Below are 57,671 nucleotides of genomic sequence, written 5' to 3' on the forward strand. Positions count from 1 at the left end.
CCGGTCACTTGCCGGGAGAGCACCACTTCTTCATCACCTTTCTGACCGGCGCGCCGGGCGTGCGCATCTCGCAGCACCTGAAAGCCAAGTATCCCGAACAGATGACCATCGTGGTCCAGCACCAGTTCTGGGAGCTGAAAGTCACCGAAATCGGCTTCGAAATCGGCCTCTCCTTCTCCGACACGCCCGAACGGCTGGTGATCCCGTTCAACGCCATCCGTGGCTTCTACGACCCGTCGGTCAATTTCGAACTGGAGTTCGACGTGGCGGCCGGCGAGGAAGAAGAACAGGAATCGGCGGAGATCACCGCCTATCCCGTTCCGGAAGAAAATGCCGAGACCTCGGCCAAGGACGACAAGCCCACCGAGCCGAAGAATGGCGGCGGCTCCGTCGTCTCGCTCGATTCCTTCCGCAAGAAGAACTGATCCGAGGAGCCGCGGCTCATGACCGGAGACGTCGTCAATCTGCGCCAGTTCCGCAAGCGTCGCGAGCGCACGGAAAAGGACAAGCAGGCCGAGCAGAATCGCATCTCCTTCGGCCGCACCAAGGCCGAGAAATCCCTGACGAAAGCGCTGAACGACAAGGCGGAGACCCGCCTTGACCAGGGCCGCATCGAGCGCCCTGCCGAAGGCGACGTCGACAAGGACTGAGCCCGCAAAAGCGATTCCGGAGCAAGGACTTGCGGCAGCTTCCGGACTCGAAATGCCAATTCCTTGAATCAGTCTCTAAGGCCGGGCGATGATCCGAAAGCATTCCGCAACGCTCCACGGCCACCGCACCAGCTTCTCGCTCGAAGACGCCTTCTGGCAGGAACTGAAGACGATCGCCGAAACGCGGGCGGTGCCGCTTGCCCAGCTGATCGCCGAAATCGACGACCAGCGCACGCCCGACAGCAACCTCTCCTCGGCACTGCGCGTCCACGTGCTCGAATGGCTGAAATCGCAACGCTCGACGCTCTTGCCCGACGAGACCTGAGCTCCCGCCGTCGATGGCTAGCACGGCCAGAATTCGCGGCCAGAATTCGCCCAAGGCCTGTCACATCAAAGGGCTAGTCGCGAGACCTTGAGCCCTTGTTCTCACGCGCCGTTGCCGCACGAGCGCTGTACAGTGTCGGGCGACAGGCATTGGCGGATCCAAGGCAACTGTGTGGCCGATGCAACAGCGCGCGGCATTTGGCATGCCCCGCTTCGCCGTTTCGGGCCAAAACAGTTGTATTCGAATAAACTTATATAACAATACCCACATCGGGAGGCGGCGACTTTCCGCTGCCCTTGTGTTCGAGAGTCTGTAGTGCGCAATTCCAGACGGGCCCGTCTCTCGTTTCAGGGATTGTCTCAAGCGGGAGGCGTTTCATGAGTATCCCTACACGACTGGGCCTCACGGCCTGCCTTGGCCTGTTGTTCGCCCTGCCGACCCACGCGGCCGACATCACGCCGCTGATGGCGCCCGCGGCCCCCGTGGAAGAAACCGAGAGCGGCTGGCAATTCACCTTCGCGCCCTATTTCTGGATGGCGGGCCTCTCCGGCGACACAGCGCAATTCGGGCTCCCGACCGTTCACATCGACTCCAGCTTCAGCGACATCTGGAGCAATCTCGACTTCGCCGCCATGGCCACCGTCGAAGCGCGCAAGGACCGCTTCAGCGTCTTTGGTGACTTGATCTATACGAAGCTCTCCGGCGACGGCAAAGCGCGCGGCGTCTTCACCGATACGGTCGATGTGGAATCGGAGACCTTCGCCGGCCTCATCGGCGTCGGTTACACGGTGTTTGAGGATCAGAACTCGCATCTCGACGTGGTCGGCGGCGCCAGGATCTGGTCGGTCAACACCACCATATCCTTTCAGGGCGGCCCGCTCGACGGTATCAGCCGCGATGACCGCAAGACTTGGGTCGACGGCATGGTGGGCGTGCGCGGCAACTACTTCTTCACACCGGAGATCTACCTGACCGGCTGGGGCCTGGTCGGCGCCGGCGGCGCCGACATCGACTGGGACGTCGGCCTTGGCCTCGGCTACCGTTTCAACGACACGATCTCGGCGATCGCCGGTTATCGTGCGCTGGGCGTCAACTACGACAATGACGGCTTCATCTTCGACGTGGTCCAGCAAGGTCCAATCCTCGGACTGTCCATCCGCTTCTGAAGGCAAGTCGCGCCTGGACACCGGCAAGCGATCACGCCGCCGGCCAACGGCCGGTGGCAAGACGCGTCCGTCGTTATCGCACCAGCCGGATCGCGCCGGGGTTGTTGATGGTGGTGTTGGCCAGCACCGCCTTGCAATCAAGCTTGAAGCTGCTGTTGCCGATCATGGTGATTTCCTGGGCGACGATGCGCACGCATTCACCGCCGGTCGATCCGTTGCCGGCATACTGGATCTCGCGCGACGCCGGCATGTAGATGATGCCGGCGAGCGACGAGGCGCTGTTGCCGTTGATGGTGGCGCTGGCCGTGTTGTTGCGCCCGGCGACGATCGAGAAGCCGGCCCAGTCGCCGGTCGTCGGCGCGCTGACCTGGAAGGTCGCCCCGCCGTGAATGTCGAGCTGGGCGCCGTTCAGGAGGAAGAAGGTTACCCCTTCGGCGCTCACCACCGACTGGCTGGTGAACTTCAGGCTACCGCCGTCGATGATGTAGTTGCCGGGTCTCAGAAGAACCTTGCCCTTGATTTCGAGATCGCCATAGGTGCCAGGCTTCAGCTCGACGCGGTAGGTGTCGGGCGCGTTGTTCGGCGTCTTGCCGGTGCCGTTGCAGTCGCCGTTGCCGCCACCGCCACCGACGAAATTCTGCCCGCAGCCAGCAAGGCTCACCCAGCCTGCCGTGGTCGGCATCTTCTTCGACCGGAAGGGGTCGGCAATTGGCGTCACCTCCTCTACCGCCTTGCCACAGGCAAGCTGCAGGTTGGCGAGCGTCGCGGACACCTTGCCGGCGGCGTAGAGACACTCGGCCTTGAGCGTGGCCGAGCCGCTGAGGTAGATCGACTGCGCGTCGGTCGAGTTCGACGTGATCGTACAGCCGGATGTGTCGACGCTCGCCCCGCCGCTGACCTCGAAGGCCCGGCTCGCCGTCGGGTGCAGCGCCAGAATGCAGGCCTCTCTCCCGGGCATGCGCGCGGCAACACTTTCCCGGTCGATCGTATAGGGCTGCAGCCCGAAGAAGAGCGGATTGTATTTCAACGCGTAGGCCGCGGTCGCCGTGGTCTCGACGCCGGCGGCGCCGAAGGCGATCTGCACCGGCGTGGCCGCCACCGCCACACCGCTCTCCGGGCCGAGCTGATCGACGATCTCCGGCTGGCCGAAATTCGCAAAGAAGACGTTGTTGGCGAGATCCCTGGCACTGGCCTCGGTCTCGCCCTCGCCGTAGGATTTGACCGCCGAGAAGGCAGCGGCATCGAGCGCCGTCTGCATCTTCGCGGCCTCGAGATTGATCCGCGCCAGGTTGATGGCGATCGACGCGGCACTCAACAACGGCACCGCTATCAGCGCGGTCAGAACGGTAAAGTTGCCGCGTTCGTCCGCAAAGATACGGGCGGCTCTCTTCCTCAAATTGTAGCGCATCTCTGATCGTTGCCCCCTCAGCAGACGGCGACGCGCCGCTCGGGTCAATCCGGAGCGATCGACGTCATCCTTCCCATGCGCCGATTAAAGACGCGGCCCGCAAGCCGCACCCCCTGCCCCATCCAACGCAAATTGCTAATTTAGCGATCAATAGTGGAGGATGTGCTTCAGAATTCGTTAAAACTCTGCCGATCCCGTTCGCGCGCCACGATGCGCCGGAAACCAAGAGAATGCCCGCCCGATAAAGGTATGTTCGAAATCTGAAGCCAGAGCATGTCGCGCAAAAGCGCGCAGCGGTCTTGGGATAACGACATGCGAAAAATCAAAAGCGCAGAGAGCGAAGCTGAAAGATCGCGACGCGCTTCAGGGGACACAAGCCAAGGATGGTATCATGGCCGGATGCGAAATTGGAAGCGCATCTCCGGCCCCGAAAGCCAGGGAGCGTCGTGCTCCGGCATAGTCACCGGCTACTGTACGGTAACGTCGGGCAGGACGTCGAAGTTGAGCCTCTGTCCGGGAGGGGTGCCGGTGGCACCGTCCGGTACGGTCTGGGGGGTCGGTCCCGTCTGCGGGATCGGCTGGCCCTGTCCGGCGCTGCGCGCTGCCTCTGCCGCCCGACGCGCGGCTTCCGCCTGTCGCTCCGCTTCGGCCTTGCGTTCGGCCTCTGCTCGCGCATCTGCTTCCGCCTTGAGGCGGGCGGCCTCGGCAGCGCCGGCTGCGCGCCTGCGTTCCTCGGCAACGGCGCGTTTGCGCTCCAGTTCCCTTGCCTCCGCCCGCGCCTTGTAAAGCGCAAGTTCGCGGCGCAGACGCTGCTTCTCCAGCACGTTCGCCTGCAGGATCTCGACCCGCCGGCGCTCGCGCTCGAAGGCGCGAAGCGACAGGAAGTTCGCGAGATCGGCAACGTTGAGATCGACGCCCGGTGCTTCCAGCAGGCCGGCATAGCCGATGCGCACACGCGGCTCGGCACCGGCAAGCGCCTCGTCACCCGGCCGGAAGGTCAGATCGATGCCGGCGTCGATCCGGCCCGCCGCAAGGTCCAGCGAAGCCTCGCCGGTCATCGCGGCATTGCCGTCGCCAGCCGTCACGTTCTGCGCCCGGAGCACCCCGCCGGCGATGCTGAAGGGTGCCTTGACGACGCCGACCAGCGATTGACCCGAGAAGATCGTCGCCTCCGCCGCACTTCTGATCGCGTCCGCCGAGATCTGCGTCTTCAGCGCATCGGCTGCCGCGATCAGCTGCGGCAGAGCTGCGCTGTTGATGCCGGCGAGCGTCATGCCGTTGAAGGTTGTCGTACCCGAACCGCTTGCCGAATGCGCCATCGCCTCGGGCGTCGCACCCGATGCCTCAAGTGCTACCGAAAGATCGAAAGTCCCGGTCGCGACCGGCGTGCCCGCATGGGCCCAGCCCGCCTGGGCAAGGTCGCCGCCCTTGACGTCCAGGCGCGAGCGCAGGAAGCCCGAGCCGTTGGCATTGCCGATCTGCACCCGCCCGGCGAGCTTGCCGCCCAGCCAGTCGCCGGCCGCATCGGTCAGCGCGACCTCGTCGCCCTTCCATTCCATCTTGCCGGCAAAGCTCGTGACCGCGCCATAGACGCCCGGCCAGAATTTCTGCGCCTGCACGTCCAGCGCGACGTTGAGCCCGGTCCAGGCAGGCTGCGCCAGAGCCCCCTTCGAGAAGGCCCCGTTCGTATCCTCGATCGGTCCGAGGACGCCCTCGCCGAGCCAGGCGAGATCGAGCGTGTCGAGCGTCAGCTGTCCGCTGGCCGCCCCCGGCGTCTGGCGGTCGATCGTCAGATTGCCGGTAAAGCCGTTGTGGTCGGCCTTGCCCTCGACAGTGGTCAGCGCAATTGTTTCGGGCGTCGTCGCGATATCGGCAGAGACGGTCAGCGGCAGGCCGCTGCCCATCTGCGGCAAGGCCACGCCCTGGAGCAGAAGATAGGGCTCCAGGTCCTGGGTCTGCAGCGTCACCTTCGCCTGACCTTCGAGGAAATGATCGCGGGAAAGATCGACGCTGCCCTTGGCGGCGAGCGACGTCTTCTCGGTCGTAAAGGTCACCGTGCCGTTCGCCGTCGGTCCGTCGGTGCTTTGCAGCTTGACGGAGAGAATGCCGTTGGCATCCGCATCGAAGGGCAAGGGATCGAAACCCGTCTGGCCGAGCAGGAGCCGCGTCTCGGGATTTTCGAGCGTCGCTTCCAAAAGCATGGCCTTGCCGGTCAGCGCCTGCGCCATGTCGGGCGCCTGGTAGCTGGCGGCGATCTTGGTACCGTTCGCGGTCCCGAAGATGCCGAAGGTCGCGGGCGCGTTGCCTTCCTTGTTGCCGGCCGTCAGCGTCACGTCGAAGGCCGTGTCGCTGTAATAGGGACCGGCCTTGATCAACTGCCGGAGCGCTGGATGATTGACCGCGTGGCGGCCGATCATTTCCAGGAACGGCGTCAGGTTCTTGGCGGCAAGCTTCATCTTGGCCGAGACGACGGGCTTTTCGAGGTCGCCGCTGGCCCGGCCGGAAAAGGCGAGCTGTGCGCCGGCGAGCGAGCCGATCGCCACGCGTTCGGCCTGGATCTGGCCGTTCTTCAGCGTCAGCACCGCCTGCACGTCCTGCGCTTGCTCGCCGAAGGCGGAAAACTCGTCAGCCGAAAGATCGGCGGCAATCGCGTGCTGCAGCAAGGTGTCGGTGGAAGCGTCGCCCGCCACCAGCCCGGTCAGCGCCTGCAAGGCTTCGAAGTCGATGCGATTACCCTTCAGCTGCAGCGAAAGGTTCGGCTGCTGGTCGGCGAAGGACTGTCGCTCCAGCCGCCCCTTGAGGCTCGCCTCGTCGGCCGCCACTTCGAGGTTCTCGAACTGCTGCAATGTATCGGTGAGGTTCACCTTGGCGGAAAAGCCGGCGGTCCTCAGCTTGCGGATCGCCGGATCGACCGAGCCCGCCAGCCAGTTGGCAAGGCCGGAAGGCTGGTTGGAGGCCAGCAGAAGGTCGCCGCGGAAAGTGCGCTGTCCCTTGAGGTTCAGCCGCCCCTTGGCTTCGAGCTGCGTGCGCCCCGGCAGCAGCGCCACGACATTGTCGATCACCCAGCCGGCGCCATCGGGCTGTACGTCGATCCGCACGTCGCGGACCGTCGTATCGCCGACGACGATCGCCGGCAGCTTCAGGCTGGCGCGGCCGGGCACCTGCGGGATGGGAATTTCGGCGGCGATCGCCAGCATGGCTTCGAGCCGCTGGCGCATCGAGATCGCCGGATCGCGGCCGGTCTTGTTGTTGCGGCTCGGGCCGATGCGGCTGACGTCGATCTGCTGGCCGTCGGCGATCAGCAGGAACTTCTGGTCCTTGCCGGTATCGAGCGTTGCCTCGCCGGTGACCACATAGGGATCATCCGACGGGCCGATTTCGAAGCGATATTCCGGGACGCGGATGCTCTCGTTGGTCAGCTGGAAGTTGCCGTTGATGCGCAGCGGCGCCCGCCCATCCGCATCCTTCGTCTCGGCCTGCGGGCGGTTCTCCGTCAGCGTGAAGCGGCCGCTATAGACCGGCCTGAAATCGACGATGCGCAGCGAACCGTCGGTCTCGACGCCGAAGGGACGCTTGTCGGGCGTTACCCGCGCCTTCAGGCTGAGCGTACCCGCCTCGTCCACTTCGTTGCTGGTAAAGGAGAAACTGCCGGCTTCGCCATCGAGCGCGGCGCGCCCCTCAACCTTCCAGGGCCCGGCGAGCGTGCGGGCCGAAATGTCTGCGGCAAGGCCGCTCACGCGGCGGGTGCGGCCGGTCTGCTCGTCGACGAATTCGACCTGGCCATTGGTGATCTCGACATTTTCAAGCACGACGGTCTTGGCCGGGATCGAGGCCCGGCGGCCCCTCGCCCAGTCGAGCGTACCGTCGGGCAACAGGCGCACTTTGGCCCGCGGACGATCGAGCTTCATGTCGAAGATCAATGCCTCGCCGCTCAGGAACGGCGCAAGCTCGGCGCTCATCGAGAACTGCGCCACCTGGATCAGCGGGTCGCCGTCCTCGGCGGCGCCGACGCGCACGTCGTTGAGCGTCACGGTTGGGAATGGGATCAGCCGCGCATCGACGCTGCCATGCACGACGACGGGCTTGCCCATGATGCGGCTTGCCTCGCGCTCGAACTCCTTGCGGAAACCCGTCCAGTCGATGAACCACGGGGCGATCAGCGCCGCAAAGAGCGCAACGACCACAAGTCCGCCGACGGCAAGAAGAATTCGCGAAAGCACCGTGCCTATATTCCCATTCCGTTCATCGGCGCATCCGCGCCGCAAATCGATTTAAGCGCCAGAAACCGGCGCCCGGCTGCAGCGCCGCTGATGGCGCCGTAGCATCCTTGATTTGCCGCATAATTCCCTAGGGGTCGATTCCGACTTTGAGAATTATGCAGTATCACACTTTGTCGCCGGCGCATTGTCCCAAAAAACGGCCCGTCGCGCGTCTCACCTCAAGCGAAAATCTTGCCCGGGTTGAAGATATTGTCCGGATCAAGCGAGCGCTTGATCTGGCGCATCAGATCGAGCGCGTCGCCGAGTTCGGCCTCAAGGAACGGCATCTTGCCCTGGCCGATGCCGTGCTCGCCGGTGCAGGTGCCGTCCATGGCGAGCGCCCGCGCGTTCAGCCGCTCGACAAAGGCCTCGGCGCGCACAACGTCAGCCGGATCCTTGTCGTCAAACAGCAAGCCGACATGAAAGTTTCCGTCGCCGGCATGGCCGACGATCGGCGCCGTCAGCCCGTGGGCGGCGCTATCTTCCTGCGTTGCCGCCACGCATTCCGCCAGCCGCGAGATCGGGACGCAGACATCGGTCGACAGGATCGCCGCGCCCGGGATCAGGCTTTTTTGCGCCCAATAGGCATTGTGCCGCGCCTTCCAGAGCCGCGCCCGTTCCTCCGGATTGGTGGTCCAGAGGAAGTCGCTGGCGCCGAACTCCGAAGCGATCTCGCCAAACTGGCGCGCCTGTAATTCGACACTCTCGGGGCTGCCGTGGAATTCGACGAAGAGCGTCGGCGTCTCCTGATAGGAAAGGCCGGAATAGCCGTTGCAGGCCTTCATCTGCAGCGCATCGAGCAGTTCGATGCGCGCGACCGGAATGCCCGACTGGATGGTGAGGATCACCGCATTGCAGGCGTCCTCGATCGTCGGGAACGGGCAGACGCCGCCGGAAATGACCTCCGGAATACCCTGCAGCCTGAGCGTGATCGAGGTGATGATGCCGAGCGTGCCTTCGGCGCCAACGAAAAGCCGCGTCAGGTCGTAGCCGGCAGAGGACTTGCGCGCCCGATGCGCCGTGCGGATCTCGCGCCCGTCAGCGGTCACCACCGTCAGCGCCAGCACATTGTCTTTCATCGTGCCGTAGCGCACCGCATTGGTGCCCGACGCCCGCGTCGAGGCCATGCCGCCGATCGAGGCGTTGGCGCCGGGATCGATCGGGAAGAACAGGCCGGTGTCGCGCAGGTAGGTGTTGAGCTCCTCGCGGGTGATGCCCGGCTCGACGCGGCAGTCGAGGTCCTCGGCATTGACCTCGAGCACCTTGTTCATACGCGAGAGATCGACCGAGATGCCGCCATGGGGGGCGTTGATATGCCCTTCGAGCGAGGAGCCGGTGCCGAACGGGATCAGCGGCACCTTGTGTCGCGCGGCGATCTGGACGATCTCGCGCACGTCCCCGGCGCCTTCGGCAAACAGCACGCCGTCGGGAAGCTGTGCCGGAATATAGGTGGTGGTGTGAGCATGCTGGGCGCGGATCGCCTCGCCCGTCTGGAACCGGTCGCCGAAGCGGGCGGAAAGGTCCGCCTTCGCCGCCGCAATCCCCGCCTCGTTTCTCGCGCCAGCCCTGATCGCCTTCAATGCCACGGAAAACGCCCTTCCTCTTGCATTCGCCACGCTGCCTTTTCGATGTTCGGGAAGCGCAGTCATTTCAAGGCGCTACTGTGCAAATCGGAATCACTTTGTCCAGACGCTCGCGCACTTCCCGGTCACAGTAGCGCAGGAAAACGCCTGACGTGAGACCGGAGTGTCACAAGACTGTATGACAGCGTGGAAAACACCAACGCTGAAAAGCCGACACGATATGTCCCCGTTTGCCGAAATGTCATCTCCACACCGCGCCGCGCGGTGATCCGTTCGGGAAGTCCTTGCGTATAAAAGCCGAGCGGAAGGACGTGTGACGTGCTTGGAGAGATCGGCAGAAAGCGACTGATGATGCGGTTGCCGCACCTGAGAGGCAGCATCGCGTCGGCATCGTCAGATTGCATGATTGAGCTGTTCTGCAGTTATGAACTCGCGGTCAACATGCGGGACGCACTCGTGTTGGGCGGCGGCCGCCCGGATCTCGCTGACGAGTACCGGCAGATCTGCCTCGAACTCGAAGAAGAGGTGGAGGTCGTGCTCTGCGCGACGGCGCTGGCCGTGCGGCGTGACGGCACGTAGGGCGGGCGGGCCGGTAGACAGAGGGCCTTGCAAACGGGCAAGCCGCGTCGCACCACATTTGCTGCTGGCAAAAGTCACGCCTCAGACCGACCGAACTCCGGTACTGCTACGTATGAGAGCGAAACGGCAGAAAACACCTGCCGTTTCGTGAGCCTTGGATTATGATGGAGGCGTGAAGGAAGGAGAGGCAAATGCTGGGTCTAACCGCTTTGCTCACCGCGTCGGTTTTCTTCGGCGCCGCCATCTACATCACCTGGGCAGAACAGCCCGCACGGCTGCATCTCGATGATCGCGCCGCACTCGTGCAGTGGGTGCCGTCCTATCGGCGCGGCTTCGAGATGCAGGCGACGCTCGCGCTCGTCTCGGGCCTGTTCGGCGCCGGTGCCTGGGGACAGACCGGCCATGTGCTGTGGGGGCTGGGGGCCGCGATCATCATCCTGAACTGGCCCTATACGCTGCTCTTCGTGATGCCGGTCAACCGCCAGCTGGAGGCAGTCCGGCCGGACGACGCCGGCCCGGAAAGCCGAGATCTCCTCGGTCTCTGGGGCAGGCTTCACGCCGGGCGCAGCGCGCTCGGCGGGCTGGCGGCAGCGATCTTTCTCGTTGCCGCCGGGCTCGAATAATAAGCCGTCGCGCGACGGCCGCTCCGGCTAGCGCACCTCCAGCGCTGCCGCCGCGTCCATTTCCTCGTGCAGCTTGCGCTCCTCGTCCGCATGCGGCTTGGTGAAGCGCGCGATCACCAGATAGGCGACCGGCGTCAGGTAGAGGGTGACGATCACCGCAAGACCAAGACCGCCGACGAGCACCCAGCCCAGCGCGATGCGCGCCTCGGCGCCCGCGCCGCTGGCAAGCACCAGCGGCACCGCGCCGACGATGGTGGCGATCATCGTCATCATGACAGGGCGCAGGCGGATGTTGGCGGCATTCTCAATCGCCGAGCGCACGTCCTGGCCGCGGTCGCGCAGCTGGTTGGCGAATTCGACGATCAGGATGCCGTTCTTCGCCATGATGCCGACAAGCATCACGAGGCCGATCTGGCTGTAGATGTTCAGCGTGTTGCCAGTCATGATCATCGCAAAGACCGCGCAGGCAAGCCCCAGCGGCACCGTCGACATGATAATCAGGCCGCTGACGAAGCTTTCGAACTGGGCCGCCAGCACCAGGAAGATGATGACGAGCGCGAAGCCGAAGGTGACGAAGAGGCCGTTGGCGTTTTCGTTGAGCGTTGCGGCTTCGGCAAGCGGCATGATCCGCGAGCCCGGCGGCAGAAGCGGCTCTGCCATCTGCTCGACCATGGTCAGTGCCTCGCCGAGCGCCAGATCGGACTTGAGGCCGGCCGAAAGCGAAACGGCGCGAAGCTGCGATTCCCGCGACAGCTGCGGCGCCACCGCCATCTCCTCGACGCTGGCGATCGTCGACATCGGCACGATCTTGCCGTCACCGGCCTTGAGGAAAATGTTCTGCAGATCGGTCGGATCGTTGACCGGGTTGGTCGAGGACAGAAGCTTCACCGGATAGGACTCGCCGTCGACATAGACGTCGACGACGCTGTTGCCGTCGAGCATGGCCTGCAGCGCCCAGGCAAGGCCGCCGATATCGACGCCCATGTCGGAGGCGCGCTCGCGGTCGATGGTGATCGAAAGCTGCGCCTGGTTGGCCTCGTAGTTGAGGCGGACGTTTTCGAAGCGGCCGGTGTCTTCCATCTGGCGCACCAGCTTTGCCGCCGCATCACCGAGCTTGTTGTAGTCGTTGCCGACGAGCGCCACCTGCAGGCCGCTGCCGGCGCCGCGAATGCCCAGGCTGTTCGGCTGCATCGCAAAGACGCGAACCGAAGGAATGCGCCCGGTCACCTTGTTGATGTCGGTGACGATCTCCTGCTGGGTGCGGTCACGCTTGTCCCAGGGAGCGAGCGTCAGCACCATGAAGCCGCTGTTGACCGAACCGCCCTGTCCGGAGATCGAGAAGATGTTGTCGATCTCGCCGGATTTCACCAACGGCTGCAAACCGTCCTCGATGCGGCGCATCTGGGCCTGGGCGTATTCGAGCGAAACGCCCTGCGGCGCGTTGATGCGCATCATGATCTGCGAGCGGTCTTCCGTCGGCGTCAGCTCCGATTTCAGCGTCAGGAAGCCGGCAGCCCCCATGGCGGTGAAGAAGCCCGCGACGACGAAGACGATCAGCGGCGAGTTGAGGCAGGCGCGCAGCGTCACCCGGTAGAACCCGGCCGCCCGCGCACCGAACCGCGCCATCGGCCCCGGCACCGTATGCGTATCCTTCGTCAGCATGCGCGAGGCGAGCATCGGGCAAAGCGTCAGCGACACGAAGGAGGACAGGAGGATCGCGAAGGCAAGCACGAAGCCGAACTCGCGGAAGAGACCGCCGGTCTGGCCCGGAAGGAACGAGAGCGGCACGAAGACGGCGGCAAGCGTCGCGGTCGTCGCCAGCACCGCGAAGAACACTTCGAGCGTGCCGTGAACGGCCGCCGCGCGTGGGCCGAGCCCCTCGGCGCGCCGTCGCACGATGTTTTCGAGCACCACGATGGCGTCGTCGACGACAAGCCCGGTCGCAAGCACGATCGCGAGCAGCGTCAGGATGTTGATCGAGAAGCCCGCGAGATAGATCGCCGCCACCGTGCCGATCAGCGCGATCGGCATCGAGATCGTCGGGATCAGCGTCGCCCGCCAGTCGAGCAGGAACATGTAGATGACCAGCGTCACAATGAAGACCGCGACGATCAGCGCGATTTCCACCTCGTGGATAGCACCGTTGATGAAGACGGCGTCATCGCTGGTAATGCGGAGCTGCGTACCCTCGGGCAGGATCTGCGTCTGGATCGTCTCGACGACCTTGCGCACGCCCTCGGAGATATCGACGGTGTTGGACTGCGCCTGGCGCACGATGCCAAGGCCGATGCCCTGGCGGCCGTTGGAGCGCAGCGCCGTCGTGCCGGTGTCGGGACCGAGCGTAACGGTCGCCACATCGCGCAGGCGCACATTGTTGACGAGGATCAGGTTTTCGAACTGCTCCGGCGTCTGCAGGTCGGCGGTGGCGCGTACCGAGATGTCCTGGCTGGCGCTCGTCAGCTTGCCGGCTGGCACGTCATAGGAGGCATTGGCAAGCGCAGTGCGCAGGTTTGCGACCGTCACGCCGCGCCCGGCGAGCTTCGCCTGGTCGAGGTCGATGCGGAAGATCTTCTCCTGGTCGCCATAGACGGCAACGTCGGCCACGCCTTCAACGGCGGCGAGCCGGTCGCTGATCTCGTTTTCGACGAGCAGCGTCATGTCTTCCCTCGACATCGTATCGGAGGTCAGCGCCAGCCGCATGATCGGCTGGCTGTCAGCATCGGCTTTCACGATGCTCGGCTCGTCGACATTGTCGGGAAGCTGGTTGCGCACCCGGCCGAGCGCGTCGCGAATGTCGTTGGAAGCCTGGCCGATATCGGTCGTGTCGGAGAACTGCAGCGTCACGCGGCTGCGGCCGAAGGACGAGGTCGAGGAAATGTCGCGGATGCCCTGCACGCGCGACACGGCCCCTTCGACCACCGAGGTCACCTCGCGGTCCATGGTCTCGGGTGCGGCGCCATCGAGCGTTGTCGTCACCGAGATGACCGGCTGGTCGACCTGCGGCAGTTCGCGGATCTCGATGCCGTTCCAGGCCGCAAGGCCGGCAACGACGATCAGCGTATTGACCACCAGCGCGAAGATCGGCCGGCGGATGAAGAGTGCGGTAAAGCCGGTCTTGCCGCGTTCGCGGGCCGACATCTGGCCGCCGGCGCTGCCTTGGCCGGCACCATGGCCGCTTGCCTGACTGTCGCCGCCGCTCACTTGGTTTCCTCCGCAACCTTCTGCGGTTCCTGCTTGTTCTCGCGGCCGGCGATGCGCACGGCGCCGCCGTCGCGCAGGCGCTGCACGCCTTCGGTGACGATCTCGTCGCCTTGCGACAGTGCGGCGTCCACCAGCACCTTGTCCGGGTTGCGCTGAATGATCTTCACCGGCACCTTCTCGCTCTTGTCGCTGGAGACGCGCCAGATATAGGAGCCTTCCGAACTCCACTGGATCGCCAGCGGATCGACCGTCGGATAAGTGTCGCCGTCAAAGGCCACGGTGACCGAGAAGGACATGCCCGCCCTCAGCTTGTCGTCGGGGTTTTCAAGCCGTGCGCGCACGCGCAGCGTCCGGCTCGCCTGATCGAGGCGGTTGTCGATCGCGTGGATCGCACCGTCGAGCTGGTTGCCCGGCTGGGCGATGGCGAAGGCCGTGACCGGCTGGCCGACGAAGATCTTGTTGGCGAAGCGCTCGGGCACCCAGAAATCGACGAGGATTTCCGAGCGGTCGTCGACGACGGCAATCGGCGTCGTGGTCGTGACGTAGTCGCCGACATTGACGGTGATGATGCCGACGACGCCCTTCGATGGCGCCACGATGTCGCGGCGCTTGAGGTCGAGCTCTGCGGTCTTCAGCGCCAGTTCGGCGGTCTGCATGGCGATTTCGGCGTCGCGCACGTCCACGGCTGTTACCGCGCGGGCGGTGCTCAGGTTGCGGTAGCGCTCGACCTTTTCGCGTGCGCTGTCACGTGTCAGCCTCGCCTGGTCGGCAGCAATCTTCTGGTCGTCGCTGTCGAGCTTGGCAATGACCTGACCCTGCGACACCTTTTCGCCGGAGCGCACGAGGATTTCGGTGAGGTTGCCGGTTGCCGTCGGCGTCACGGTGACGGAATGGATCGCCTCGCCGTTGCCGATCGCGTTCAGCCGGTCGTTGACAACAGACGTGCCCGAAGGCCGGACCATGACGAGAATGGCGTTGTTGCCGCCCTGCCCGCGGCCATTGCCGCGTTCGCCGCCCTCGCCGCCACCGGCGCCCGGCTTGGACAAGGCATCAATCAGCGGATGCGAAACACCAATCGCCGCCAGCGTTTCACCAGCACCAGGCACAAAACGCACCCAGACGGCTGCGCCCACGAGAAGCACAGCGGCGCTCACCGCAAGCTGTTTCCAAACCCGCATTCAAGTCTCCGAATTAAACATAAAACACGCCCCAGCGCGGCGCGGCCGGCGGTTCGTTCCGATTGTGCGCGGAGTATCCCTGTTCGCGCGTGTCGGGGCAACGACAGAATACCATCATTACGCAATTGTAATAAAAGCGAATTTGTTGGCGGGATGATGACGCACGGGGGCTTCGCTCGACGCCTCGCAGCTTTGTCCAGAAATTCACTAGAGAATTACCGTTTACAGCCGCCGACACTGCGCTATCCTGCAACCGCCGGCAGCGTGTTTCGGCCGGCTTTGCGCCTGTCTTCAGGCCTCTTGGGGGAGAGAAGTCGATGTGCGATGCCTGTGTTATGGAAACGGTGAAAGAGCGCATGCTCTCGCGCCGCAGCTTCTTCAAAGCCGCCGCGGTCGGAACCGCGGGTCTTGCCGCCGCAAGCGTGGGCGCGGCCCCGCCGGCGCTGGCGCAGGGGCATTCAAGCGTCACCGACCTGACCCACGAGTTGCACGAAGATTTCCCGACCTTCTTCGGCCAGCAGCAGTTCTTCCGCGAGGAGAAGTTCAACTACGCAAAAGACAAGTTCAACATGTTCGAGCTCCGGGTGAACGAACACACCGGCACCCATGTCGACGCGCCCCTGCACTTTTCCGCCGATGGCCTCTCGGTCGCCGAACTGCCCGTCGACAAGCTGGTGGTGCCGCTGGTGATTGTCGATATCAGAAAGAAGGCTGAGGCCGATGCCGATGCACAGGTGACGCCCGAAGACCTCAAGGCCTGGGTCGCCGCCAATGGCGAGATCCCGGAAAACGCCTGCGTCGCCATGCTGTCGGGCTGGGGCGCGCATCTGGGCACGGACAAGTTCCGCAATGCCGATGGCGGCGGCAAGCTGCATTTCCCCGGCTTCCACGTCGAGGCGGCCAAATATCTGATCGAGGAAAGCAAGGCGGCTGGTATCGCCGTCGATACGCTGTCGCTCGACCATGGCCCCTCGCCCGATTTCGCCACGCATTATGCCTGGCTGCCGGAGGGTCGCTGGGGGCTGGAGGCAGCAGCCAATCTCGACAAGCTGCCGGTCAAGGGCGCAACTCTCATCCTCGGCGCGCCGAAGCACCGCGGCGGCACCGGCGGCCCGGCCCGCGTCTTCGCGCTGGCCTAGGTCCCCGGCCTATTGAGCACAGCCAGGTTTTGGCTGAAGCGAGCCTGACGAGAGCAAGGTCGTTTTCGCTTCGACGGCAACCACATGTCCCCGACCGTCAACCGGTTCCGCACCGGCTGCGTCACCATGGATCATGGTGCGCCAACACGACGCCGATTGCGGAAAGGTCAACGGCTACGCCTGACGCGCCAAAGCACCCTACCCTCCAACGACTTCACTGATCTGCACGATGGGCGCGATGTCCGTATAGTTGGCGACGTCCGCGGCAATCTCGGCGCGGTGGGGACCTAACGCCTCCTGGAATGTCTCGAGGCTCGGCGAGTAGACGTGGCACGCCGCGACGAACTCCGGCGCGCTTCCAGGCTCGCGACCCGCAAGGCCCTTATCGATCTCGTAGCGCAGGCAGGCATCGCCGAGCCGTTCCTGGATCAGTGGCATGTGGCGGGTGCGGTAGTAGTCGTGATCGAACTTCGAGCCGCCATCGGCCGGATAGTAGACGCTCATCTTGATCATGGTGGGGCTCCTGCCTGAACGCCGCTCCGAGCGTTCGAAGCTTCTTCTAGGTCACCGACCTGTAGAGCACAACCAGGTTTTGGCTGAAGCGAGTTTGACGAAAGCAAGGTCGTTTTCGCTGTGCTTGTCGAAGCCGGTGACGACGGCACGGAAGTGCCTGAGTGCTGACGAAGCGTTCGACGAGGTTGCGATAGCGACAGAGGAAGGTGCTGAACGACGGGCATCGTTTGTGGACGGCAACATGCCGCGGGGTTGATCGAGCGCGGCAAAGGAAGGCGCTTGTTTGCGGGCAAAAGTCTTCGGGAGTATCTTGGGCAGCGGTACGGACAATGGCGGGGGTCGTCATGGGGCCGCATGCATTTTGCCTGACATTCGCGCTCGTCTCCATGGGCCTGCTTCTTGCGGGGTGTCAGACCGTGACTGTCCAGGCGGACGACAAGACCGGCCCGACCACGAAACTCGAGATCACCGGCATCCTGGATGACCATGGCAATCCCGACCCGGTCTTCAACGACAGCAGCTGCTGCAACCGCCGCCGAAGTGTTCCCGACCTGGCGCCGCTCACCATCGCGGCTTCGGCCGAAGACCCCGAGAGCGGTGTGCGCGACATTGCCGTCTGGATCTGGGCCATCAAGCGGTGCCGCTACGACGACAGCACGGCAGATTTTCAGATCACGCAATCGACCGTGGCCGCTGCAGGCACGGCTTCGGGCACATACCCACCCGGCAGTTCCGCGCCGCTCAGCCGCAGCTCTACGGCAACCGTTCGCATGGCCGACACGCCCTATGGCGCCTGCAACCCCAAGACCGTCACTGACGCCAGTGGCCAGACGCGCGTGGTTGCCGCGCAGCCGACGGGCTTTTGCGGCCGCAGGGTCTTCATCGTCACGCAGAACGGCAACGCCTATCAGGGCTCGAGCAAGGGCGTGCTGTTTACGACCGGACCATTCGGCTCGAACAATCAGCCGTGCAACGAAATCCCCAACTGAACGCATCGGCGACGGCTTCCCCAAAACGCAGCGCTGGCAATCGCCGCGACGTCGGCTATCGTCACCGCTTCAGGCGACCGGCCGGCCCGCACACAACCGCCGAGAACAACAGCGAAGGAGCCCCATGAGCACCGTATCCCCGCCTCAGAACCCGGAATCCGATCCGCGTGTCAAAGCCGTGTTCGACGACATTCGCACCACCCGCAAATCCGACTTCATCAACAATATGTGGCTTTGGCTCGCCTTCGATCCGGAGCTCCTGGAACAGACCTGGCGCGACGTGAAGGCGGTGATGGCAACGCCCTCGGCGCTCGATCCGCTGGTCAAGGAAATGCTCTATATCGCCGTCTCCGTCACCAATGGCTGCGGCTACTGCGCCCATTCCCATACGGCGGCGGCAAGGGCGAAAGGCATGACCGACGCCGAGCATGCGGACCTGCTCAGGGTGATCTCGCTTGCCGCCCGCACCAACCAGTTGGCGACGGCGCTGCAGGTGCCTGTGGATGCCGCCTTCGACAAGACAAAAGAATAGACCGCGCGACCAAGAATAAGCGGTCTCGAAATCGCCTGTCTTTCCACAGGCTTGGTGCGGCTGGCGCAGAAAACGGAATAAAAGAAGAACATCCTTTCTGGCCTTTCCCCACCGAATCACTACATTGAGCCGCATGATGAGTGGTTTCGACGATATTCCCTTCTTCGACGAGGAGCCGGCGCCGCGCAAGCAGCAGCCCGCCCCCGCAGGTATTCCGGCAACGGGAGGCATCGCCGCGCGCGCCATGGCGGCGCGCGATCGCGCCCAGCCGCGCCCGGACTATCTCTCCGGCCTCAACCCGGAACAGTCCGAAGCGGTCGAGACGCTCGATGGCCCCGTGCTCGTGCTTGCCGGCGCCGGCACCGGCAAGACCCGGGTGCTGACGACCCGAATCGCCCATATCCTTTCGACCAACCGCGCCTTTCCCTCGCAGATCCTGGCGGTGACCTTCACCAACAAGGCGGCGCGCGAGATGAAGGAGCGCATCGGCGTGCTCGTCGGCCATGCGGTCGAAGGCATGCCCTGGCTCGGCACCTTCCATTCGATCGGCGTCAAGCTGCTGCGCCGCCACGCCGAGCTCGTCGGCCTGCGTTCCGATTTCACCATTCTCGACACAGATGACGTGGTGCGGCTGATCAAGCAGCTCATCCAGGCCGAAGGCATCGATGACAAGCGCTGGCCGGCCAAGCAGTTTGCCGGCATGATCGACGGCTGGAAGAACAAGGGCCTCGATCCCGCCCAGATCCCCGAGGGAGACGCCCGCGCCTTTGCCAACGGCAAGGGCCGCGAACTCTATGCTGCCTACCAGAACCGGCTGTTGACGCTGAACGCCTGCGACTTCGGCGATCTTCTTTTGCACCCGATCCGCATCTTCCGCATGCATGCGGATGTGCTGAAGGACTATCACGACAAGTTCCGCTACATTCTCGTCGACGAGTACCAGGACACCAACACGGCGCAGTACATGTGGCTGCGGCTGCTTGCCCAGCGCCCCAAGGGCGTACCGCAGAACGTCTGCTGCGTGGGCGACGACGACCAGTCGATCTATGGCTGGCGCGGCGCAGAAGTGGACAATATCCTGCGTTTCGAAAAGGATTTCCCGGGCGCCAAGGTGATCAAGCTTGAGCGCAACTACCGCTCGACCGAGCACATTCTGGGCGCTGCCGGTCACCTGATCGCCCACAACGAGGGCCGCCTCGGCAAGACGCTTTTCACCGACCGCACCGATCCGGATGATGAGAAGGTGCAGGTGCACGCCGCCTGGGATTCCGAAGAGGAAGCCCGCGCCGTCGGCGAAGAGATCGAGCAGTTGCAGCGCAAGAGCCACAAGCTCAACGACATGGCGATCCTTGTGCGCGCCTCGTTCCAGATGCGCGAATTCGAAGACCGCTTCGTCACGCTCGGCCTCAACTACCGCGTCATCGGCGGCCCGCGCTTCTACGAGCGCCTCGAAATCCGCGATGCCATGGCCTATTTCCGCCTCGTCTGCCAGCCGGCAGACGATCTGGCCTTCGAGCGCATCGTCAACACGCCGAAGCGCGGCCTTGGCGACACCACCGTGCGCACGCTGCACGACTATGCCCGCGCCCGCGACATCCCGATGCTGGCGGCTGCCTCCGAGATCATCGAGACCGACGAGCTGAAGCCGAAGGCGCGCAAGGCACTGTTCGACGTCGTCACCGATTTCCGCCGCTGGCAGAGCCTGCTTGAAACCACCGTGCACACCGAGCTTGCCGAGCAGATCCTCGACGAGAGCGGCTATACGGCCATGTGGCAGAACGACAAGACGGCGGAAGCCCCCGGACGGCTGGAAAACCTGAAGGAACTCATCCGCTCGATGGAAGCCTTCGAGAGCCTGCGCGGCTTCCTCGAACACGTCGCTCTCGTCATGGATGCCGAGCAGAACGAGAACCTCGATGCCGTCTCGATCATGACGCTGCACTCGGCCAAGGGCCTGGAGTTCGATACCGTCTTCCTGCCCGGCTGGGAGGAAGGCCTGTTCCCGCACCAGCGCGCGCTTGATGAGGGCGGCCGCTCCGGCCTTGAGGAAGAACGGCGCCTCGCCTATGTCGGCATCACCCGCGCCAAGCATCGCTGCCACATCTGGTTCGTCTCCAACCGCCGCATCCACGGCCTCTGGCAGTCGACCATGCCGTCACGCTTCCTCGAGGAGCTGCCGCTCGCCCATGTGGACGTGGCCGAGAATGAACAATCCTATGGCGGCTATGGTCGCGGCGGCTACGGCCAGTCGCGCTTCGACAAGGCTGATCCCTTCCAGAACAACTACTCCACGCCCGGCTGGAAGCGCGCCCAGCAGCACCGCTCCGACGCCACCCGCGACAACTGGGGCACCCGCTCCGGCCACGCGGTCGAGCGCATCGGCTACGGCGAAAGCGGCCCGCGCGGCCGCACGATCGACGGCGAGCTGGTGGCGAAATCGACGGCCACCGAACCCTCGCGTTTCTCGGTCGGCGACCGCGTCTTCCACATGAAGTTCGGCAACGGCAACATCGCCGCCATCGAGGGCAACAAGCTCACCATCGACTTCGACCGCGCCGGCCAGAAGCGGGTGCTGGATGGGTTTGTGGAGAAGGCGTGAGGAGGTCGAAGCCCTCCTCACGTGCACTCCCTATGGACTGCACAACCATCGATCTCATGGCGCCAACCGGCGAAGTGCAATAATATTGCGGGCACAATTCTCGCGTTTGAACGAAACCATGTACCGATCTCCCTCGACGCAAAGTGGGTGGAGACATGTCCTGGACGAGCGCTGTTCGCAGCCTGCTGGAGCTGGGCGCCGCAAATGCTGCGGAGGGTGACCGTGAAGGCATCCTCGTCGCGAATGTCGCGGCCTGTGTGATCGTCGTCACCACCACGAGCTTTGCCCTCATCTACGCACTCTATGGCGAGCCGAGCCTCATTCCCCTCGTCTATGCCAATCTCGCGCTAGCCGTCGCGGCAGCCATGACTCCGCTTTTTCATCGCTTCGGCCGCGTCGCGTCAGGGCTTTGGGAATTCGGTATCTGTGTGGTGGTCCTCGTCTGGATCGCCTCCTATGTCGGCCGGGACTCCGGCGTCCTGCTGACGCTGCTCGGCGTGACGCCGGTCGCCTTCGCGATCCTCGGGTTTCAAAACATCGCACTGGTGACGGTCCTCAGCGCCATGGCTGCGATCACGGTCATCGCCGCATCCATCGCGTTTCCTCAGGCGCGGTCGGGTGTCTATGACGACACCCGTTTCCTGCAACTCCTCCATTCGTCGTCGATCATCACGCTTACGCTCATGTGCTTCGCAACGATCTACTATGCCTTCCACCTGGCGAGAGAGGCGCAGGGGCGGCTCGCCCGCCTGATGACGTCGATCATGCCGGACGAGATCGTGGCGCGCCTGCTGCGGAACGAGCGTGAAACGATCATCGACGAATTCGAGCATGCGACTGTTGTCCTGATCGACATCGTCCAGTTCGTGGCCCTGTCAAACAGCCTGGGGCCGGAACGGACGGTCAACCTGCTCAACGAGCTCTTCAGCGAGTTCGATCGCCTGGCCGCAGCAACCGGTGTCGAAAAGATCAAGACCATCGGCGATGCCTATCTTGCGGTGGCGGGCGTGCCCGCCCGGCACCCCACGCCCGAGAAGGCGGCGGCAGTGTTCGGCTTCGGCGCCATCGCCGCGGCCCGCGAGATCGGCGAACGCCATGGCGTCGTCCTCAAGCTGCGCGCTGGCATGGCCTCGGGATCGGTAACGGCTGGCGTGCTTGGGCGAGCGAAATACGCCTATGATATCTGGGGTGCACCCGTGAACCTTGCCGCGCGCCTGGAAGCGATCGGCAAGCCCGACTGCATCACCACCACCGCAGAAATCAGGCAGCGACTAGGCGAGTCTTTCCTGTTCATTTGCTCCGGCCGCGAGGACGTCAAGGGCTTCGGCCCGACTGAGATCTGGACCTCGCGGATGCTGGATCCCGATGCATGTGCCCCTGGCATCCGCGCACACACGGCGAAGTGAGCAGCCGAAAGGAGAGCCCTCAGACCGCCTTGCGATAAACGAGAAACCCCGACTTCTCCGCCACCTTGTCGTAAAGCGTCATCGCCGTCTCATTGGTCTCGTGCGTCATCCAGTAGACGCGTGGCGCGCCGACGGCACGTGCCGCCTCATAGACGCCCTCAATCAACGCTCGTCCGACGCCCTTGCCGCGGGCTTCCGCATTGGTGAAGAGGTCCTGTAGGTAGCAGTTCGGCTGGATCATCGTCGTGCTGCGGTGGAAGAGGTAGTGCGTAAGCCCGATCAGCCGCCCTTCGCTCTCCGCCACCAGCGCATGCACCGGCTCGTAGGCGTCGAAAAAGCGCGACCAGGTCATGGCGGTGATCGCCGGGTCCAGCGCGGTTTCGCCGGAGCGGCCGTAGAAGGCGTTGTAGCCGTCCCAGAGCGGCAGCCATTGTTCGTAGTCGGTCCGGGCTATCGGGCGGATGTGAAGCTTGTCGGTCATTTGTCGGTCCTGTGATCGATTGGATGGAGCGGCACTGCGGCCCCTAGCGTTTGGTCATCGCAGCGGTGATTGCCTGAACGTCGGTCATGATCGCATCGCCCATGAAGGCGATGTTTTCCATCGCGCGCTCACCGGCCTCGTGATGCCCTGCCCCGCAGGCGTCACGCACGACGACGGGCACCAGGCCGAGATCGGTCGCATGGCGCACGGTCGGGTCGATGCCGATTTCCGTGGCGATGCCGCAGATGGCGAAGGAAGTAAGCCCGAGGTCGCGCAGGATCATGGCGAGCGGCGTGCCCTCGAAGGCGGAAAACGTGATCTTGTCGAGGATCGCCTCGTCGTCACGGGGCGCAAGTTCTGGCACCAGCTCGAAGCCCGGCGTGCCGCGCAGAAACCAGGGGCGCACCGCATCCGGATCGTCTGTCCGCTGCCAGGCCATCGCCTGGCGTAGCTGGAAGGCGCCCATCAGCGGCCTCGGCATCGACAGATGCCGGAGAAAGATCACCGGAAACCCGCCGGCCCGCGCAGCGTCCAGCACCTTCAGCACCTTGGAAAGCACCGCCGGGCCGTTCTTGACCTGATTGGTAATCCCCACCTGCATGTCGTAGACGATGAGCGCCATCCGCTCCGGCCGGCAGAAATCCTCAAGCGTCTTTCCGATTTCCAGTTTCGCGGCCATGACATCTCCTCCGGGCGCCTCCTCCGGCGCCCTCTCCCGGCAACATCGCGCGCCGGGAATGTGGCGCGGGAGAAGGAGGCTTGCAAGACGGTTTCGGCCGCCTCGCGCAACTATTCGGATGCCTGGCGGAAATCGCGGCAACCGGAGCCCGGCTTGCCCGGAACATGGATCAATCGCGCTCGTTGCGCAGCCGCGCCTTCTCCATCAGCGCCAGCACCTCTTCGTCTGCCGTCTGCTCGAAATTGCGGTAGTACAGGCCGACGGCACGGAAGGCGAAGGGCGTGGCGAGGCAGACGATGCGATCGACCTGGCTGCGCAGTTCGGTAAGTTCGCTTTTCGGCGCCACCGGAACAGCAAGCACGAGGCGCCCCGCCCCCATTCGCCGCAGCGCCTTGATCGCCGCCCGCACGGTGCCGCCGGTGGCGATGCCGTCGTCGACGAGGATTACATCACGGCCCCGGGCCGACGCCGGCGCGCGGTCGCCGAAATAGAGCGTGCGGCGGCGCAGGATCTCGGCGCGCTGGCGCTCCGTTTCGGCCTCCAGATAGCCTTTCGGCGGACGGACCAGCCGGATCGCCCGACGGTTGAGCACCAGTTCCGGCTCCTCGCCATCGACCAGAGCGCCCAGACCGAATTCCTCATGCCCAGGCGCGCCGATCTTGCGCACGATCAGGATTTCCAGCGGCGCCGCAATATGGACGGCGATTTCATAGGCGACCGGAACGCCTCCGCGCGGCAGCGCCATGACGAGCGGATCGTCAAGACCCTTGTCTTCGACCGCACGCGCCAGCTGGCGCCCGGCATCCGCCCTGTCCTCGAAGAGCCACGTTGCCGTGAACATGTCGCCTCTCCCGGTTCATCCTGCTGCGTGAGTATCGGGCCCTGAAAACAAGGCGCGCGCATGCCTGGCCGGAGGCTCGGATCGCGCCGCCCGAAGGGCCTCGCCCCGGGGCTGCGGGCGGTACCGTTCATGCACGCCTCTTCGCCTGCCGGCGTGCCGCCCCACGGTTGATCGGGCGCCGTTGTGAACAACCGTGCCAATCCCGACCAATCGCTAAAATTGCAACGGATTTCGCCGGGTTTCGTTAAGGCGCCATCGCTACCAATTGGCGTCACATATCTGGCTGAGACGCAAGCCGCCTTTGTTGATTTTAGCACGACAGGCCGTTTCGAAATGAGCTTTCTCCCTGCCATATCGATCATCGCTCTTCTGGCGATGCTCCCGGTGCTGATTTCCCTGCGGGCCTCCATGGTCGAGGGGGGCACGGATTTTGCAGCCGCCTGCGCCATCGCAGCGGCGGCAACGCTGTTTCTGATGCTATCCGAGATCCCGGCGCTGCGGCCGTTGTCGCTGATCGGCATCGTCTTTCTCATTGGCGCCTGTCTTTTCGTGCTCTCGGGCTTTCACCGGGCGCTCGGTGTCCTCCGGCCGATGTCGACGCCGCTGGTCGCTGCCGCCTCGATTTCGGCCGTGGTGGTGCTGATTGCCGCCTTCGGCCCGCACAGCGCGACATTGCACGCACTGTCGGCCGTCGGCATCGCCGCCGCCTTCGTGCTGATCATCGCCGTCTGTTCGCAGCACCGGCGCGCAGCGCCCGGGCCGATCGAGCGCCTCTGCGTCATCGGCTGCGCCGCCATCGGCTGTTCCGCCCTGATCGCGGTCACGATTTTCTCGCCGATCGCCCACGGGACCGCCGAAACCCCGCTTGCGTCGGCCAGCTGGGACTTCGCCTGCGTCGTGCTTAGATATTTCTACCTGCCTGTGCTGTTCCTCGGCGTGATCCTGATGATCCAGAACCGGGTGATCACCGACCTCAAGAGCGCCATTGCCCGTGACGAGCTGACGGGCGCCCTGTCGCGCCGCGCGCTGCTCGACCTCGGACAGCGGGCGCTGACAGTGGGTTTTGCGCGCCAGAGACCCGTCACCTTCCTGCTGCTCGATCTCGACTATTTCAAGCAGATCAACGACCGCTACGGCCATGCGGTCGGCGACACGGCGCTCGGCCACTTCGCCGGCACGGTCGCCGCCTGTCTCGGCGGGCGCGGCACGCTCGGGCGCATCGGCGGCGAAGAGTTCGGCATCGTCCTGCCCAATCACTCGGAAGATGCCGCCTTTGCGGTGGCTGAGGAGATCGGTCGCACGGTGCGCGATACGCCGATCGGCCGCTTCGACCGCCCCATCCGGCTGACAGTGAGCATTGGCCTTGCCGAGGCCGAGCCCGGAGATACGATCAGCGACATCATGATCCGCGCCGACATGGCGCTCTACGACGCCAAAGCCGACGGCCGCGACCGCTGCACCATCGCCGGCCGCTTCCAGCCCGAGGCCAGCGCACGGGCTCTTGCCGCCGCCGCCGCGCAAATGCGCGCTGCCGACCACCGAAACCTCGAGCCGCAGCTTCTTCGCGGCACCGGTTGAGCCGGCACGCCTTGTAAAGCCAATTCCCGAACCTATGTGAACCTGGCTGCCCGAGCGCATGCCTTCCCGGGGATTGCCTCGGCAAAAACATGCGTCAATTCAAAATGCTACGGCGACCTTGCGTGAGACGTCAGGCGCTGCAGGAGGACATCCATGTCGCGTTCGCTTCGTGCGCTCTTTTTTGCCGGCCTTGCCATAGCCGCCACAGCCCTGCCCGCTCGCGCCGAAACAGTCGGCGAAGTCGGGGTCGACTGGCTCGGCAACGACATCATGATCGATGCCGTGAGCGACCCGAAGATCAAGGGTGTGACCTGCCACGTGACCTATTTCGACCGCAGCGTCATCGACCGGCTGAAGAACGGCAACTGGTTCGAGGATCCGTCGAACAATTCGATCGCCTGCCGGCAGACCGGCCCGATCGAAATCGGCGACATCGATCTTTCCAAGGAAGGCGAGGAAGTGTTTCGCGCCGGCTTGTCGCTCGTCTGGAAGAACCTGCTCGTCACACGGATCTACGACCGAAGGAACGATACGCTGATCTATCTGGCGCATTCGCGCGAATTGACGGATGGCTCTGCCAAGATGTCGATCACCACCATTCCGCTCTACGGCCAGACGGTCAACTGGCAGAACGGCAAGCCGCAGTAGGAGCGGTCCCTGCCGCCGGCATCGGCGTGCAAGGCGATCGGTCAAAGGTTGAAAGCGTCCGCCGCTTTGCGGGCGCTTCCGAAACCTCTTCGGTGCGAAACAGGGAGAAGTCTGGGAGCAACCCGTTCCGCTTTTGTAAGCACCTGACGTTCCGTGCGTTCACACGAACCTACGTGAACTCCCTGGCGCATTCATGCCAAATCGAATTTCCGCTTTCAACGTTTCCACTTCACCGCGGGATGATCTAGTAGGCCGTCGGCGGAACGATGCCCTGGTAGTAGTCGCCATCACCGCCCTGGTATCCGCCATAGGGGTTGCGATCACGGTAGACCGGCGTCGGCGTCGGCGCCGACATTCTGTTGATGCTGCCCGTCGACATCGTGTCAACCGAAGCGCTCGGCCGCTTCATTGGCGTCATCATCTTGTGTGTGTTCTGTGTTCCGGGAGGATTGTTGACGTCGATGCCCTGGTAATAGCTGTCGGCCAAGGCCGGTCCGGCGATGACCATCGTAACGGAGAGCACGGCGGCGAGTTTCCTGAGAGAGATTGTCATAGGTTCAACTCCTGTTGACGGGACCAGGCACCCGGCCTCCGTTCGGGCACCCGGCAACACCGGTAAAGTAGTACAAGTAACCCGCCCAGCCACTTGACGTTTTGTCACAATGGCATCGCCCAAGCGTGAAGTTCATTGCCGAAGTTTAACTTGACCGTATCGTTCCAGTACGTGCGGAAACGGTCTGAAAACACGCCGAAACGCAAGAAAGCCCCGGCGCCGATGCACCGGGGCTTTCTCAGATAAGGAACAAGCTTGCGTCAGGCGGCCTGGGCCAACTCGTCCGCAATGACGGTATCGAGGTTGAGGAAGCAGACCATGGTCTTTTCCAAAGCGACGATGCCGCGGCAGAAGGCGCGCTGCGCTTCCGGGATGATCTCCGGCGCCGGCTGCAGCGCCTCGCTCTTGATCGTCATCATGTCCGAGACCTGCTCGACCAAGAGGCCAACGAGCTTGCCGGCGATGTCGGTGACGATGATCGCCGAGCGCTCGGACGGCTCGGTCATCTTCATGCCGAGGCGGGCCGCCATGTCGATGACCGGGATCACCGCGCCGCGCAGGTTGATGAGGCCGAGCACGTAGGGCGGCGTATGCGGCATCGGCGTTACCGGCGCCCAGCCGCGGATTTCGCGGATCGCCATGATATCGATGCAGAATTCCTGGTCGCCGAGGTGGAACGACACGATTTCGAGATAGGCGCCGGACTGCTTGATTGCGTTGCTCATGTTCAGAATTCTTCCCAGTTTTCACCGGAGGCCGTCGTCGACGGCACCGAGCCCGGTTTGTTGCCGAATGCGCCCGCAAGCTTGCCCATCAGGGCCTTGGCGGGAGATGGAGTTGGAAACGAGGCCATTTTGGCAGCGCCGATCTTGCGCAGCGGCACCGCTTCGCTGGTGCCCTTGGCTGCCGGCCGCTGAACGGCTGAAACCGAAGGTGTTTTCGTCTGCACCGGCGCAGCGGTCCTCGCCGCGGGCGTCACAGGCGCCGGCGCCGCCGTCGGCATGGCGCGCTGCATCGTGTGCCCTTCGCGGAACTGGCCGACGAGGTCCGTCAGGCGTTCGGCGTCCTGCGCCAGCGTGTGGCTGGAGGCATTGGTCTGTTCGACCATGGCGGCGTTCTGCTGCGTCATCTGGTCGAGTTGGCCGACGGCCGTGCTGATCTCGTTGAGACCCGTCGACTGTTCGCGCGCCGCCATCACGATCGCGGTCATCAGTTCGTTGATGCGCGCGACATCGGTGCCGATCCGCCCGAGCGCCTCGCCGGTCGCCTGCACCAGCTTGACACCGGTGCCGACCTCGCTGCCGGAGCGGCTGACGAGCGCCTTGATGTCCTTGGCGGCACCGGCGGCGCGCTGCGCCAGCTCGCGCACTTCCTGCGCCACGACCGCAAAGCCCTTGCCGGCTTCGCCCGCGCGCGCCGCCTCGACGCCGGCATTGAGCGCCAGAAGGTTGGTCTGGAAGGCGATCTCGTCGATGACGTTGATGATCTTGCCGATTTCGTTCGAGGCACCCTCGATGCGGGCCATGGCGGCGATCGCCTGGCCGACGATGCGGCCGGACTCCTCGGCATTGGTGCGGGTCTGGTCGACCATCTGGCTCGCCTCTTCGGCGCGCTGGGTCGCGGTGCGGACCGTCACGGTGATTTCGTCGAGGGCTGCCGAGGTCTGCTCCAGCGAAGCGGCTTGCCGCTCGGTGCGGCGCGCCAGGTCGTCGGCCGCCGTGCGCATCTGCCGCCCGTTGGATTCGATCGAAAGCGCATTGTCCTTGACGCTCGAAAGCACCACGCGCAGCCGCTCGACCGTCTGGTTGAAGTTCTGCCGGAGCTGGTCGAGATTGCCGTCGAACGGTCGGTCGATGGCAACGGCAAGGTCACCCTCGGCAAGCTGGGTCAGCGCGCGGCCGAGATTGTCGATCGCCGCCTGGATACGGCGCACCGCCTCCTCGCGTTCCTGCTGCTGCTGTTCGCGTTCCTTCTCGATCTCGCGGCGGCTGTGGGCAGCACTCTGTTCGAGAGATTGCTTTTCGATTGCCGACAGGCGGAAGAGGTCGACGGAGCGCGCCATGGCGCCGATTTCATCGCCGCGGTCGAGCGCTTCCAGCTTGGTCGAAAGTTCGCCCTTCTGGATCCGCTGCATGCCATCGCGCAGGGAGAGAATGCCGCGCCTGAGCGTGCTGCCATGGAACCAGAGCAGATAAAGCAGCGTCGCCATGGCGATGAGGCCGGAGGCGAGCTGAAGCTGGAACGCCTCGTCGGAGGTGGCGCGCGCCTCGGCAACGCGCGTCTGAACCAGCGTCGTCGCTGCTTCGGAAAGGCCGGCGAGCGCCGTGGCGACCCGTTCGCCGGCACCGTCGATCGCGTCGTCGATCTTGCCGAAGTCGTCAGCCGAAGCCTTGCCTTCGATCAGTGCCTTCAGGTCCGTTCCGATCGCCTGGCGCAGTTCCGCCACATCGGCGTCAAAGGTCGAAAGCGCATCGCTGCCGCCAATGAGGCCGGCAAGCGCCTTGATATCGGTCGATTTCGTCTCAAGCAGTTTCAGGATCTCGGCGATGCTGGCGGCGCGCGCCGGCTGGATCGCGCCCTCCTCGCGGTCGATGATGCTGTCCATCGCATTGAGCACGAGATTGGTGGTCGCAAGCCGGACCTCGTCGACCGTGGTCAGCCCGTTCTGCGCGGCGAGCGCGCCCTGCAGGGCATCGTTCGCCTGCCGGCCCTCGTACCAGGCGACCCCGAGCACGGAGCCAAACCCGACGAAAGCGGCACCGGCAAGCGTTGCCAGCCGCTGGCTTACGGAAAGATTGTGCTTCAATGGGGAAGATGCGGCGGTCATAGACATTCCATGCTCACGGACCCGGCGCGGGCCGGATCCTCCGTTAGGATCGATGCGGAAAACCGGGCTCGATCAAACCGGATGACCTCATGTCATGTCGGAGCACAACGCTCCCCCGCGCTGGAAAAACACTGTCAAACAGACCTTAAACATTCGCTAAGGCGCCTCGCCGATCCCCAGGGAAAGCGCCTTATTTTCGAGATCGCGCATATTTACTGCAAGCGCCGGTTTTCCCGGCATTTGAGGGCACAATCCATCAGCACGCCGGGTGCCGGTTTTGACACCGATCTCGTGACAGGCCCAGACAGACCCACGGTCCGCCGACGGCGCGCCCGCTTCCCCTTGCCGCCCGAACTGTTATGATGACGCCATGAACACGAAGACCGAGCGCTCGATCCGCCTTCCTCTCGTCGCAACCCTTGCGGCCGCGATCGCCGTCGTGCTGCTGCTTGCCTTCCGCGGCTGGATGGAAAACGGCGCCGAGATGTTCCTGGCACTCGCCCAGTCCGGCCTTTCCTGGTGTTTTTAGCGCGGCCACGCTTCTAAGTTTTGCCCCTTACCCTAACCTTCTCCCCGCTTGCGGGAAGAAGGGACGAAAGCGAGCGAAACGTCGCCGTGCGGTTCTTCTGCGGTGGGTGTTGGCGCACTGAGGCTCATTGTCGGAGCGGGAGGTGGCCGTGCGGTCCCTTCTCCCCGTCACGACGAAGGTCGCGGCAGCGGGATGAGTGGCAGCCGCCCGACAAAATGCTCGCCCCGCTGCCACAACCTGCGGCAATTGTCCCATTTGCGCGGGGTCCGTGAAGGCGGTATCAAGGGCCGATCAACCGGACACGGCCGTCTTCGGCCCCAACAAATCGGTAGCACGCATGAAAACCATCCGCATCGTCCTTTGGGCCGCCGTCGTCGTCATGGCGGGTATCCTGGGCTGGCTGACCTATGAAATGACCCAGTCGAAAGAGCAGGCCGCCTCCGGCCCCTTCGGCGTTCCCTTCACGCTGGTTGCCCAGGACGGCAAGGAAATCACCGAGAAGGCCTTCACCGGCAAGCCGACCGCGCTCTTCTTCGGCTTTACCCATTGCCCCGAGGTCTGCCCGACGACACTGTTCGAACTGAACGGCTGGCTGGAAAAGGTCGACCCCAAAGGCAACAAGCTGCAGGCCTATTTCATCACCGTCGACCCTGAGCGCGACACGCCCGAAATCCTCGGCCAGTACGTCTCCAACGTCTCCAAGCGCATCACCGGCATTTCCGGCCCGGCCGACAAGGTCATGGAGATGGTCAAGGGCTTCCGCGTCTACGCCAAGAAGGTTCCGGTCGACGCCGCAAAGCCCGACGGCGACTACACCATGGACCACACCGCATCGGTGTTCCTGCTCGACGCCAACGGCAAGTTCTCCGGCACCATCGCCTACGAGGAAAACCCGGAGACGGCGGTAAAGAAGCTGGAAAACCTGACCAAGGGCTGAGCCCTTCGATCCTGACCTGAAGATGCAAGCGCCGGCCCCGTCCGGCTCTTTGCCTTTGTAGGGCAATCGTGATAGCGCACAGCACACGATTGCCGACGCTTGAGCGCACCCCTTTCAGGGCTTGGTGCGGGCGGCGGATTTGCCAGCCGAAGGACGGACCCTTGAGCGAGATCAGACTTTTCGTCACCACCACCGAGAAGCAGGCGGAAGCCGTGCTCGACCGCATGAGCGAGGTCTTCGGCGAAGAGGACTATGCCATCGGCACGACGGAAGTCGACGAGAAGCGCGACATCTGGGAAGCCTCGATCTACATGATGATGGTCGACGAGGAGAGCGTGGGCGAACGTCTCACCGAAGCGCTCTCTGAAAACTTCGCTCATCTCCCGATCGAGCGCGAAGTGCTGCCGGATATCGACTGGATCGCCAAGTCACTCGAGGGCCTGGCGCCGGTGCGCGCCGGTCGCTTCGTCGTGCACGGCTCGCATGACCGCGACAAGGTCAAGACCGGCGAAATCGCCATCGAGATCGACGCCGGCCAGGCCTTCGGCACCGGCCATCACGGCACCACCGCCGGCTGCCTCGAAGTGCTGGCGACCGTCGCGCGCACCCGCACCGTGCGCAACGTGCTCGATCTCGGCACCGGCAGCGGCGTGCTGGCGATCGCCGCCTGGAAACTGATGCACGTGCCGGTCCTTGCCACCGACATCGACCCGATCGCCACCCGCGTTGCCGAAGAAAACGCCCGGGTCAACGGCGTCGTTACCGGCATGACCTTTGCGACCGCCCCTGGCTTTCACTCGACAGCCTTCAGCTCCAACGGCCCCTTCGATCTGATCATCGCCAACATCCTTGCCCGCCCCTTGATGAAGATGGCGCCGCAGCTCGTCGCCAACCTCGCCCCCGGTGGCTCGGTCATTCTCTCGGGCATTCTCGCCGAACAGCGCTGGAAAGTGCTCGCCCATTACAACGGCCAGCACCTGCGCCACGTGCGCACCATCTGGCGCAATGGCTGGGTGACGATTCATCTGGAGAAGTAAGCCGCTTCACACGGAGGTGACACATCGACGGCAGACTTCAATGAGAAGCTGCCGACACCGAGGTGCGCGGCCTACCCCTTTGCCGGACCGGAGGACGGAGCGATAAGCGCTCCTGCTTTGCGGAAGCCACTCAGCCAAAGTTCCGCATCTTCAGGCAAGGCGCACATCTTCGCCGTGTTTCGAGCATAGACTTCCGTGTCAAACGCTTGCGGCATTGCGTGCATTATGGCTGCCGCCTCCTCGGCTCGGCCAAGCTGGGCCAGACACGCCGCCTGGTTCAGCCTGAAGAAGATCGGCGGATCGATAAGGCTTCCGTAGGCTGCCAGCGCCGCATCGAACCGGCGCACCAGATAGTGGCAATCGCCCAGACTGGAGAGGAACGCCGGCGGCAGGAGCGGCTCGAACTTGCAGCCCCGTTCGACAAGAGCCAACCCTTCTTCGTGTAGCCCCGCATAGGAAACGATCATGCCTCGGGCAACGAGACCGTTGATATCGCGCGGGCTCATCGAGATCGCGATGCCCGAGTAGCGCATGGCGTCGTCAACTCTCCCGACCAACAGCAAGCAGGCGGCAACGGTGGAAAGCACGAATGGATCGTTCTTGTCGGCAGCGATTGCTCGCGCTGCGAACTCCTGGCACTCGGCCTCAAGCTTGGCATCCGTCGCCGCGTTCGGCTCGCTGAACCGCCAATAGGCATAAAGCAGCGCCAGCGAGGCGAGTGCGGGCGCATAGGCCGGGTCGAGGACAATCGCCTGCTGCATGTGTTCGCGCGCACCCGGTTCGTCTCCATTGCGCCAGGCGGCCCCTGCCCGCAGCCACGATGTATAGGCAGAGATGTTCGTCTTGGCGCTCCTGGCACGAACGACACCCGCAACCTCTTGCAGATTGAAGAACAGCCGCGCGACGATCGCCTCCACGATTTCATCCTGAACCGCAAAGATGTCGGCCATTTCGCGATCGAACCGCTCGGCAAAGACGTTTGCACCGGTCTGTGCTTCGATCAATTGCACCGAGGCGCGCAGGCGCTGGCCGGCCAGCCGGACACTGCCTTCAAGCACGAAGTCTGCGCCAAGTTCTTGCCCCACGTTCGCCGCGTTTACCGATTGCCCCCTGTAACTCGAGGTGGTGTTTCTGGCGACGACAGAGAGATTTCGGAATCGACTCAACTCGGTGATCATGTCCTCGGTAATGCCGTCGGCGAAGTAGTCCTGGTCCGCATTACCCGACATGTTTGTGAAGGGAAGAACCGCGATGGTGGTAAATTCCTTGCCGCGGGAAGGCGGCACCCCCGCGAGCGGACGTGCCGTTTCCATCCCGAAGGTCCGGACGGGTGCCGCAATGTTCTTGAGCTGCACCAGTCCGAGATCCTTCATCACGACGGGGATTTTGCCTTGAATCTCATTGTGAACCTTTTCCGACATGCAGAGGCCACCGGGCTCGGCCAACGCCTCCAGCCGAGCGGCGATGTTGACGCCCTCGCCATAGATGTCGGAGCCCTCGCCGATCACATCGCCCATGTTGATGCCGATGCGGAGCAAGATCTGGCGAGATTCGGAAACGCCGGCATTCGCCTCCTTCATCTTTCGCTGGAGTTCAATGGCCGCCTCAGCGGCGTCCACCGCGCTGGCGAACTCAACCAGTACACCGTCACCCATCAATTTGACGATGCGTCCTCCGTGCGCCTTAACAACGGGATCGAGCACGTGGTTTCGTCGTTGCTTCAACGTTTCGTACGTTCCGGCCTCGTCGGCTTCCATCATGCGGGAGTAGCCGACCACGTCGGCAACGAGGATCGCAACCAAGCGACGGTGGATGGGCTTCTCGACCACGCTCCCAGCTCTCCTCCGGGTGATGCACCCCGTTCGGAAATCGAACGTCTCCCACAATATCGGATTATGACGTGCAGCTAAATCACCCCGCCGCACGCACGCGAATGCGGCGCGTCAGCCGCAAGGCAAAGTGGGAAAAACGAAAAGGCCGCCTCGTCCATCATGACGGGCGGCCTTTCGAAACTAAGGCGATGCCAGAGGCATCGCCTGCTGGTTGGCTTGTGGCCAACCATGCCCGCGAGCCTGAGGAGGAGGAGTGCTCGAGCGGGCGTCTACCGTTCCGAAGCTGACCACCCTTGAGGGAGGAGGAGAACAGAGTGACCAACTATTCTCGGAACCGCAGCTTTTTGAACCACCGGATGTTCGTCCGTGTTCGTTGAGGCGGCTTATAAACTATTATTCCGATAGAGAAAGAGTTTTCTGAGCATGGGTGCCATGCGCTGAGCGCATATGTATGGTAAATGAGCAATTGCCCTCCTATCAGGGTGCAACCGCAGCGTTGCGCGGACCGGGGATCAGGTCACCCTGCAGGATATCGCCTCTTTCCCGGCAAGGGCGATTTCCGCTAACATAGCCCATCTTTTCCCGCGGTTTGCCGCTCAATCTACCGGAATTCCCTCATGTTTCAGTCATTTGAAGTCACCTCCACGCCGCAGTTCGGCAAGGAGCGCACCGAAGCCCTGCGCGCGTCCTTCGCAGCCCTCGGCATCGACGGCTTTCTCGTGCCGCGCGCGGACGAGTTCCAGGGCGAGTATGTGCCGGCCTCCTCCGAGCGCCTGTCCTGGCTCACCGGTTTTACCGGCTCGGCCGGCGTCGCCCTCATCACGCAGCGTGAAGCGGTCGTCTTCGTCGATGGCCGCTACGTCACTCAGTTGAAGGAGCAGGTCGACGGCGCGGTCTTTACCGGCGGCGACCTCATCGGCGAGCCGCCGCATCTCTGGTTGGAAAACCATGGAGCCAAGGGCTTCAAGCTCGGCATCGATCCCTGGGTCCACACCGGCGCCGAAGTGCGCCGGCTGGAAAAGGCGCTCGCTTCCCTCGGCGGTTCGCTCGTCTTCCTCGATCACAACCCGCTCGACAGGATCTGGACGAACCGTCCGGCTGCCCCGCTCGGGAAGGTGACGATCCAGCCGATCGAACATGCGGGCACGCTTGCCAAGGACAAGATCGCGACGATCGCAGCCGGCCTTTCCAAGACGGGCGCCGAAGCCGTCGTGCTGACCGACCCCTCGTCCGTCGCCTGGACATTCAACATACGCGGGTCCGACGTGCCGCACACGCCGCATCCGCTGGCCCGCGCCATCATCCACGCCGACGGCCGCGCCGAACTTTTCCTCGACAAGCGCAAGACCGGCATCGAGCAGGAGGCCTACCTCACCCAGATCGCCGACATCGTCGCACCGTCGACCTTCGACGACCGTCTGCGGGCTCTCGGCACCGCCGGCGCCTCCGTCATGATCGATCCCGATCTCGCCTCCTTCGCCATTTCCGAACTGATCCGCGCCAAGGGCGGCAAGGTCGTCGAAGCGGTCGATCCCGCCCGCCTGCCCCGCGCCCAGAAGAACACGGCCGAGATCGAAGGCTCGAGCCGCGCCCATCTGCAGGATGGTGCGGCCATGGTCGAGTTCCTCGCCTGGCTCGACAGCCAACAGCCCGGCACAGTCACCGAGATCGGTGCCACCAACCAGCTGGAAGCCGCCCGCGCCACCGTCGGCGAGCGCATGCAGAACCCGCTGAAGGACATCTCCTTCGACACGATATCCGGCGCCGGCGCGCACGCGGCGATCATGCACTACCGCGTCACCACGGCCACCGACCAGGCAATCGAAGCGGGCACCATGTTCCTGATCGATTCCGGCGCGCAGTATATCAACGGCACCACCGACATCACCCGCACGGTGGCCGTCGGCGCCGTGCCTGAAGAGCAGAAACGCTTCTTCACCCTGGTGCTGAAGGGCATGATTGCGATCAGCACGGCGCGCTTCCCCAAGGGCTCGCGCGGCGTGGATCTCGACCCCTTGGCGCGCATCGCGCTCTGGAAGGCGGGCGCCGACTATGCCCACGGCACCGGCCACGGCGTCGGCTCCTATCTCTCGGTGCATGAAGGCCCGCAGCGCATCGCCCGTCTTTCGACGCAGGAACTGCTGGCCGGCATGATCCTTTCCAACGAGCCCGGCTACTACCGCCCCGGCGCCTTCGGCATCCGCATCGAGAACCTCATCGTGGTGCAGCCGGCAACGATGGTTGATGGCGGCGACCTGCCGATGCTCGGCTTCGACACGATCACCTACTGCCCGATCGATCGCCGCCTGGTGCTGCCGGCGCTTCTGACCGACGAGGAACTCGCCTGGCTCAACGGCTATCACGCCGAGACGCGCGAAAAGCTGATGCCGCTGCTGGCCAGCGACGAGACGCGCGCCTGGCTGAAGGCCGCAACGGAAGCGCTGTCACGCTGAGTCATGCTCTCTGCTGGGCTCCTGCTGTCGCGGGAGCCCACAAAACGAGCCGTCGCGCAGCCGATAGCGTGCTGCGCCCTCACCCGCCGGACCTTGGTCTCCGGACGTCCTGGTCTCTCGTTCAGATGCCCAGAAGCTTCTTCGCTTCGCCAAGCGTTGCCTCCGAGGCGGCGTGATCGCCAGCCTGGTGCTGTGCCTCACCCTTGGTGCGCAATTCCTTGACCTTGGCCATGTCGGCATCGGACAAGGAAGCGGTCTGCATGGCCGCATCGATCGCCTTCATCATGGTCGGGCATTGATTGGCAAAGGCCGTTGCCGGCGCGAGCGCCAGCAAAAGGGCAATAGAGATCCTGGTCAACATGGTCGCTCCTCCACTGCCGGGAGGCTTCATGCTGCAGTGACGTCGTACGCCACCTAACGAGGGGGGATATGTCCTGCCTCTCCGGCAACGGCAGAGATGATAGTCCAGGATGCGCGCGCCGCCAATCGAAACGGGCGCAACACATCCGTCCACGGCTTCGCACACCACCGCGGACGGGCGTCCTACATCACCAGATGCCGGATCACCATGACAACCACCCAGCCGATGACGAGCATGCGCAGTGTTGAGAGATTCAGCCCAAGCGCGATGGCAAAGGCGACGAACATGGCGATCGTCACGTCGAGCCCGCCATAGACGAAGGCCGGCGCCACCAGCGTCGTCAGAACGGCTGCGGGAACGGCGTTGAGCGCCGCCTCCAGCCGCGGCGGGATCTCTTTCATCTGGGTGATCAGGATATAGCCGCCGACACGCGTCAGGAAGGTCGCAACGGCCGCCGCGATGATCAGGTAGATGAGATTCAGGTGTTGCGGATCCATGTTCACGCCTCCTTCTCGACACCCGTCGGTGCCACTGCCCGCTCGCTTGGCGGCAGACAGGCGGCAAGAATGATGCCGGCTAGTGCTCCGATGCTGACATGCCATGGCGAGCCGACGAAATGCATGCCGGCGACGGATGCAAGCCCCGAGACGATGACGATCGGCAGGAACCGGTCACGCTTGCGGAAGCCCATGACGAGCCCCATGAAATAGACCGGCAACAGGACATCAAGGCCGATCGCCTTGGGGTCACCGATCATCTGCCCGAAGATCGCGCCGACCAGCGTGTTGATGATCCACGGGATGTAGATCACGAGACCGAAGCCGAGATACCAGGCAAAGGTGATCGGCAAGCCGCGCTCGCCGCGCTTTTCGGTCTCGGCATATTGCGGATCGACCAGCAGGAAGAAGGCGAGGAACTTCTGCCCGAAGGTGAAGTGCCGGACATATTTGGCGATCGAGGCCGAATAGAGCACGTGGCGGAAGTTGACCGCAAAGACGGAGAGCACCACCAGCCAGGGCTGGACGTTGTTGCCGAAGAGCTCGATGCCGACCATCTGGCTGGCGCCGGCATAGACGGTCGCGCTCATTAACACCGCATCGGCAATGGTGAAGCCATTGTCGACCGCAAGCGCCCCGAACAGCGCACCGAAGGGCGATGCTGCCAGCATGATGGGAAAGCCGCCGCGGACCCCTTCCCAGAATTCATCTTTTTTCATGGAAACCTCCGCCGGCCGAGGCGATGACGCGCCATGCGGCCGGTGCCGGACTGATAGGCGCTTGCGCCCCCGGCAACAATTCAAATGCGCTGATACAATGATTGAATTTTATGATGCCTCGGCGAACGAGGCTTGAACAAAAGGCGCACCGATCAGGAAAACGATGCGCTTTATCGCTTGGAATAAGCGCCGGCGCGGGCCAGCCGCCCCTTACTTCTTGACCTGGAACGTATGCTCGATGCCGGGGAACGTGCGGGCCTTCACCTCCGCCGCATAGTCCTCGGCCGCCTTCGAGATCGCCGGCGCCAACTCGGCGAAATGCTTGACGAAGCGCGGCTTGAAGTCGTTGAAGAGGCCGAGCATGTCGTCGGAGACGAGGATCTGGCCGTCGCAGGCAGGCGATGCGCCGATGCCGATCGTCGGCGAGCGCAACTCGGCCGTGAGCTCGCGGGCCACCGGCTCGACCGTGCCCTCGATGACGATGCCAAACGCTCCGGCATCGTCGATCGCCTTGGCGTCGCGGCGGATCTTTGCCACTTCCTTGTCGTTGCGGCCAACCGAGCGGTAGCCGCCGGTCGTGTTGACGAGCTGCGGCATCAGGCCGACATGGCCGAGCACCGGAATGCCGCGGCTGACGAGGAACTCGACCGTCTCGGCCATCTCCGCCCCGCCCTCGAGCTTCACTGCGCTGCAGCCGGTTTCCTTGAGGATTAGCGCCGCACTGCGGAACGCCTGCTCCTTCGATTCCTGGTAGGAGCCGAAGGGCATGTCGATGACGACGCAGGCCTGCTGCGAGCCGCGCATGACCGCCTGGCCATGGGCGATCATCATTTCCAGCGTCACGCCGACGGTCGTGTCGAGGCCATAGAGCACCATGCCGACGGAATCGCCGACCAGCAGAAAGTCCACATGCGGATCGAGCAGCCGCGCAATCGGCGTCGTATAGGCCGTGAGGCTGACGATCGGGCGCTCGCCCTTCAGCGCTTCGATGTTGGCGGGGCTGAGCCGGCGCTTGGCGGTCTGCACGCTCATGTCAGGCAACCTTTGCAAATGATGCGGATTTCGGGGCGATCACGCGATTGTCGAGCAGCTTCGTCGTGCCGAAGCGGACGAAGAGCAGAAGCAGCACCGGCCGGTCGCCGATCGTTTCGATCGTCTCCAGCGTCTCGGGATCGCGCACCGCTACGACCTCGGGCTTCGCCAAGGGCTCGCTCGCCAGAAACTCGGTCACGGCCTTTTCGAGTGCGGCGACATCGCTGACGCCGGAGGCGACGAGGTGCTGCGCCTCATCCAACGCCTTCGGCACGATCGCCGCGGCACGCCGCTCTTCGGCCGTCAGATAGACATTGCGCGACGAGCAGGCGAGCCCGTCGGCCTCGCGCACCGTCGGCACGCCGATCACGGTCACCGGCTGGGCGAGATCGTCCACCATGCGGCGGATGATCTGCAGCTGCTGGAAATCCTTCTCGCCGAAATAGGCGCGATCGGGCCCAACGATGTTGAAGAGCTTGGTGACGACGGTGGCAACACCGGCAAAGTGGCCGGGGCGCACGGAGCCCTCGAGCTCGCTGCCAAGCGTCGGCACGTCAACCACCGTTTCCATCAGTCGCGGATACATGTCGGCAACACCGGGGGCAAAGAGATAGTTGACGCTGCCCGCTTCGAGCATCGCCTGGTCGCGGGCGAGATCGCGCGGATATTTGGAAAGATCCTCGTTGGCGCCGAACTGCAGCGGATTGACGAAGATGCTGGCGACGACGACGTCGTTTTCCTCGCGGGCCCGGCGCATCAGCTCCATATGGCCGACATGCAGGTAGCCCATGGTCGGCACGAAGCCGACCGTCTTGCCGGCGCGTCTATGCTCGGCAAGCGCTGCACGCAGCTCGGCGATGGTGGTGAAAGTCTTCATCTCCGGACCCTCCAATCCGCGCCGGCGCCCTGCCCTTTGGGATGCTGGTGCGCTGCCTTCGCAGATGGCCGCGACCTGCTCCGCGAAAAGGCATTTGCATAAAATTCGGCTGCAATCCTCTATCTTGTGCAGCGCAAAAAAACAATCGGATTGATGACAGCTTGGTGACGCTCAGCCGCGCTTGACTTCCACCGGCAGCCTGTCACGGTTGGCGATCGATGCCACCTGCAACCCACGCTGGAGAGCAAGATGAAACCCTGCCTGCGCCTTCTCGGCGTTCTCGTCCCGACGCTTGCCTTCGCCGCTGCGGCCGAAGCGAAGATCCCGCTCGTCAACGCCACCTGCCCCGGCAAGATCGAGGTCCATGCCGACGAAGGCGGCCCGATCTACATCAACGGCAAGGAAGCCAAGCTCAAGGTGTTCAACGAGAACTACTACGAAGCGCACGGCGCCGGCGTCACCATCTCGCTCAGCATCAATCCCGACGGCTCGCCGAGCGTGTCCTACACCGGCAAGGGCGGCGCCAACGGCGTGTGTACGGTGAAGTGACAATAACATCGAGCAGCGGCGCGCGCCCTTGGGGCCGCTCGCAGCCGCTAGCACCGTCGATCCTATTTGCAGCATCGAAGCAGGTCTCGCTCCGCTTGAAGACCTGTAGTTGCACCCCACATCAGCCCGGCTCAAAAAATCTTTGAGCCGGTGTCGGGATCGTCGACCGGCATTCGTCCTTAGAGCAACTCCAGGAAAAGTGCGACGCAGTTTTCCTGGAGTTGCGTCAATCAAAGAGTTGGATCGCTTCGCGGTTTCGCCGAAACACCGAAGTGATCAGATCCGTAAAACACGAAATCCATTCCAAGGAGCATTTTATGCGCACGATTTTCGTAAACCTGCCGGTCAAGGATCTGAAGGCCTCGCGCGCGTTCTTCGCCGCCCTCGGCTTCACCTTCAACGAGCAGTTCTCCGACGACACCGCCGCCTGCACGGTGATCTCGGACAATATTTTCGTCATGCTTCTGACCGAGCCGAAGTTCCGCGACTTCATCACCGGCGAGATCAGCGACGCCCGGAAAGGAACCGAGGTCATTACCGCCCTTTCCGCGTCCAGCCGCGCTGAATGCGACGACATGCTCGCCAAGGCGCTCGCTGCCGGCGCCAAGCCCTGGAAGCCGGCTCTCGACTACGGCTTCATGTACGGCATTTCCTTCCAGGACCTCGACGGTCACGTCTGGGAATTCATGTGGATGGACCAGGAAGCCGCCCAGCAGCAGGCCTCCTGATCTCGCGCAGTGCCCCGAACTTTGCGCCTGGCGCCAAAAGCGGCGGGCGTTTTTGTGTGATGGAATGATCGCAGTGCCTGCCAAAGCTTCCGGTCGGCGCCCGATTTGAGAAGAAAGCGACCGGTGAATCCGATAGTTGGGACGGGATACGAATGGCGAGCGACGCGCAGCTTCGCTTGCAAGCATTGAGAATGAGGAACCCCATGTCCACGAAGGTCGAAGCCAAGCATTGGTCCAAGGTCGAGCTCTTGCATGAGACAGTGCGCAACCCGAACATTCACGTGCGCGGCAGCAACAGCTACTACAGCAACGCCTGGACCGGATCCTTCGAGGAAAGTGTCGTTCGCTACCTCTATGGCGACGACTACAGCCTCAGGGCCTGGGAACCGCAATGGCCAATCGATCAACTGCTGATCGGCGACTATGTCGCGATTGGCGCCGAGGCGGTGATCCTCATGGGCGGCAACCACACCCATCGCACCGATTGGGTGAGCCTCTATCCCTTCCTCGATGTGATCGGCGAAGCCTATGTCGGCAAGGGCGACACCGTCATCGGCGACGGCGCCTGGATCGGCATGCGCGCCATGATCATGCCGGGTGTGACGCTCGGCGAAGGCGCCGTCATCGCGTCGGGTGCCATCGTGACGAAGGACGTTGCGCCCTACACCATCGTTGCGGGGAACCCTGCCCGCCCCGTGCGCCAGCGTTTCCCCGCGACCGATGTCGAGACGCTGATTGCGCTCGGCATCTACCAGTGGGAACGGTCAAAGTTCGACGCGCTGCGCCGTTTCATATGCGCCGACGATATCGCCGCCCTGAAGGCCGCATCCGAAGCCTACGACACCGAGCGGGCGTAACGCCGCCCGCCCGTCACGCCTGATCGTGGAGCATTAGCCCCCGATCAGCGCCAGCCACTCGTCCTCGTCCATCGTCTCAACGCCGAGTTCGCGGGCCTTGTCGAGCTTGGAGCCGGCACCCGGGCCGGCAACGACGATATCTGTCTTCTTCGATACCGAACCCGCCACCTTGGCGCCGAGGCTTTCGGCCTTCGCTTTCGCCTCGTCGCGGGTCATCTTTTCGAGCGACCCGGTAAAGACGACGGTCTTGCCGGCGACCGGGCTGTCAGAGGCAACCGGCGCTTCCGCCGCCTCCGGCGTCACCTCGGACAAGAGGCGCGTGACCACCTCGAGATTGCGCGGCTCCTTGTAGAACTCGACGATCGCCCGGGCGACCACCTCACCGATGCCGTCGATGCTGTTGAGTTCATTCCAGGCGTCGCCGGTAAACGTCGACGCGTCGCGCATCGCCTCGCCGAAGTGCTCGTAGGTGCCATAGGAACGCGCCAGCAGCTTTGCCGTCGTCTCGCCCACATGGCGAATGCCGAGCGCATAGATGAAACGCTGCAGCGCGATCGAACGGCGCGTATTGATGGCGTCGTAAAGCTTGCGCACGCTGACGCGGCCGAAGCCGTCGATGTTTTCGAGCTTGGTGAGCGACGACGCCTCCTGGCGTTTCTCCAGCGTGAAGATATCCGGCGCCGTGCGGATCATCAGCGTCGGGTCTTCGCTTTCGAAGAAGAACTCGATCTGCTTCGAACCGAGGCCCTCGATGTCGTAGGCGTTGCGCGAGACGAAGTGCTTCAGGTGCTCGACGGCCTGCGCGCGGCAGACGAAACCGCCGGTGCAGCGGCGCACCGCATCCACCTTGCCGGTCTTCTCGTTGATGTCGCGCACCGCATGGCTGCCGCAGACCGGGCATGTGGTCGGGAAGCGATAGGGCTCGCTCCCCTCCTTGCGCTCGTCCATGACCACGTCGACGATCTGTGGAATGACGTCGCCGGCGCGCTGGACGATCACCATGTCGCCGATGCGGATGTCGCGGCCCTCGCGGATCGGCTCGCCCGAATTGCCGAGACCCTTGATGTAATCCTCGTTGTGCAGCGTCGCATTGGTGACGACGACGCCACCGACCGTGATCGGCTCAAGGCGTGCCACCGGCGTCAGCGCGCCGGTACGGCCGACCTGGATGTCGATCGCCGTCAGTCGGGTGAAGGCCTGCTCGGCAGGAAACTTGTGCGCGGTTGCCCAGCGCGGCGAGCGCGAACGGAAGCCGAGGCGGGCCTGCAGGTCGAGCCGGTCGACCTTGTAGACGACGCCGTCGATATCGTAGTCGAGATCCGGCCGTTCGCGCTCGATGTGGTGGTAATGCTCCAGCAGCGCGTCGGCCGAGGAGAGCCGCTGCATCAGCGGGTTGACCGGGAAGCCCCAGCTCTTGAACACCTCGACCATGCCCATCTGCGTGTCGGCGGGCATTTCAGAGATCTCGCCCCAGGCATAGGCAAAGAAACGCAGCTTGCGGCTCGCCGTCACCTTGGCGTCGAGCTGGCGCAGCGAGCCCGAAGCGGTGTTGCGCGGGTTGACATAGAGCGGCTTGCCGAGCGCCGCCATCTCGGCGTTGAGCGCGGCAAAGTCCGATTTCGCCATATAGATTTCGCCGCGCACCTCGACGACATCGGGCGCATCTGCCGGCAGCGTCTGCGGGATCATGCCGATGGTGCGGATGTTGGCGGTGACGTTTTCGCCAGTCGTGCCGTCGCCGCGGGTCGCGGCCGTCACCAGCCGGCGGTTCTCATAGCGCAGCGACATGGAGAGCCCGTCGATCTTCGGCTCGGCGGTAAAGGCGATGGAGTTGTCCGGCAGTTGGCCGAGGAAACGATAGACCGAGGCGACGAAATCGCGCGCGTCCTCGTCGGAAAACGTGTTGTCGAGCGACAGCATCGGCCGGGCGTGCACGACCGGCTGGAAGGTGACGGAGGGTGCAGCACCCACCTTCTTCGAGGGGCTGTCGTCGCGGATGAGTACCGGAAAGCGCTGCTCGATCGCGTCGTTACGCCGCTTCAGCGCGTCATAGTCCGCATCCGAAATCTCCGGCGCGTCCTGGCCATGATAAAGCGCGTCATGGCGCGCAAGCTCGGCCGCGAGAAAGGCAAGCTCTTCGGCCGCTTCCGTTTCGTTGAGATTCTCGACGGGTTTCAATTCTTGGGACATGCGCGACGACTCCGGATTCGAAGTCGTTTTGTAGAGCAACTGATGGGAAAGAAAAGACCGTCCGGCGCCGTCGGCTCACGCGCCAGTGGCATTGACGGCCCCCGGCGCGAGCCCGGCAAGCGGCCTGACATCCAGTTCGCACCAGCGTTCATAGCGCCTCTGATAACGGCAGCGGATGGCCTCGAGATCCTTTTTCTGGACACCACGCTTGCAGTAGATCCATTTGCCTTCCGCCTGGCCACGCATCACCCGGCTCACCGGCTGCAGGCCGAACATCTTCAGGATCGCGGCCCCGCCCTTGTCCCAGCCGATGCTGTAGATGTCGATGCCGTCGGGCGGAAACGTGTGGTGTTCGAGGATCGCCGAAACCGTCGCCCAGACGAGAATGCCGTTCTGCCTGCGGCGCTCGGCGCGCATGGAATCGAGCAGGAAGCTCATATTGAGGATGGTCGCGAGATAGACGACCTTCGCCTTTCGCGCCTGCGGATGGGCAAGCAGCCCGCTCGCCAGCAGGTTGCCAAAGGCATAATGCCCCTGCAGGAACAGTTTGAAGTGGTTCTTCTCGAAGGCGTAGTAGTCGATGAAGCCGAAGATGTTGCCGTCGAGGTCCTGCAGGCAGATCAGGCTGTAGGGGTCGGAATGGAACGCTCTCATATCCTCTTCGGGATCGATCGCGCCGCTGCGAAACACATCCTGTGCCTTGCGGACCACCTCATAGGCAACCGCCGTCGGCGCCGGGACGCGGACAAGATAGGAACGGTCCCCGTGCGCACAGGGCGCGACAAGCGCCAACGGCGTGACTTCGTCCGCGTTCGGCGGCTGAGGATCGGCCTCCTCCTCCGCCATCCCGACCTGCGAGGCGTGTCGCAGCCTTGCGACGAGAGTTGCTGCAGTCACGGCGATCGCAACGCACGCGAACACCCCGAAGCCGCCCAGTTCCTGGTTCGCTTCCTTTATCGTCAGGATAAGGCCGGCATAGGCGAGCGCGATGAGCAGGATCAGTTCCGGATGCGCACGCATCTGCGCAAACCGGATCTCCAGTCTATGCTCGAGTTTCTCCCACATGCCCGAAGTGCCCCAACCGCAGAGGAAATAGAACACGGGTGCAGCGGCGCAACAATTCAACCAAAAGGCTTAGGAAGCCCAAGGCCGTGGGTTCAGATGAACACTCTGAGGACATCGCATCCTTCAGCCGCCAATGTTTCCACTTGGCGCCAGGATGATCTAGCCGTTGCCGGAAAGCAGGCGAGCGGCAGCCGCCCTCGCCTCTTCGGTGATCGAGGCGCCGGCAAGCATGCGGGCGATTTCCTCGGTGCGCGCCTTGTCGTCCATGCGGGCGACACGGGTGGAAATCATCTCGGCCTTCTCGGTCGAAGGACCCTTGGAGATCAGAAGATGCGTTGCCGCACGGGCTGCGACCTGCGGCGCGTGGGTGACGGAGAGCACCTGCACCGTTGCCGAAAGGCGCTTCAGCCGCTGGCCAATGGCATCGGCCACCGCACCGCCGACACCGGTGTCGATTTCATCAAAGACGAGCGTCGGCGCCGAGCCGCGATCGGCAAGCGCCACCTTCAACGCCAGCAGGAAGCGCGAAAGTTCGCCGCCGGAAGCCACCTTCATGATCGGGCCCGGCCGCGTGCCGGGGTTGGTCTGGACGTGGAACTCGACGAGGTCGATACCGTCGACCGTCGGCAGCGACGGATCGCTTTGCACCTCGACCATGAAGCGTGCCCGCTCGAGCTTCAACGCCGGCAGTTCGGCCATGACAGCGTCGGAAAGCGCGGTCGCGGTATGGCGACGCTTTTCGGAGAGCGAGCGCGCCGAAGCGTCGAACGCTACCCGCGCCACGCCGACTTGTGCATCGAGCTGCTTCAGCTTTTCCTCGCCGGCATCGAGATCGGCGAGATCGGAAATCATGCGAACCGCGAGTGCCGGCAGTTCCGTGACCGGAACCGAATATTTGCGGCTGGCGGCGCGCAGCGCGAACAGCCGCTCCTCCACCCGCTCCAATTCCTTCGGATCGAACTCCGTGTTGCGCAACGCCCGCTCGACCGACATCTGCGCGTCCGAAAGCTGGTTGAGCGCACCGTCGAGCAACTCGACCGTTTCTTCAAGCAGGCCCGGCGCCTCCTGGCTCTTGCGCTCGAGACGGCGCACGAGTGAGGCGATCAGCGGAACCGGCGAAGCGTTGCCGTTCAGGAACTCCGAGGCCTCGTTGATGTCGCCGGCGATGCGCTCGGCCTTCATCATCCGCGCCCGGTTCTCGGCAAGCTCGTCCTCTTCGCCGTCGCGGGGGCTGAGCTTCTCCAGTTCTTCGACCGAAGACCGAAGGTAGTCCGCCTCGCGCGCGGCCGCCTCGACCCGCTCGCGGTGCTTCTTCAGGCCGCGCTCGGCGTCCTTCCAGGCGCGATAGAGTTCGCTCACATGCGCCGCTTCTTCGGCGGTGCCACCGAAGGCGTCGAGAAGCGTGCGGTGCGCGTCGATATCGACGAGCGCGCGGTCGTCGTGCTGTCCGTGAATTTCGACCAGCGTCTGGCCAAGCTGGCGCATCAGCTGGACGCTGATCGGCTGGTCGTTGACATAGGCCTTGGTGCGGCCGTCGGCCGACTGCACGCGACGAAAGATCAGGTCGCCGTCGTCGTCGATGCCGTTTTCCCTGAGCATCAGCCGCGCCGAATGCCCCATCGGCACGTCGAAGACCGCCGTCACCTGCCCCTTGTCGGAACCGTGGCGAACGAGCGAGCCATCGCCGCGCCCGCCAAGGGCGAGCGACAGGCTGTCGAGAAGGATGGACTTGCCGGCCCCGGTTTCACCGGTCAGCACCGAGAGCCCGGCGTCGAAATTGAGATCGAGCCGTTCAATCAGGACGATATCGCGGATCGAAAGCTGGGCAAGCATCCGGGGTTATATCTTCCTTGAAGGGCGCCGATAGATATCAGGCGCCGACGAGTTTCTTGGCGGCGCGCGAAATCCAGGAGTTGCCGCTTTCACGCGGCTCAAGGCCACCCGACTGCAGCAGCTTGAAGCTATCGTTGTACCACTGGCTGTCCGGGTAGTTGTGACCGAGAACGGCGGCAGCGGTCTGCGCCTCCTGGGTCACGCCCATCGCGAAATAGGCTTCCGTCAGGCGCGCCAGCGCTTCTTCAACCTGGTTGGTGTTCGGATACTGCTCGACGACGACACGGAAACGCGACACGGCGGCAAGGTATTCCTTGCGCTCGAGATAGTAGCGGCCGACCTGCATCTCCTTGCCGGCCAGCTGGTCGCGGGCAAAGCGGATCTTCGACTTGGCGTCGTCGACATATTCGGAGTCCGGGTAGCGGTCTACGACCGCCTGCATGGCTTCGATCGCCTTGAAGGCCGGCTTCTGGTCCTGCGTCACCGCCGGGATCTGCTTGGTATAGGCGAGACCCTGGATGTACTGCGCATAGGCAGCGTCTTCCGACTGCGGATAAAGATTGAGGTAGCGGCCGGTGGCGTTGATCGCCTCCTGGTACTGACCGTTACGGTAAGAAACGAAAGCGTTCATGACCAGCGCCTTGCGGGCATATTCCGAGAACGGATGCTGGCGGTCGAGCGCTTCGAACTTGCGCGCCGCCTCCGTCGTCTTGCCGGCATTGAGGTTGGCGAGGCCCTGATTGTAGAGCACTTCCGGCGGATCGGTTTCGGCCGTCAGCTTGGTGATGTCGATATCGGGATCGTTCTGGCAGGCGGTAATCAGGGCGCTGCCGGCAACGGCCGCGACAATGACGGCGGCGACGCGCGCTGACTTTTTCAAATCCACAGAAACTGCAAGAACCATCGGATATTCCCGTTCCATTCTGCGGGCATGGACCCCGCCAGACATGCGCTTTTAGAGCAAGTTACCTTGAGACCGCAACGTCATGATCGGTGATTCATGCAAATTTGTGGCAGCTCTATCATGAAAATGCCGGCCTTTCGGCCGGCGACTGGAGGAGATGATGACTTTTCTTGTTATGCGGACCAGGGCGCGAAGCCCGGAGCTGCCACTGCAACCATATCGCGCGCGCGGGTACGCTGGCGCGGGGTTGCCGTTTCGACGACTTCGTAGGCCGTCGGGTCGCTGAGAAGTGCCTTCAGCGCGTTGGCGTTCATCTTGTGGCCGCCGCGGTACGAGCGATAGCAGCCGATGAACGGCGCGCCGGCGAGCGAGAGGTCGCCAACCGCATCGAGCGTCTTGTGGCGCACGAATTCGTCGGTGTAGCGCAGGCCCTCGACGTTGATCACCGTGTTGTCGTCGGAAATGACGACGGAGTTTTCGAGCGAGGAGCCGAGCGCAAAGCCAGCCGCCCAGAGGCGTTCGACATCGCGCATGAAGCCGAAGGTGCGGGCACGCGACAGCTCGCGCTTGAAGACCGAAGGCGTCATGTCGCCCTTCCAGGCCTGGCGGCCGATCAGCGGGCAATCGAAATCGATCTCGACCTCGAAGCGCATGCCGTCATAGGGCGTGAACTCCGACCAGGAGGCACCCGATTCGATGCGCACCGGCTTGACGATGCGGATGTAGCGACGCTTGACCGCAAGGGCGCGAACGCCCACCTGCTCGATCGCGTCGATGAAGGGTTCGGAGCTGCCGTCCATGATCGGCATTTCGGCGCCGTGCACTTCGACCGTGAGGTTGTCGAGGCCGAGCGCGTAGATCGCCGCCATCACATGCTCGATCGTGGCGATCGAAGTCGCCGGCGACATGCCGAGAACGGTGCAGAGATCGGTGTTGCCGACCTGCGAGGAAACCGCCTTGTATTCGCTGACCCGGCCGTTGGAGAGAACGCGCTGGAAAACGATGCCCGCATCGGCTTCGGCCGGGTGGAAGGTGATCGACACTTCCGCACCGGAGTGAACGCCAATTCCCTTGAGCGTTACCGGGCTTGCAATCGTCGTCTGAAACCCGAGCAATTCGATTCCCATTCTCGTCACTTTCAATACCTGTGGCCAATGGCCAAAACCTGCTGGTGGACGCAACGATCTTCAGGGCACAAGAAAGATGCCCGAGAGTCCCGGCTCAACGACCGGTCCTCTGCGTTTCGAACAGACAGCGCTTGATCGAATCGCATGCGTCCCCAATTCCGAGTCTGAAAATAGGAGTTTGGAGGCACCATTCCAAATCACTGTTCGTTTCGCTTTGTTACGCATTTGCGACGGTCCGTAACATCGAATCAAACACCTGAAATAATGAACAAAATGCAAAAATGCCCGGGCAGTTGCCCGGGCATTCGGCAAGGTGAAGGAACGGGCCTTCCAATCAGTTCGATTGACGGCGCAGGAACGCCGGGATTTCGAGCTGATCATCTTCTTGCGGGCGCGCCTGCGGCGAAGCGCGACCGTGATCGTCAAGCTGGCCGCGGCGCGGCGCATAGAGGCTCGCTTCCGGCGAGAGCGGCCGGCGCTGCTGGGAAGCAGCGGTCGGGGCGGAAGCCGTCATGTCGGCGGCTGCCGGGGTCTGTTCGCGGTCACGCAGGCCGAGCGAGCTGGTGATGCGGTTGAGCAGACCCATCGGGCCGCGCTCTTCCTGCATCGGGGCAGCCGGCTGTGCGCGGCGGTCCATCTCTGCCTTTACGACCGGCGGAAAGTCTTCGACCTTCGGCATGCGAACCTGTTCCGGCTGCTGGCGCATGACCGGAGCGACGGGCTCCTGGCGCATGATCGGCTGCGGCTGGGGCTGAACCGGCTGCATCTGCGGCTGCGGCTGGCGCATGACCGGAGCGGCCTCTACCGGTGCAGCACCGGCGAAGAGCTTGCTCTGGGGACGAAAGTTGTCGTCGTGCATCGGCTGCTGAACCGGGGCCTGGGCCTGCACCTGGGCAGCCCGGGTCGCGATGTCGAGCTCGCGCTCCATTTCGGCTTCGCGGATGGCGGCTGCGATCTGGTCGGCGGTTGCCTGCTGCTGCATCGGCTGCTGAACCGGCTGGGCGACCGGCTGCTGCATCACCGGCTGGTGAACCGGGGCCGGCTGGTGCTGGGCAACCGGCTGCGGCTGCTGGGCCGGAACGGCGGCGGACGGGCGGACGACCGGCTTTGCTGCTACCGGACGAAAGTCGGCGGAACGACCCGCCACCTCCGCGGCCGTGCGGTCGATGCCGGTGGCAACGACCGAGACGCGGATGAGGCCTTCGAGGTCTTCGTCGAACGTCGCGCCGAGGATGATGTTGGCATCCGGGTCGACTTCTTCGCGAATACGGGTAGCCGCTTCGTCGAGTTCGAACAGGGTGAGGTCGCGGCCGCCGGTGATCGAGATCAGGAGGCCCTGGGCGCCCTTCATCGAGGTTTCGTCGAGCAGCGGGTTGGCGATCGCGGCTTCGGCGGCGGCCAGTGCGCGGCCTTCGCCCGAAGCTTCGCCGGTGCCCATCATGGCGCGGCCCATTTCGCGCATCACCGAGCGGACGTCGGCGAAGTCGAGGTTGATGAGGCCTTCCTTGACCATGAGGTCGGTGATGCAGGCAACGCCCGAATAGAGAACCTGGTCGGCCATAGCAAACGCGTCCGCAAAGGTCGTGCGGTCGTTGGCGATGCGGAAGAGGTTCTGGTTCGGGATGACGATCAGGGTGTCGACCGACTTCTGCAGTTCGGCGATGCCCTGGTCGGCGAGCCGCATGCGGCGCGCGCCTTCGAAATGGAACGGCTTGGTGACGACGCCGACCGTCAGGATGCCCTTGTTGCGGGCGGCCTGTGCGACGATCGGGGCTGCACCGGTGCCGGTGCCGCCGCCCATGCCGGCGGTGACGAAGCACATGTGGGTGCCGTTGAGGTGATCGATGATCTCATCGATGCACTCTTCGGCGGCCGCGCGGCCGACTTCCGGCTGCGAACCGGCGCCGAGACCTTCGGTGACGGCGACGCCCATCTGGATGATGCGCTCGGCCTTGGTCATGGTGAGTGCCTGGGCATCCGTGTTGGCCACGACGAAATCGACGCCCTGGAGGCCTGCGGTGATCATGTTGTTGACAGCATTGCCGCCGCCGCCACCTACACCAAAGACGGTGATGCGGGGCTTCAGCTCCGTGATATCCGGCTTCTGCAAGTTGATAGTCATAGTCCCGTTCCTTCTGGTTTCTGGCCGCCTTGCCGAGCCGGCCAAATCTTTCAAAGTCCTAGTTTGTCTTCACCCGGTCCCGTCCCTGTCGGAGCCGGCCGTCACTCAAAAGCTCTCTTTCAGCCACTGGCCCATGCGGGCGATGCGGCCGTTGCCGGCGCCGAGCGCCGAGAACATGCCGCCGTGGGAGGCATGGGTCTCGAGGTCGGCGACCTGCGGATAGATCATCAGGCCGACCGCCGTGGAGAAGGCCGGGCCCTTGGCAGCGGCCGGCAGCCCGGAAACTCCGAGCGGACGGCCGATGCGAACATTGCGGGCGAGGATGCGGCGAGCCGCTTCCGGCAGGCCAGTCAGCTGGCTGGCGCCGCCCGTCAGAACGATTCGCTTGCCGACGATCGGGCTGAAGCCCGAGCGCTGGATGCGATCGCGGATGAGTTCCAGCGTCTCTTCGATGCGGGCGCGCACGATGCGCGACACAAGTGCGCGCGGCACATGCGTCGGCTGATCGCGGTCGTCCTCGCCGATCGGCGGCACCGATACGATGTCGCGTTCGTCGGCGCTGTTGGGCAGAGCCGACCCGTGCACGACCTTCAGCCGTTCGGCATCCTCGATGCGGGTCGAAAGACCACGCGCCAGATCCGTCGTCACGTGATGGCCGCCGAGGCTGACAGCGTCAGCGTGAACCAGCTTGCCTTCGGCAAAGACCGAGATCGTCGTCGTGCCGCCGCCCATGTCGATCGCGGCACAGCCGAGCTCGACTTCGTCGTCGACGAGAGCGGCAAGACCGCTGGCATAGGGGGTCGCCACCATGCCCTCGACCGAGAGGTGAGCGCGGTTGACGCAGAGTTCCAGGTTCTTGAGCGCCGCACGCTCGGCCGTCAGCACATGCATGTCGACGCCGAGAACGTCGCCGAACATGGCGAGCGGATCACGGATGCCGCGCTCGCCGTCGAGCGAGAAGCCCGTCGGCAGCGAGTGCAGGATGGCGCGGTCGGAGCGCAGCGACTGCTGGCCGGCGGCGGAGAGAACTTTGCGCAGATCATTGGCGTCGACTTCCTGGCCGCCGAGATCGATCGTCGCGGTATAGACGTCGCTCTGCAGCCGGCCGGCCGAAACGTTCACAATCAGGCTGTCTATGGTGAGGCCGGCCATGCGCTCGGCCGCATCCACGGCGAGCCGGACGACGCTCTCGACCGCATCGAGGTCGGCGACGACGCCGTTCTTGACGCCGCGGGACTTCTGGTGGCCGATGCCGATGATTTCGACGCTATGCGTACGGTTGGGCAGGATCTGGCTTTCGGCGCGCGGCGTCAGCCGGCCGATCATGCAGACCACCTTGGTCGAACCGATATCCAGCACCGAGACGACATGAGACCGCTTCGAGGAAAGCGGCTTCAGGCGCGGCAGGCCAAAGCTGGAGGAACCGAATAGACTCATATGCGGCCTTCTTTCTTCTTTTCGGTCTCCTGCGCCTTCAGCATCTTGTCCCTCGCCTTCAAGGCAACTTCGCGCCGGGTCACTGCGTCCGGCGTCAACTGAACTGTTGTTCTGTCTTCGAGCCTCAGATCCACGGCAGCGATATCGCGCTCGAGGAGCTGGTGCTGGCTTTCCATGTCGGAGAGCACCTTCATCGCCCGGGCGACGTCGTGCTCCGGCAGCTTGACGACGATGCCGTTGTCGAGGCGCAGGTCCCAGCGGCGGCCGGCCACGCGCACGAACGCCTTCACGCGCGAGCGGATCTCCGGCCAGCGGGAAAACTCGTCGTAGAAATCGGCAGCCGCCGTTTCGGCGTCACGGCCGACGAAGAGCGGCAGAGCGGCAAACTTGTTGTCGCGCAAGGGCGCGATCACGCTGCCGCTGCGCTCGATCAGCGAAAGATCCGAACCGTGCTGCCAGATGCCGAAGGCCTTGCGCTCGGTGAGGCTAACCTCGATCGTGCCGGGATAGATCTTGCGAACGGTGACGCCCTGCACCCAGGGCATTTCCGCAATCAGCTTGCGCGCTTCGGCGATATCGAGCGCCACCAGCGACGTCGTGCCGTCGAGGCCGAGCTGCTGGAGAATGTCGATTTCCGAGGTCTGGTCGTTGCCGGAAACCTTGACGTCTTCGATCGCGAAGCCTGCGGCCGTGGTCGAGGCCTGCGCGAAATTCTGCGTATGGCCGCCGAGCGACATGCCGTAAAAGCCAGTGGCGGCGAAAAAGGCGATCGCCGACAGCGTGCCGGTATAGGCGGGAAAGCGGATGCGGCCAGCGCCGAGGCTGACGAAGAAGCGCACAACGCGACGAAGCGGACGCGGCAGTACGCGCGCGCCATCCACATCGACGGCGGCGGCGCCATCGAGGTGACGAACCCTCTTGCCCCTTTTGCCCCTCAACGCAAACACGACGCGTCCTCCACCATCCAACTCAAAAACTCACCGAAGCTGTAGCCGGCATGCGCGGCCATCTCGGGCACCAGGGAGGTCGGTGTCATGCCGGGCTGGGTGTTGATCTCCAGCCAGATCAGCTCGCCCTCGGCGGAGGAACTGTCATCGAAACGAAAGTCGGATCGGCTGACGCCCCGGCAACCGATTGCCTGATGCGCCTTCAGAGCGAGTGTTTGTATTTTTTGGTAAATATTTGGTGAAATCTGTGCCGGAATGACGTGACGCGAACCACCTTTTACGTATTTGGAATCATAATCGTAGAAGGCATGGCCCTGCGGGATGATTTCGGTGACGCCGAGCGCCTTGTCGCCCATGACACCACAGGTCAGTTCGCGGCCGGCGACATAACGCTCGACCATGATTCGGTCGCCGTAACGCCATTCGCTCGATGTCACCACCTGCGGCGGATGCGACTGATCTTCCTTGACGATGACGACACCGAAGCTGGAGCCTTCGGAAACCGGCTTGACCACGTAAGGCGGCTTCATCGGGTGCTTCGGACCAAAGGCATGGCGATCCATGACCTGCGCCTCGGCAACTGGAATGCCCGAAGCAGCCGCAACGTGCTTGGCCTGCGCCTTGTCCATGGCGAGCGCCGAGGCCAGTACGCCGGAATGGGTGTAGGGGATCTCAAGATATTCGAGGACGCCCTGGATTGTGCCATCCTCGCCGAACGGTCCATGAAGGGCGTTGAAGGCAACGTCGGGTCGCAGCGCGGCCAGCGTCTCTGCGACATTGCGATCGACGTCGATCCGGGTGACGCGATAGCCGGCAGCCTCCAGGGCATCCGCACAGGCAGCCCCGGACGACAGGCTAACCGGTCGCTCCGAAGAAAATCCGCCCATCAGGACAGCCACATGCTTGCCGTTCATTCAAACCCCCAGACAATACGCCACTATCGCAAGGCTTCCTTGCGTCTGGCTGGCTCCCGCCCTCGCGAGTCAGCTGCGCCATTGGGGTCACTAGAACGTCATTAAGGTTAACGAACCGTTTACTTTCGTTAACCCCGGTCAGGAAATGAAACGCCGGTTGCAGGCGCAAGCGCATGTGGAACAAGGCATTTTAGCGAGAGATCAAAGGGTTGCGGAGTAATCTTGAATCTAATGCATAAACAGAAGAAAAAATGAAAAAACCCGCCGCAGCCAGGGCGGCGGGTCTAGGCGTCACGGCATCCGAATTGGATCAGTCGTCATCACCGACGATCTTCCAGACGATGCCGGCGATCGCCGCGCCGACGATCGGCGCCACCCAGAACAGCCACAATTGCGCGACCGCCCAATCGCCGACGAAGAGCGCCTGCCCCGTCGAGCGGGCCGGATTGACCGACGTGTTCGTCACCGGGATCGAGACCAGATGGATCAGGGTCAGCGCCAGGCCGATGGCGATCGGCGCAAAGCCCGCGGGCACTCGGCCATGGGTGGAGCCGAGAATGATGAACAGGAAGAAGGCGGTCAGCACCACCTCGGCAACCAGCGCCGCCGTCAGCGAGTAGCCGCCCGGCGAATGCTCGCCGTAACCGTTGGCAGCGAAGCCACCGAGCTGGAAATCCCCCTTGCCGCTGGCGATCAGATAGATAACCGCCGCCGCGGCGATGGCACCCAGCACCTGGGCGATGACATAGCCGACAAGTTTGTGCGCCGGGAACTTGCCGGCAACCAGCAACCCCACCGAGACGGCCGGATTGAAATGCCCGCCGGAAATGCCGCCGACCGCATAGGCCATGGTCAGCACCGTCAGGCCAAAAGCAAAGGAGACGCCGAGATAACCAATACCGACCTCAGGAAGGGCAGCGGCCAGCACGGCGCTGCCGCAACCGCCGAAAACGAGCCAGAATGTACCGAGAAATTCCGCAGAAAGCCTTTTGAACATGCATTCGCTCCTGAAAAACGAAGCCGATCGCTTCGCCGTCGAGAGTTTGCCACAATTTGATTCTCGTCAATCCGGGTTGTCCAGCCAAGCGAACCTCCCGCAAAACGTGAAAATCTGCCTGCGGCAAAGCAGTTGAGGCGCAAGCGAAAAGGCCGTCCCGCGCCGCGGCCCCAGGGCGGAGCGCCGACAGAATAATGATGCGCATGACGCCGATATCGTTCGCACTTCTTACGATATCAGGGTTTCGTCATGTCGAAACTTGCGTTAAGACGCCCGCACCCGCCTCCCAAGACGGTCTTACATCCATAGGAACAATGATAATGACAGACGCGACAACCTCCCTGTCGCCGAAGGACAATGCGTCAAAGCACGCGGCAGTGAACTCCCCTGCCCGGGTGCTGTTCGCAAGCCTCGTCGGCACGACCATCGAATTCTTCGACTTCTACGTTTACGCCACCGCCGCTGTTCTGGTGTTCCCGCACCTGTTCTTCCCGGGCTCGGACCCGACCTCGGCAATGCTGCAATCCTTCGCGACCTTCTCGATCGCTTTTTTCGCCCGCCCCTTCGGCGCCGTGATCTTCGGCCACTTCGGCGACAAGGTCGGCCGCAAGGCGACGCTGGTTGCGGCGCTGATGACCATGGGCATCTCCACGGTCGTCATCGGCCTTCTACCGACCTATGCCACGATCGGCGTCGCAGCTCCGCTGCTGCTCGCGCTTTGCCGTTTCGGCCAGGGTCTCGGCCTTGGCGGTGAATGGGGCGGCGCAGTGCTGCTTGCCACCGAGAATGCGCCTGAGGGCAAGCGCAGCTGGTACGCCATGTTCCCGCAGCTCGGCGCGCCGATCGGCTTCATCCTGTCGGCCGGCACCTTCCTGATCCTCGGCGAAGTGATGAGCAACGAAGCCTTCCTCGCCTGGGGCTGGCGCGTGCCGTTCGTCGCCAGCATCCTGCTCGTCGCCGTCGGCCTTTATGTCCGCCTGAAGATCACCGAAACGCCAGAGTTCCAGAAGGCCGTCGACAAGCACGAGCGCGTGCAGGTGCCGATCGCCGAGATCTTCCGTTTCCACAAGCGCAGCCTGGTGCTCGGCACTTTCGTGGCGCTTGCGACCTTCGTGCTGTTCTACCTGATGACCGTCTTCTCGCTCTCCTGGGGCACGGCGAAGCTCGGCTATTCGCGTGAGCAGTTCCTGGTGGTGCAGATGACCGGCGTCGTCTTCTTTGGCCTGATGATCCCGGTTGCCGGTATCCTCTCGGACCGCTACGGCCGTCGCCTGATCTTGATCATCACCACCATCGGCATCGGCGTCTTCGGCCTGTTCATGGCCCCGCTTCTTGCCGGCGGCCTCGGCGGCGCCTTCCTGTTCTCGATCATCGGCCTCGGCCTCATGGGCCTCACCTACGGCCCGATCGGCGCCGCGCTGGCCGCTCCCTTCCCGACCTCGGTGCGCTACACCGGCGCGTCCATGACCTTCAACCTCGCCGGCATCTTCGGCGCGTCGCTGGCGCCGTACATCGCCACCTGGCTCGCCACCAACTACAGCCTCGATTACGTCGGCTACTACCTGCTGGCCGCCGCCGCCATCACGCTTCTGTGCCTGGTGCTGTCGACGGAAGACGAGGTTTCGGCCTGATCACGACTGGCCCCGCCTAGCGCGGCCGATCACAACGAAGAAGGGCCGCAGCGGCAACGCTGCGGCCCTTTCGCTTAGCGGGTGCTGTTTGCGAAGCCTCCGAAGCCAAACCGATGACGATCGCAGCAGGCAATGGCCCGGCGCCAGCAAAGCGCGGGTGGCTCGGTTCACTCCATGAGGTCGGGATCGTCGGCGCAGTCGCCGGTCATGGCGCAGCTAGAGCCGACCTGCCGCGTGGACTTGGGAAGACGCGCAATCAACTCGCAGCGATGCATCGATTCCGCAAAAATATTGTCGACCTCCGTGCCGTCGATCATGACGACGCCGTTTCGGATGGCT

50 protein-coding genes (2 of these 50 only partly in view) are annotated in these 57,671 nt (G+C 63.8%); 21 read left to right on the forward strand and 29 right to left on the reverse strand.

What is annotated here, in order from left to right:
- The 4 genes from IB279_RS12520 to IB279_RS12535 form a co-directional block, all read left to right on the forward strand.
- A protein-coding gene (locus IB279_RS12520; protein ID WP_034792598.1) for an SspB family protein crosses the window boundary here: on the forward strand, nt 1–425 show its 3' portion. It extends 88 nt beyond the left edge of the window; only the last 425 of its 513 coding nucleotides appear in the window; its start codon lies beyond the left edge, outside the window; its stop codon occupies nt 423–425.
- A gap of 18 nt (nt 426–443) precedes the next feature.
- Nucleotides 444–650, forward strand: a complete 207-nt coding sequence (locus IB279_RS12525; RefSeq protein ID WP_034792596.1) for a DUF4169 family protein — start codon at nt 444–446, stop codon at nt 648–650.
- Nucleotides 651–738: 88 nt separating this feature from the next.
- Entirely contained in the window at nt 739–975 is a 237-nt protein-coding gene (locus tag IB279_RS12530) for a ribbon-helix-helix domain-containing protein (RefSeq protein WP_034792594.1), read from the forward strand.
- 377 nt (nt 976–1,352) lie between these two features.
- Nucleotides 1,353–2,141: a hypothetical protein gene (locus tag IB279_RS12535; protein ID WP_034792592.1), complete on the forward strand. Its 789-nt coding sequence runs from the start codon at nt 1,353–1,355 to the stop codon at nt 2,139–2,141.
- 73 nt (nt 2,142–2,214) lie between these two features.
- On the opposite strand, the gene IB279_RS12540 is transcribed toward IB279_RS12535, so the two are convergent.
- The 3 genes from IB279_RS12540 to IB279_RS12550 all read right to left on the reverse strand — a co-directional run bounded on the left by IB279_RS12540 (nt 2,215) and on the right by IB279_RS12550 (nt 9,394).
- A complete protein-coding gene (locus IB279_RS12540; protein ID WP_060515958.1) occupies nt 2,215–3,549 on the reverse strand; it encodes a TadE/TadG family type IV pilus assembly protein in 1,335 nt (444 codons plus the stop codon).
- Between the two features lie 467 nt (nt 3,550–4,016).
- The gene (locus IB279_RS12545; protein WP_375292945.1) at nt 4,017–7,733 is read right to left on the reverse strand and encodes an AsmA-like C-terminal region-containing protein; all 3,717 of its coding nucleotides are present in this window, start codon (nt 7,731–7,733) and stop codon (nt 4,017–4,019) included.
- Between the two features lie 254 nt (nt 7,734–7,987).
- The gene (locus tag IB279_RS12550) at nt 7,988–9,394 is read right to left on the reverse strand and encodes an FAD-binding oxidoreductase (RefSeq protein WP_060515957.1); all 1,407 of its coding nucleotides are present in this window, start codon (nt 9,392–9,394) and stop codon (nt 7,988–7,990) included.
- A gap of 315 nt (nt 9,395–9,709) precedes the next feature.
- Here IB279_RS12550 and IB279_RS12555 point away from each other — a divergent pair, with 315 nt between their 5' ends.
- Both IB279_RS12555 and IB279_RS12560 read left to right on the forward strand, forming a co-directional pair.
- Nucleotides 9,710–9,970 (forward strand): hypothetical protein, encoded by a 261-nt coding sequence (locus IB279_RS12555; RefSeq protein WP_060515956.1) that lies wholly within the window; start codon nt 9,710–9,712, stop codon nt 9,968–9,970.
- Between the two features lie 191 nt (nt 9,971–10,161).
- The gene (locus tag IB279_RS12560) at nt 10,162–10,593 is read left to right on the forward strand and encodes a DUF1772 domain-containing protein (RefSeq protein WP_034792578.1); all 432 of its coding nucleotides are present in this window, start codon (nt 10,162–10,164) and stop codon (nt 10,591–10,593) included.
- A gap of 27 nt (nt 10,594–10,620) precedes the next feature.
- Here the strand turns inward: IB279_RS12560 and IB279_RS12565 are convergent, their stop codons facing one another.
- Entirely contained in the window at nt 10,621–13,731 is a 3,111-nt protein-coding gene (locus IB279_RS12565; protein ID WP_192339255.1) for an efflux RND transporter permease subunit, read from the reverse strand.
- Between the two features lie 59 nt (nt 13,732–13,790).
- A complete protein-coding gene (locus tag IB279_RS12570; RefSeq protein WP_034792575.1) occupies nt 13,791–14,972 on the reverse strand; it encodes an efflux RND transporter periplasmic adaptor subunit in 1,182 nt (393 codons plus the stop codon).
- A gap of 317 nt (nt 14,973–15,289) precedes the next feature.
- Here IB279_RS12570 and IB279_RS12575 point away from each other — a divergent pair, with 317 nt between their 5' ends.
- Nucleotides 15,290–16,111, forward strand: coding sequence for a cyclase family protein (locus IB279_RS12575; RefSeq protein WP_060515955.1), 822 nt, complete (start codon nt 15,290–15,292; stop codon nt 16,109–16,111).
- Between the two features lie 198 nt (nt 16,112–16,309).
- Here IB279_RS12575 and IB279_RS12580 read toward each other — a convergent pair whose 3' ends face one another.
- The gene (locus tag IB279_RS12580) at nt 16,310–16,624 is read right to left on the reverse strand and encodes an EthD family reductase (protein WP_112771087.1); all 315 of its coding nucleotides are present in this window, start codon (nt 16,622–16,624) and stop codon (nt 16,310–16,312) included.
- A gap of 344 nt (nt 16,625–16,968) precedes the next feature.
- Between IB279_RS12580 and IB279_RS12585 the strand changes: the two genes are divergently transcribed.
- The 4 genes from IB279_RS12585 to IB279_RS12600 all read left to right on the forward strand — a co-directional run bounded on the left by IB279_RS12585 (nt 16,969) and on the right by IB279_RS12600 (nt 22,150).
- A complete protein-coding gene (locus IB279_RS12585) occupies nt 16,969–17,613 on the forward strand; it encodes a hypothetical protein (protein WP_090294305.1) in 645 nt (214 codons plus the stop codon).
- Nucleotides 17,614–17,737: 124 nt separating this feature from the next.
- Nucleotides 17,738–18,145, forward strand: coding sequence for a carboxymuconolactone decarboxylase family protein (locus IB279_RS12590; protein WP_112771089.1), 408 nt, complete (start codon nt 17,738–17,740; stop codon nt 18,143–18,145).
- Between the two features lie 133 nt (nt 18,146–18,278).
- Nucleotides 18,279–20,744, forward strand: coding sequence for an ATP-dependent helicase (locus IB279_RS12595; protein WP_034792560.1), 2,466 nt, complete (start codon nt 18,279–18,281; stop codon nt 20,742–20,744).
- A 155-nt stretch (nt 20,745–20,899) separates the two neighbouring features.
- A complete protein-coding gene (locus IB279_RS12600) occupies nt 20,900–22,150 on the forward strand; it encodes an adenylate/guanylate cyclase domain-containing protein (RefSeq protein ID WP_112771090.1) in 1,251 nt (416 codons plus the stop codon).
- A gap of 19 nt (nt 22,151–22,169) precedes the next feature.
- Here the strand turns inward: IB279_RS12600 and IB279_RS12605 are convergent, their stop codons facing one another.
- From IB279_RS12605 to IB279_RS12615, 3 genes are all read right to left on the reverse strand, one after another.
- The gene (locus IB279_RS12605; protein WP_034792558.1) at nt 22,170–22,631 is read right to left on the reverse strand and encodes a GNAT family N-acetyltransferase; all 462 of its coding nucleotides are present in this window, start codon (nt 22,629–22,631) and stop codon (nt 22,170–22,172) included.
- Nucleotides 22,632–22,674: 43 nt separating this feature from the next.
- Nucleotides 22,675–23,310, reverse strand: a complete 636-nt coding sequence (locus IB279_RS12610) for a cysteine hydrolase family protein (RefSeq protein ID WP_112771091.1) — start codon at nt 23,308–23,310, stop codon at nt 22,675–22,677.
- A gap of 169 nt (nt 23,311–23,479) precedes the next feature.
- A complete protein-coding gene (locus IB279_RS12615) occupies nt 23,480–24,151 on the reverse strand; it encodes a phosphoribosyltransferase (RefSeq protein WP_112771092.1) in 672 nt (223 codons plus the stop codon).
- Between the two features lie 333 nt (nt 24,152–24,484).
- Between IB279_RS12615 and IB279_RS12620 the strand changes: the two genes are divergently transcribed.
- Both IB279_RS12620 and IB279_RS12625 read left to right on the forward strand, forming a co-directional pair.
- On the forward strand, nt 24,485–25,729 hold the full coding sequence (locus IB279_RS12620; RefSeq protein WP_181529501.1) for a diguanylate cyclase: 1,245 nt from the start codon (nt 24,485–24,487) through the stop codon (nt 25,727–25,729).
- A 153-nt stretch (nt 25,730–25,882) separates the two neighbouring features.
- Nucleotides 25,883–26,377, forward strand: coding sequence for a CreA family protein (locus tag IB279_RS12625; protein WP_034792543.1), 495 nt, complete (start codon nt 25,883–25,885; stop codon nt 26,375–26,377).
- Nucleotides 26,378–26,621: 244 nt separating this feature from the next.
- Here IB279_RS12625 and IB279_RS12630 read toward each other — a convergent pair whose 3' ends face one another.
- From IB279_RS12630 to IB279_RS12640, 3 genes are all read right to left on the reverse strand, one after another.
- Nucleotides 26,622–26,930: a hypothetical protein gene (locus IB279_RS12630; RefSeq protein ID WP_112771093.1), complete on the reverse strand. Its 309-nt coding sequence runs from the start codon at nt 26,928–26,930 to the stop codon at nt 26,622–26,624.
- A 260-nt stretch (nt 26,931–27,190) separates the two neighbouring features.
- Nucleotides 27,191–27,655 carry a chemotaxis protein CheW gene (locus IB279_RS12635; protein ID WP_034792537.1) on the reverse strand — a complete coding sequence of 155 codons (465 nt, stop codon included), beginning with the start codon at nt 27,653–27,655 and terminating at the stop codon, nt 27,191–27,193.
- Between the two features lie 2 nt (nt 27,656–27,657).
- Nucleotides 27,658–29,757 carry a methyl-accepting chemotaxis protein gene (locus IB279_RS12640; RefSeq protein WP_234824424.1) on the reverse strand — a complete coding sequence of 700 codons (2,100 nt, stop codon included), beginning with the start codon at nt 29,755–29,757 and terminating at the stop codon, nt 27,658–27,660.
- Between the two features lie 370 nt (nt 29,758–30,127).
- On the opposite strand from IB279_RS12640, the gene IB279_RS12645 reads away from it, so the two are divergent.
- From IB279_RS12645 to IB279_RS12655, 3 genes are all read left to right on the forward strand, one after another.
- Entirely contained in the window at nt 30,128–30,286 is a 159-nt protein-coding gene (locus IB279_RS12645) for a hypothetical protein (protein WP_034792531.1), read from the forward strand.
- 337 nt (nt 30,287–30,623) lie between these two features.
- On the forward strand, nt 30,624–31,223 hold the full coding sequence (locus IB279_RS12650) for an SCO family protein (RefSeq protein WP_112771202.1): 600 nt from the start codon (nt 30,624–30,626) through the stop codon (nt 31,221–31,223).
- A gap of 161 nt (nt 31,224–31,384) precedes the next feature.
- Nucleotides 31,385–32,260, forward strand: a complete 876-nt coding sequence (locus IB279_RS12655) for a 50S ribosomal protein L11 methyltransferase (RefSeq protein ID WP_112771095.1) — start codon at nt 31,385–31,387, stop codon at nt 32,258–32,260.
- A 71-nt stretch (nt 32,261–32,331) separates the two neighbouring features.
- Here IB279_RS12655 and IB279_RS12660 read toward each other — a convergent pair whose 3' ends face one another.
- Complete coding sequence (locus IB279_RS12660; RefSeq protein ID WP_089043449.1) at nt 32,332–34,089, reverse strand: adenylate/guanylate cyclase domain-containing protein; 1,758 nt, start codon at nt 34,087–34,089, stop codon at nt 32,332–32,334.
- A 620-nt stretch (nt 34,090–34,709) separates the two neighbouring features.
- On the opposite strand from IB279_RS12660, the gene IB279_RS12665 reads away from it, so the two are divergent.
- Entirely contained in the window at nt 34,710–36,545 is a 1,836-nt protein-coding gene (locus IB279_RS12665; protein WP_112771096.1) for an aminopeptidase P family protein, read from the forward strand.
- 121 nt (nt 36,546–36,666) lie between these two features.
- Here IB279_RS12665 and IB279_RS12670 read toward each other — a convergent pair whose 3' ends face one another.
- From IB279_RS12670 to panC, 5 genes are all read right to left on the reverse strand, one after another.
- A complete protein-coding gene (locus IB279_RS12670) occupies nt 36,667–36,906 on the reverse strand; it encodes a hypothetical protein (protein WP_034792522.1) in 240 nt (79 codons plus the stop codon).
- Nucleotides 36,907–37,088: 182 nt separating this feature from the next.
- Complete coding sequence (locus IB279_RS12675; RefSeq protein WP_034792520.1) at nt 37,089–37,403, reverse strand: AzlD family protein; 315 nt, start codon at nt 37,401–37,403, stop codon at nt 37,089–37,091.
- A gap of 2 nt (nt 37,404–37,405) precedes the next feature.
- Complete coding sequence (locus IB279_RS12680) at nt 37,406–38,122, reverse strand: AzlC family ABC transporter permease (RefSeq protein ID WP_112771097.1); 717 nt, start codon at nt 38,120–38,122, stop codon at nt 37,406–37,408.
- 210 nt (nt 38,123–38,332) lie between these two features.
- Entirely contained in the window at nt 38,333–39,154 is an 822-nt protein-coding gene (panB, locus tag IB279_RS12685) for a 3-methyl-2-oxobutanoate hydroxymethyltransferase (protein ID WP_192339231.1), read from the reverse strand.
- 1 nt (nt 39,155) lies between these two features.
- Nucleotides 39,156–40,031: a pantoate--beta-alanine ligase gene (gene panC, locus IB279_RS12690; protein WP_112771099.1), complete on the reverse strand. Its 876-nt coding sequence runs from the start codon at nt 40,029–40,031 to the stop codon at nt 39,156–39,158.
- Nucleotides 40,032–40,280: 249 nt separating this feature from the next.
- Here panC and IB279_RS12695 point away from each other — a divergent pair, with 249 nt between their 5' ends.
- The 3 genes from IB279_RS12695 to IB279_RS12705 all read left to right on the forward strand — a co-directional run bounded on the left by IB279_RS12695 (nt 40,281) and on the right by IB279_RS12705 (nt 42,165).
- Complete coding sequence (locus tag IB279_RS12695) at nt 40,281–40,580, forward strand: hypothetical protein (RefSeq protein ID WP_060515939.1); 300 nt, start codon at nt 40,281–40,283, stop codon at nt 40,578–40,580.
- A 317-nt stretch (nt 40,581–40,897) separates the two neighbouring features.
- Nucleotides 40,898–41,308, forward strand: a complete 411-nt coding sequence (locus tag IB279_RS12700) for a VOC family protein (protein ID WP_192339232.1) — start codon at nt 40,898–40,900, stop codon at nt 41,306–41,308.
- A gap of 203 nt (nt 41,309–41,511) precedes the next feature.
- Nucleotides 41,512–42,165, forward strand: coding sequence for a CatB-related O-acetyltransferase (locus IB279_RS12705; protein ID WP_112771100.1), 654 nt, complete (start codon nt 41,512–41,514; stop codon nt 42,163–42,165).
- Between the two features lie 33 nt (nt 42,166–42,198).
- Here IB279_RS12705 and ligA read toward each other — a convergent pair whose 3' ends face one another.
- The 10 genes from ligA to aqpZ form a co-directional block, all read right to left on the reverse strand.
- On the reverse strand, nt 42,199–44,355 hold the full coding sequence (gene ligA, locus IB279_RS12710; RefSeq protein WP_112771101.1) for an NAD-dependent DNA ligase LigA: 2,157 nt from the start codon (nt 44,353–44,355) through the stop codon (nt 42,199–42,201).
- A gap of 75 nt (nt 44,356–44,430) precedes the next feature.
- A complete protein-coding gene (locus IB279_RS12715) occupies nt 44,431–45,420 on the reverse strand; it encodes a hypothetical protein (protein WP_162732997.1) in 990 nt (329 codons plus the stop codon).
- 159 nt (nt 45,421–45,579) lie between these two features.
- Entirely contained in the window at nt 45,580–47,253 is a 1,674-nt protein-coding gene (gene recN / locus IB279_RS12720; protein ID WP_060515935.1) for a DNA repair protein RecN, read from the reverse strand.
- A gap of 37 nt (nt 47,254–47,290) precedes the next feature.
- Complete coding sequence (locus IB279_RS12725; protein ID WP_034792504.1) at nt 47,291–48,157, reverse strand: outer membrane protein assembly factor BamD; 867 nt, start codon at nt 48,155–48,157, stop codon at nt 47,291–47,293.
- Between the two features lie 173 nt (nt 48,158–48,330).
- Nucleotides 48,331–49,284, reverse strand: coding sequence for a UDP-3-O-acyl-N-acetylglucosamine deacetylase (gene lpxC / locus IB279_RS12730; RefSeq protein ID WP_034792502.1), 954 nt, complete (start codon nt 49,282–49,284; stop codon nt 48,331–48,333).
- Nucleotides 49,285–49,618: 334 nt separating this feature from the next.
- Nucleotides 49,619–51,406 carry a cell division protein FtsZ gene (ftsZ, locus tag IB279_RS12735; protein WP_034792500.1) on the reverse strand — a complete coding sequence of 596 codons (1,788 nt, stop codon included), beginning with the start codon at nt 51,404–51,406 and terminating at the stop codon, nt 49,619–49,621.
- A gap of 105 nt (nt 51,407–51,511) precedes the next feature.
- A complete protein-coding gene (ftsA, locus tag IB279_RS12740) occupies nt 51,512–52,843 on the reverse strand; it encodes a cell division protein FtsA (protein WP_034792498.1) in 1,332 nt (443 codons plus the stop codon).
- The gene (gene ftsQ, locus IB279_RS12745) at nt 52,840–53,790 is read right to left on the reverse strand and encodes a cell division protein FtsQ (protein WP_060605507.1); all 951 of its coding nucleotides are present in this window, start codon (nt 53,788–53,790) and stop codon (nt 52,840–52,842) included. Before ftsQ ends, ftsA begins: the two co-directional genes overlap by 4 nt.
- Nucleotides 53,778–54,704 carry a D-alanine--D-alanine ligase gene (locus tag IB279_RS12750; RefSeq protein ID WP_112771103.1) on the reverse strand — a complete coding sequence of 309 codons (927 nt, stop codon included), beginning with the start codon at nt 54,702–54,704 and terminating at the stop codon, nt 53,778–53,780. The genes ftsQ and IB279_RS12750 overlap by 13 nt, the downstream gene beginning before the upstream one ends.
- A 310-nt stretch (nt 54,705–55,014) precedes the next feature.
- Entirely contained in the window at nt 55,015–55,701 is a 687-nt protein-coding gene (gene aqpZ / locus IB279_RS12755) for an aquaporin Z (protein WP_060582689.1), read from the reverse strand.
- A gap of 320 nt (nt 55,702–56,021) precedes the next feature.
- Between aqpZ and IB279_RS12760 the strand changes: the two genes are divergently transcribed.
- Nucleotides 56,022–57,332 carry an MFS transporter gene (locus IB279_RS12760; protein ID WP_112771104.1) on the forward strand — a complete coding sequence of 437 codons (1,311 nt, stop codon included), beginning with the start codon at nt 56,022–56,024 and terminating at the stop codon, nt 57,330–57,332.
- Between the two features lie 167 nt (nt 57,333–57,499).
- Here the strand turns inward: IB279_RS12760 and IB279_RS12765 are convergent, their stop codons facing one another.
- Nucleotides 57,500–57,671, reverse strand: partial view of a hypothetical protein gene (locus IB279_RS12765; RefSeq protein ID WP_146749520.1) — the 3' end only. 386 nt of this gene lie beyond the right edge of the window; the window shows 172 of its 558 coding nt (coding positions 387–558); its start codon lies beyond the right edge, outside the window; the stop codon is at nt 57,500–57,502.

Source organism: Ensifer sp. ENS06, from assembly GCF_014852205.1.
GTDB classification, from domain to species: Bacteria; Pseudomonadota; Alphaproteobacteria; order Rhizobiales; family Rhizobiaceae; genus Ensifer; species Ensifer adhaerens.

Excerpts from the sequence above, each read along its gene's own strand:
- IB279_RS12525 (WP_034792596.1), top strand. The coding sequence starts at position 444 with ATGACCGGAGACGTCGTCAATCTGCGCCAGTTCCGCAAGCGTCGCGAG.
- IB279_RS12530 (WP_034792594.1), top strand. The coding sequence starts at position 739 with ATGATCCGAAAGCATTCCGCAACGCTCCACGGCCACCGCACCAGCTTC.
- IB279_RS12535 (WP_034792592.1), top strand. The coding sequence starts at position 1,353 with ATGAGTATCCCTACACGACTGGGCCTCACGGCCTGCCTTGGCCTGTTG.
- IB279_RS12540 (WP_060515958.1), bottom strand. The coding sequence starts at position 3,549 with ATGCGCTACAATTTGAGGAAGAGAGCCGCCCGTATCTTTGCGGACGAA.
- IB279_RS12560 (WP_034792578.1), top strand. The coding sequence starts at position 10,162 with ATGCTGGGTCTAACCGCTTTGCTCACCGCGTCGGTTTTCTTCGGCGCC.
- IB279_RS12565 (WP_192339255.1), bottom strand. The coding sequence starts at position 13,731 with ATGTCGGCCCGCGAACGCGGCAAGACCGGCTTTACCGCACTCTTCATC.
- IB279_RS12570 (WP_034792575.1), bottom strand. The coding sequence starts at position 14,972 with ATGCGGGTTTGGAAACAGCTTGCGGTGAGCGCCGCTGTGCTTCTCGTG.
- IB279_RS12575 (WP_060515955.1), top strand. The coding sequence starts at position 15,290 with ATGTGCGATGCCTGTGTTATGGAAACGGTGAAAGAGCGCATGCTCTCG.
- IB279_RS12580 (WP_112771087.1), bottom strand. The coding sequence starts at position 16,624 with ATGATCAAGATGAGCGTCTACTATCCGGCCGATGGCGGCTCGAAGTTC.
- IB279_RS12585 (WP_090294305.1), top strand. The coding sequence starts at position 16,969 with ATGGGGCCGCATGCATTTTGCCTGACATTCGCGCTCGTCTCCATGGGC.
- IB279_RS12590 (WP_112771089.1), top strand. The coding sequence starts at position 17,738 with ATGAGCACCGTATCCCCGCCTCAGAACCCGGAATCCGATCCGCGTGTC.
- IB279_RS12595 (WP_034792560.1), top strand. The coding sequence starts at position 18,279 with ATGATGAGTGGTTTCGACGATATTCCCTTCTTCGACGAGGAGCCGGCG.
- IB279_RS12600 (WP_112771090.1), top strand. The coding sequence starts at position 20,900 with ATGTCCTGGACGAGCGCTGTTCGCAGCCTGCTGGAGCTGGGCGCCGCA.
- IB279_RS12605 (WP_034792558.1), bottom strand. The coding sequence starts at position 22,631 with ATGACCGACAAGCTTCACATCCGCCCGATAGCCCGGACCGACTACGAA.
- IB279_RS12610 (WP_112771091.1), bottom strand. The coding sequence starts at position 23,310 with ATGGCCGCGAAACTGGAAATCGGAAAGACGCTTGAGGATTTCTGCCGG.
- IB279_RS12615 (WP_112771092.1), bottom strand. The coding sequence starts at position 24,151 with ATGTTCACGGCAACGTGGCTCTTCGAGGACAGGGCGGATGCCGGGCGC.
- IB279_RS12620 (WP_181529501.1), top strand. The coding sequence starts at position 24,485 with ATGAGCTTTCTCCCTGCCATATCGATCATCGCTCTTCTGGCGATGCTC.
- IB279_RS12625 (WP_034792543.1), top strand. The coding sequence starts at position 25,883 with ATGTCGCGTTCGCTTCGTGCGCTCTTTTTTGCCGGCCTTGCCATAGCC.
- IB279_RS12630 (WP_112771093.1), bottom strand. The coding sequence starts at position 26,930 with ATGACAATCTCTCTCAGGAAACTCGCCGCCGTGCTCTCCGTTACGATG.
- IB279_RS12635 (WP_034792537.1), bottom strand. The coding sequence starts at position 27,655 with ATGAGCAACGCAATCAAGCAGTCCGGCGCCTATCTCGAAATCGTGTCG.
- IB279_RS12640 (WP_234824424.1), bottom strand. The coding sequence starts at position 29,757 with ATGACCGCCGCATCTTCCCCATTGAAGCACAATCTTTCCGTAAGCCAG.
- IB279_RS12645 (WP_034792531.1), top strand. The coding sequence starts at position 30,128 with ATGAACACGAAGACCGAGCGCTCGATCCGCCTTCCTCTCGTCGCAACC.
- IB279_RS12650 (WP_112771202.1), top strand. The coding sequence starts at position 30,624 with ATGAAAACCATCCGCATCGTCCTTTGGGCCGCCGTCGTCGTCATGGCG.
- IB279_RS12665 (WP_112771096.1), top strand. The coding sequence starts at position 34,710 with ATGTTTCAGTCATTTGAAGTCACCTCCACGCCGCAGTTCGGCAAGGAG.
- IB279_RS12670 (WP_034792522.1), bottom strand. The coding sequence starts at position 36,906 with ATGTTGACCAGGATCTCTATTGCCCTTTTGCTGGCGCTCGCGCCGGCA.
- IB279_RS12675 (WP_034792520.1), bottom strand. The coding sequence starts at position 37,403 with ATGGATCCGCAACACCTGAATCTCATCTACCTGATCATCGCGGCGGCC.
- IB279_RS12680 (WP_112771097.1), bottom strand. The coding sequence starts at position 38,122 with ATGAAAAAAGATGAATTCTGGGAAGGGGTCCGCGGCGGCTTTCCCATC.
- panB (WP_192339231.1), bottom strand. The coding sequence starts at position 39,154 with ATGAGCGTGCAGACCGCCAAGCGCCGGCTCAGCCCCGCCAACATCGAA.
- panC (WP_112771099.1), bottom strand. The coding sequence starts at position 40,031 with ATGAAGACTTTCACCACCATCGCCGAGCTGCGTGCAGCGCTTGCCGAG.
- IB279_RS12695 (WP_060515939.1), top strand. The coding sequence starts at position 40,281 with ATGAAACCCTGCCTGCGCCTTCTCGGCGTTCTCGTCCCGACGCTTGCC.
- IB279_RS12700 (WP_192339232.1), top strand. The coding sequence starts at position 40,898 with ATGCGCACGATTTTCGTAAACCTGCCGGTCAAGGATCTGAAGGCCTCG.
- IB279_RS12705 (WP_112771100.1), top strand. The coding sequence starts at position 41,512 with ATGTCCACGAAGGTCGAAGCCAAGCATTGGTCCAAGGTCGAGCTCTTG.
- ligA (WP_112771101.1), bottom strand. The coding sequence starts at position 44,355 with ATGTCCCAAGAATTGAAACCCGTCGAGAATCTCAACGAAACGGAAGCG.
- IB279_RS12715 (WP_162732997.1), bottom strand. The coding sequence starts at position 45,420 with ATGTGGGAGAAACTCGAGCATAGACTGGAGATCCGGTTTGCGCAGATG.
- recN (WP_060515935.1), bottom strand. The coding sequence starts at position 47,253 with ATGCTTGCCCAGCTTTCGATCCGCGATATCGTCCTGATTGAACGGCTC.
- IB279_RS12725 (WP_034792504.1), bottom strand. The coding sequence starts at position 48,157 with ATGGTTCTTGCAGTTTCTGTGGATTTGAAAAAGTCAGCGCGCGTCGCC.
- lpxC (WP_034792502.1), bottom strand. The coding sequence starts at position 49,284 with ATGGGAATCGAATTGCTCGGGTTTCAGACGACGATTGCAAGCCCGGTA.
- ftsZ (WP_034792500.1), bottom strand. The coding sequence starts at position 51,406 with ATGACTATCAACTTGCAGAAGCCGGATATCACGGAGCTGAAGCCCCGC.
- ftsA (WP_034792498.1), bottom strand. The coding sequence starts at position 52,843 with ATGAGTCTATTCGGTTCCTCCAGCTTTGGCCTGCCGCGCCTGAAGCCG.
- IB279_RS12750 (WP_112771103.1), bottom strand. The coding sequence starts at position 54,704 with ATGAACGGCAAGCATGTGGCTGTCCTGATGGGCGGATTTTCTTCGGAG.
- aqpZ (WP_060582689.1), bottom strand. The coding sequence starts at position 55,701 with ATGTTCAAAAGGCTTTCTGCGGAATTTCTCGGTACATTCTGGCTCGTT.
- IB279_RS12760 (WP_112771104.1), top strand. The coding sequence starts at position 56,022 with ATGACAGACGCGACAACCTCCCTGTCGCCGAAGGACAATGCGTCAAAG.